At 70.5% G+C, this 55788-nt stretch carries 50 protein-coding genes and 8 pseudogenes; 30 read left to right on the top strand and 28 right to left on the bottom strand.

Translation table 11 applies throughout. The annotated features are described in order from the left end of the window. Positions 1-32: 32 nt before the first annotated feature. Both M2283_RS31275 and M2283_RS31270 read left to right on the top strand, forming a co-directional pair. A complete protein-coding gene (locus M2283_RS31275; RefSeq protein WP_280879803.1) occupies positions 33-956 on the top strand; it encodes an NADP-dependent oxidoreductase in 924 nt (307 codons plus the stop codon). Next, complete coding sequence (locus tag M2283_RS31270; protein ID WP_280879802.1) at positions 953-1762, top strand: GNAT family N-acetyltransferase; 810 nt, start codon at positions 953-955, stop codon at positions 1760-1762. Before M2283_RS31275 ends, M2283_RS31270 begins: the two co-directional genes overlap by 4 nt. On the opposite strand, the gene M2283_RS31265 is transcribed toward M2283_RS31270, so the two are convergent. Further along, positions 1735-2163, bottom strand: a complete 429-nt coding sequence (locus M2283_RS31265) for a MarR family winged helix-turn-helix transcriptional regulator (protein WP_280879801.1) — start codon at positions 2161-2163, stop codon at positions 1735-1737. The two genes, M2283_RS31270 and M2283_RS31265, sit on opposite strands and share 28 nt — an antisense overlap. A 245-nt stretch (positions 2164-2408) precedes the next feature. Between M2283_RS31265 and M2283_RS31260 the strand changes: the two genes are divergently transcribed. Further along, complete coding sequence (locus M2283_RS31260; protein ID WP_280879800.1) at positions 2409-3197, top strand: putative protein N(5)-glutamine methyltransferase; 789 nt, start codon at positions 2409-2411, stop codon at positions 3195-3197. A gap of 9 nt (positions 3198-3206) precedes the next feature. On the opposite strand, the gene M2283_RS31255 is transcribed toward M2283_RS31260, so the two are convergent. Together M2283_RS31255 and M2283_RS31250 are read right to left on the bottom strand one after the other, a co-directional pair. Beyond that, entirely contained in the window at positions 3207-3977 is a 771-nt protein-coding gene (locus tag M2283_RS31255) for a hypothetical protein (RefSeq protein ID WP_280879799.1), read from the bottom strand. A gap of 105 nt (positions 3978-4082) precedes the next feature. Then, complete coding sequence (locus M2283_RS31250; protein ID WP_280879798.1) at positions 4083-6158, bottom strand: SpoIIE family protein phosphatase; 2076 nt, start codon at positions 6156-6158, stop codon at positions 4083-4085. Between the two features lie 275 nt (positions 6159-6433). On the opposite strand from M2283_RS31250, the gene M2283_RS31245 reads away from it, so the two are divergent. Together M2283_RS31245 and M2283_RS31240 are read left to right on the top strand one after the other, a co-directional pair. Continuing rightward, positions 6434-7309, top strand: a complete 876-nt coding sequence (locus tag M2283_RS31245) for a hypothetical protein (protein ID WP_280879797.1) — start codon at positions 6434-6436, stop codon at positions 7307-7309. 103 nt (positions 7310-7412) lie between these two features. Further along, on the top strand, positions 7413-7781 hold the full coding sequence (locus M2283_RS31240) for a hypothetical protein (protein ID WP_280879796.1): 369 nt from the start codon (positions 7413-7415) through the stop codon (positions 7779-7781). Here the strand turns inward: M2283_RS31240 and M2283_RS31235 are convergent, their stop codons facing one another. Continuing rightward, positions 7782-8939 (bottom strand): M20 family metallopeptidase, encoded by a 1158-nt coding sequence (locus M2283_RS31235; protein WP_280879795.1) that lies wholly within the window; start codon positions 8937-8939, stop codon positions 7782-7784. It lies immediately after the preceding gene. A gap of 117 nt (positions 8940-9056) precedes the next feature. On the opposite strand from M2283_RS31235, the gene M2283_RS31230 reads away from it, so the two are divergent. Then, positions 9057-11072, top strand: coding sequence for an NADPH-dependent 2,4-dienoyl-CoA reductase (locus M2283_RS31230; protein ID WP_280879794.1), 2016 nt, complete (start codon positions 9057-9059; stop codon positions 11070-11072). A 22-nt stretch (positions 11073-11094) separates the two neighbouring features. Continuing rightward, the gene (locus M2283_RS31225) at positions 11095-11685 is read left to right on the top strand and encodes a PadR family transcriptional regulator (RefSeq protein WP_280879793.1); all 591 of its coding nucleotides are present in this window, start codon (positions 11095-11097) and stop codon (positions 11683-11685) included. Here the strand turns inward: M2283_RS31225 and M2283_RS31220 are convergent. Both M2283_RS31220 and M2283_RS31215 read right to left on the bottom strand, forming a co-directional pair. After that, positions 11673-12221 carry a hypothetical protein gene (locus M2283_RS31220; RefSeq protein ID WP_280879792.1) on the bottom strand — a complete coding sequence of 183 codons (549 nt, stop codon included), beginning with the start codon at positions 12219-12221 and terminating at the stop codon, positions 11673-11675. The genes M2283_RS31225 and M2283_RS31220 overlap by 13 nt on opposite strands. Before the next feature lie 168 nt (positions 12222-12389). Next, on the bottom strand, positions 12390-13373 hold the full coding sequence (locus M2283_RS31215) for a fibronectin type III domain-containing protein (RefSeq protein ID WP_280879791.1): 984 nt from the start codon (positions 13371-13373) through the stop codon (positions 12390-12392). Positions 13374-13793: 420 nt separating this feature from the next. Between M2283_RS31215 and M2283_RS31210 the strand changes: the two genes are divergently transcribed. Next, positions 13794-14489, top strand: a complete 696-nt coding sequence (locus M2283_RS31210) for a glycoside hydrolase family 75 protein (protein ID WP_280879790.1) — start codon at positions 13794-13796, stop codon at positions 14487-14489. Positions 14490-14535: 46 nt separating this feature from the next. Here the strand turns inward: M2283_RS31210 and M2283_RS31205 are convergent, their stop codons facing one another. From M2283_RS31205 to dhaK, 3 genes are read right to left on the bottom strand one after another with little or no spacing between them, the layout of a single operon-like run. Further along, a complete protein-coding gene (locus M2283_RS31205; protein ID WP_280879789.1) occupies positions 14536-14946 on the bottom strand; it encodes a PTS-dependent dihydroxyacetone kinase phosphotransferase subunit DhaM in 411 nt (136 codons plus the stop codon). Then, on the bottom strand, positions 14939-15538 hold the full coding sequence (dhaL, locus tag M2283_RS31200; RefSeq protein WP_280879788.1) for a dihydroxyacetone kinase subunit DhaL: 600 nt from the start codon (positions 15536-15538) through the stop codon (positions 14939-14941). The genes M2283_RS31205 and dhaL overlap by 8 nt, the downstream gene beginning before the upstream one ends. Positions 15539-15584: 46 nt before the next feature. Continuing rightward, the gene (dhaK, locus tag M2283_RS31195; protein WP_280879787.1) at positions 15585-16577 is read right to left on the bottom strand and encodes a dihydroxyacetone kinase subunit DhaK; all 993 of its coding nucleotides are present in this window, start codon (positions 16575-16577) and stop codon (positions 15585-15587) included. A gap of 213 nt (positions 16578-16790) precedes the next feature. Here dhaK and M2283_RS31190 point away from each other — a divergent pair, with 213 nt between their 5' ends. The 3 genes from M2283_RS31190 to M2283_RS31180 all read left to right on the top strand — a co-directional run bounded on the left by M2283_RS31190 (position 16791) and on the right by M2283_RS31180 (position 18317). After that, positions 16791-17024, top strand: a complete 234-nt coding sequence (locus M2283_RS31190; RefSeq protein WP_280879786.1) for a twin-arginine translocation signal domain-containing protein — start codon at positions 16791-16793, stop codon at positions 17022-17024. A 12-nt stretch (positions 17025-17036) separates the two neighbouring features. Further along, a complete protein-coding gene (locus M2283_RS31185) occupies positions 17037-17780 on the top strand; it encodes a proline iminopeptidase-family hydrolase (RefSeq protein WP_280880051.1) in 744 nt (247 codons plus the stop codon). A gap of 144 nt (positions 17781-17924) precedes the next feature. Further along, positions 17925-18317 (top strand): PRC-barrel domain-containing protein, encoded by a 393-nt coding sequence (locus tag M2283_RS31180; protein ID WP_280879785.1) that lies wholly within the window; start codon positions 17925-17927, stop codon positions 18315-18317. A 70-nt stretch (positions 18318-18387) separates the two neighbouring features. Here M2283_RS31180 and M2283_RS31175 read toward each other — a convergent pair whose 3' ends face one another. From M2283_RS31175 to M2283_RS31140, 7 genes are all read right to left on the bottom strand, one after another. Then, positions 18388-18837: a response regulator gene (locus M2283_RS31175; protein WP_280879784.1), complete on the bottom strand. Its 450-nt coding sequence runs from the start codon at positions 18835-18837 to the stop codon at positions 18388-18390. Further along, positions 18834-20456, bottom strand: a complete 1623-nt coding sequence (locus M2283_RS31170; protein WP_280879783.1) for a sensor histidine kinase — start codon at positions 20454-20456, stop codon at positions 18834-18836. The genes M2283_RS31175 and M2283_RS31170 overlap by 4 nt, the downstream gene beginning before the upstream one ends. Before the next feature lie 31 nt (positions 20457-20487). Beyond that, positions 20488-21711 carry a PP2C family protein-serine/threonine phosphatase gene (locus M2283_RS31165; RefSeq protein WP_280879782.1) on the bottom strand — a complete coding sequence of 408 codons (1224 nt, stop codon included), beginning with the start codon at positions 21709-21711 and terminating at the stop codon, positions 20488-20490. Positions 21712-22074: 363 nt separating this feature from the next. Further along, on the bottom strand, positions 22075-22257 hold the full coding sequence (locus M2283_RS31155) for a hypothetical protein (RefSeq protein WP_280879780.1): 183 nt from the start codon (positions 22255-22257) through the stop codon (positions 22075-22077). Between the two features lie 66 nt (positions 22258-22323). Beyond that, the gene (locus M2283_RS31150; RefSeq protein ID WP_280879779.1) at positions 22324-22653 is read right to left on the bottom strand and encodes an STAS domain-containing protein; all 330 of its coding nucleotides are present in this window, start codon (positions 22651-22653) and stop codon (positions 22324-22326) included. Positions 22654-22762: 109 nt separating this feature from the next. Continuing rightward, positions 22763-23734, bottom strand: a complete 972-nt coding sequence (locus M2283_RS31145) for a YihY/virulence factor BrkB family protein (RefSeq protein ID WP_280879778.1) — start codon at positions 23732-23734, stop codon at positions 22763-22765. 85 nt (positions 23735-23819) lie between these two features. Continuing rightward, positions 23820-25775, bottom strand: coding sequence for a PAS domain S-box protein (locus M2283_RS31140; protein WP_280879777.1), 1956 nt, complete (start codon positions 25773-25775; stop codon positions 23820-23822). Between the two features lie 325 nt (positions 25776-26100). Here M2283_RS31140 and M2283_RS31135 point away from each other — a divergent pair, with 325 nt between their 5' ends. Beyond that, on the top strand, positions 26101-26688 hold the full coding sequence (locus tag M2283_RS31135) for an Rv1733c family protein (RefSeq protein WP_280879776.1): 588 nt from the start codon (positions 26101-26103) through the stop codon (positions 26686-26688). 35 nt (positions 26689-26723) lie between these two features. Here M2283_RS31135 and M2283_RS31130 read toward each other — a convergent pair whose 3' ends face one another. Further along, positions 26724-27044, bottom strand: coding sequence for a DUF6479 family protein (locus M2283_RS31130; protein WP_280879775.1), 321 nt, complete (start codon positions 27042-27044; stop codon positions 26724-26726). 136 nt (positions 27045-27180) lie between these two features. On the opposite strand from M2283_RS31130, the gene M2283_RS31125 reads away from it, so the two are divergent. Both M2283_RS31125 and M2283_RS31120 read left to right on the top strand, forming a co-directional pair. Further along, positions 27181-27555, top strand: a complete 375-nt coding sequence (locus M2283_RS31125; RefSeq protein WP_280879774.1) for a ferredoxin — start codon at positions 27181-27183, stop codon at positions 27553-27555. A gap of 93 nt (positions 27556-27648) precedes the next feature. Then, positions 27649-28827 (top strand): acyl-CoA dehydrogenase family protein, encoded by a 1179-nt coding sequence (locus M2283_RS31120; protein ID WP_280879773.1) that lies wholly within the window; start codon positions 27649-27651, stop codon positions 28825-28827. Positions 28828-29195: 368 nt separating this feature from the next. Here M2283_RS31120 and M2283_RS31115 read toward each other — a convergent pair. Continuing rightward, positions 29196-29558: pseudogene (locus tag M2283_RS31115) on the bottom strand (IS110 family transposase); the annotation flags it as partial. A 505-nt stretch (positions 29559-30063) separates the two neighbouring features. Between M2283_RS31115 and M2283_RS31110 the strand changes: the two are divergent. From M2283_RS31110 to M2283_RS52005, 4 genes and pseudogenes are all read left to right on the top strand, one after another. After that, positions 30064-30381, top strand: a pseudogene (locus tag M2283_RS31110) (transposase family protein); the annotation flags it as partial. Between the two features lie 335 nt (positions 30382-30716). Beyond that, a complete protein-coding gene (locus M2283_RS31105; RefSeq protein ID WP_280879772.1) occupies positions 30717-30935 on the top strand; it encodes a hypothetical protein in 219 nt (72 codons plus the stop codon). 219 nt (positions 30936-31154) lie between these two features. After that, a pseudogene (locus M2283_RS51695) lies at positions 31155-32114 on the top strand (Tn3 family transposase); the annotation flags it as partial. Positions 32115-32163: 49 nt separating this feature from the next. Continuing rightward, positions 32164-32355 (top strand): annotated as a pseudogene (locus M2283_RS52005) (Tn3 family transposase); the annotation flags it as partial. A 78-nt stretch (positions 32356-32433) separates the two neighbouring features. Here the strand turns inward: M2283_RS52005 and M2283_RS31090 are convergent. Beyond that, a complete protein-coding gene (locus tag M2283_RS31090; RefSeq protein WP_280879771.1) occupies positions 32434-33405 on the bottom strand; it encodes an SDR family NAD(P)-dependent oxidoreductase in 972 nt (323 codons plus the stop codon). Between the two features lie 62 nt (positions 33406-33467). Here M2283_RS31090 and M2283_RS31085 point away from each other — a divergent pair, with 62 nt between their 5' ends. Continuing rightward, positions 33468-34040 (top strand): TetR/AcrR family transcriptional regulator, encoded by a 573-nt coding sequence (locus M2283_RS31085; RefSeq protein ID WP_432423153.1) that lies wholly within the window; start codon positions 33468-33470, stop codon positions 34038-34040. A gap of 808 nt (positions 34041-34848) precedes the next feature. On the opposite strand, the gene M2283_RS31080 is transcribed toward M2283_RS31085, so the two are convergent. The 4 genes from M2283_RS31080 to M2283_RS31065 all read right to left on the bottom strand — a co-directional run bounded on the left by M2283_RS31080 (position 34849) and on the right by M2283_RS31065 (position 38131). Next, positions 34849-35760: a helix-turn-helix transcriptional regulator gene (locus M2283_RS31080; RefSeq protein ID WP_280879770.1), complete on the bottom strand. Its 912-nt coding sequence runs from the start codon at positions 35758-35760 to the stop codon at positions 34849-34851. Beyond that, positions 35748-36485, bottom strand: a complete 738-nt coding sequence (locus M2283_RS31075) for a transposase (protein ID WP_280879769.1) — start codon at positions 36483-36485, stop codon at positions 35748-35750. The genes M2283_RS31080 and M2283_RS31075 overlap by 13 nt, the downstream gene beginning before the upstream one ends. A gap of 184 nt (positions 36486-36669) precedes the next feature. Next, positions 36670-36873 carry a hypothetical protein gene (locus M2283_RS31070; protein WP_280879768.1) on the bottom strand — a complete coding sequence of 68 codons (204 nt, stop codon included), beginning with the start codon at positions 36871-36873 and terminating at the stop codon, positions 36670-36672. 658 nt (positions 36874-37531) lie between these two features. Continuing rightward, positions 37532-38131, bottom strand: coding sequence for a TetR family transcriptional regulator (locus M2283_RS31065; RefSeq protein WP_280879767.1), 600 nt, complete (start codon positions 38129-38131; stop codon positions 37532-37534). Between the two features lie 146 nt (positions 38132-38277). On the opposite strand from M2283_RS31065, the gene M2283_RS31060 reads away from it, so the two are divergent. From M2283_RS31060 to M2283_RS31035, 6 genes and pseudogenes are all read left to right on the top strand, one after another. Further along, complete coding sequence (locus tag M2283_RS31060; RefSeq protein WP_280879766.1) at positions 38278-39750, top strand: FAD-dependent monooxygenase; 1473 nt, start codon at positions 38278-38280, stop codon at positions 39748-39750. 49 nt (positions 39751-39799) lie between these two features. Continuing rightward, positions 39800-39985 (top strand): annotated as a pseudogene (locus tag M2283_RS31055) (NAD(P)-binding protein); the annotation flags it as partial. A gap of 150 nt (positions 39986-40135) precedes the next feature. Further along, positions 40136-40897, top strand: coding sequence for a transposase family protein (locus tag M2283_RS31050; RefSeq protein WP_280879765.1), 762 nt, complete (start codon positions 40136-40138; stop codon positions 40895-40897). A gap of 39 nt (positions 40898-40936) precedes the next feature. Further along, the gene (locus M2283_RS31045; RefSeq protein WP_280879764.1) at positions 40937-41182 is read left to right on the top strand and encodes a DUF2283 domain-containing protein; all 246 of its coding nucleotides are present in this window, start codon (positions 40937-40939) and stop codon (positions 41180-41182) included. Positions 41183-41525: 343 nt separating this feature from the next. Next, positions 41526-43820 carry a serine/threonine-protein kinase gene (locus M2283_RS31040; protein ID WP_280879763.1) on the top strand — a complete coding sequence of 765 codons (2295 nt, stop codon included), beginning with the start codon at positions 41526-41528 and terminating at the stop codon, positions 43818-43820. Between the two features lie 639 nt (positions 43821-44459). Continuing rightward, positions 44460-46028, top strand: a complete 1569-nt coding sequence (locus tag M2283_RS31035) for a phytoene desaturase family protein (protein WP_280879762.1) — start codon at positions 44460-44462, stop codon at positions 46026-46028. A gap of 311 nt (positions 46029-46339) precedes the next feature. On the opposite strand, the gene M2283_RS31030 is transcribed toward M2283_RS31035, so the two are convergent. Next, complete coding sequence (locus M2283_RS31030; RefSeq protein WP_280879761.1) at positions 46340-47134, bottom strand: SDR family NAD(P)-dependent oxidoreductase; 795 nt, start codon at positions 47132-47134, stop codon at positions 46340-46342. Between the two features lie 87 nt (positions 47135-47221). Between M2283_RS31030 and M2283_RS31025 the strand changes: the two genes are divergently transcribed. The 3 genes from M2283_RS31025 to M2283_RS31015 all read left to right on the top strand — a co-directional run bounded on the left by M2283_RS31025 (position 47222) and on the right by M2283_RS31015 (position 50804). After that, the gene (locus M2283_RS31025) at positions 47222-48076 is read left to right on the top strand and encodes a helix-turn-helix transcriptional regulator (RefSeq protein ID WP_280879760.1); all 855 of its coding nucleotides are present in this window, start codon (positions 47222-47224) and stop codon (positions 48074-48076) included. A gap of 71 nt (positions 48077-48147) precedes the next feature. Then, positions 48148-49257, top strand: coding sequence for an NAD(P)H-dependent flavin oxidoreductase (locus M2283_RS31020; RefSeq protein ID WP_280879759.1), 1110 nt, complete (start codon positions 48148-48150; stop codon positions 49255-49257). Next, a complete protein-coding gene (locus M2283_RS31015) occupies positions 49254-50804 on the top strand; it encodes an acyl-CoA synthetase (protein WP_280879758.1) in 1551 nt (516 codons plus the stop codon). The genes M2283_RS31020 and M2283_RS31015 overlap by 4 nt, the downstream gene beginning before the upstream one ends. A gap of 30 nt (positions 50805-50834) precedes the next feature. On the opposite strand, the gene M2283_RS31010 is transcribed toward M2283_RS31015, so the two are convergent. From M2283_RS31010 to M2283_RS31000, 3 genes and pseudogenes are all read right to left on the bottom strand, one after another. After that, a complete protein-coding gene (locus M2283_RS31010) occupies positions 50835-51353 on the bottom strand; it encodes a DUF2867 domain-containing protein (RefSeq protein ID WP_280879757.1) in 519 nt (172 codons plus the stop codon). A gap of 23 nt (positions 51354-51376) precedes the next feature. Then, positions 51377-52291, bottom strand: a pseudogene (locus tag M2283_RS31005) (penicillin acylase family protein); the annotation flags it as partial. Positions 52292-52626: 335 nt separating this feature from the next. Next, a pseudogene (locus M2283_RS31000) lies at positions 52627-53203 on the bottom strand (transposase family protein); the annotation flags it as partial. Positions 53204-53311: 108 nt separating this feature from the next. Here M2283_RS31000 and M2283_RS30995 point away from each other — a divergent pair. Together M2283_RS30995 and M2283_RS30990 are read left to right on the top strand one after the other, a co-directional pair. Next, positions 53312-53965 (top strand): hypothetical protein, encoded by a 654-nt coding sequence (locus M2283_RS30995; RefSeq protein ID WP_280879756.1) that lies wholly within the window; start codon positions 53312-53314, stop codon positions 53963-53965. A 91-nt stretch (positions 53966-54056) separates the two neighbouring features. After that, positions 54057-55685, top strand: coding sequence for an ISAzo13 family transposase (locus M2283_RS30990; protein WP_280879755.1), 1629 nt, complete (start codon positions 54057-54059; stop codon positions 55683-55685). Positions 55686-55694: 9 nt separating this feature from the next. Here the strand turns inward: M2283_RS30990 and M2283_RS30985 are convergent. Next, positions 55695-55788 (bottom strand): annotated as a pseudogene (locus M2283_RS30985) (IS5/IS1182 family transposase); the annotation flags it as partial.

The following is a 55788-nucleotide window of genomic DNA, read 5'->3' as shown; positions in this document are numbered from 1 at the left end:
GGTCCGGCTACCGCGAAGGGAGAGTGGGAGCAATGCCCAAGGCGTACGCCTACACGCGCCACGGCGGCCCGGAGACCGAGGCCCTCGTCGACGTCGAGCGGCCCCGCCCGGGAGCCGGCCAGATCCTGGTGTCGGTGCGTGCCGCCGGAGTGAACCCCGTCGACTGGAAACTGCGCGAGGGCTTCCGCCGCCCCGGCGAGAGCGAGAAGGTCTTCCCCGTCGTGTTCGGCGGCGAGGTCTCCGGCGTCGTCGAGGAGACCGGGGACGGCGTGACCGGTTTCGCCGTCGGCGACGAGGTCTTCGGCAACACCGTGGCCGGGGGATACGCCGAGTACGCCCTGCTGCCCGACCGGATCACCGCGCACAAGCCCGCCGGCCTGTCCTTCGCCGACGCCGCCACGTTGCCGATCGCCGCGGCCACCGCGTACGACGGAGTCCGCCAGCTCGACCTGCCCGCGGGCGCCACCCTCCTGGTCACCGGCGCGGGCGGCGGAGTCGGCGCCGCGGCCCTGCAGATCGCCCGGGCCTTCGGACTGCGCACGGTGGGACTGGCGAGCGAGGCGAAGAAGGACTTCGTCGAGTCGCTCGGCGCCGTGCACGTTCCCTCCGGACCGGGCTTCGCCGACCGGGTACGCGCCGCCGTGCCGGACGGCGTGGACGGTGTGTACGACCTCGTCGGCGACCCGGTGCTCACCGAGGCGGCCGCCCTGCTCACCGGCCCCGCCAAGCTGATCACCGCGGCCGCTCCACCCGAGACCGTGGCGGACCTGGGCGGCGCCCGCGTCGAACGCGCCCGCACCGCCGCCGTCCTGGACGACATCGCGCGCCTGGTGGTGGCCGGCGAGCTGGACCCGCACGTCACGCAGGCCTTCCCGTTGGAGCAGGCCGGCGAGGCGCTGCGCACCGTCGAGGACGGCCACGCCCGGGGCAAGATCGTGATCGAGGTCGCGGGATGAGCGACGTGAACGGCGGACGGACGAGCGACGTGAACGGTACGGACGCGAGCGGCCTCGGCGATACGGGCGTGAACGGCCCGAGTGCCGCGCCCGGCACACACCACGTCCTCGACAACCCCGCCCTCGCCGCCCTGACCGGCCCGCACGCGCACTTCGCCGAGCGTCAGGGGCGGGTGCTGCGCTACCCGGTCGACGTGTCGCCGTGGCTGGCGCTGCCCGACGATCCCGACGCCGAGGACTGGGCGGATGTCGCGGCGCTCGCGGGGCCCGGCGCCGAGATCGCGCTGCCGGGCTTCCGGGGTGAGGTCCCGGACGGCTGGGAGGTCACCTTCCGGATCGACGGGGTGCAGTTCGTCGACGCCGGTCTGGCCGCCGCGCCGGAACCGGAGGCCGTCCGCCTCGGCCCCGCCGACGTGCCCGAGATGCTCGACCTGGTCGAACGGACCCGGCCGGGCCCCTTCCTGCCCCGGACCATAGAAATGGGCACCTACCTGGGCATCCGCCGCGACGGCGCGCTGATCGCGATGGCGGGGGAGCGGCTGCACCCGCCCGGCTGGACCGAGATCAGCGCCGTCTGCACCGATCCGGCCTTCCGCGGCGAGGGCCTGGCGACCCGGCTGATCCTCGCCGTCGCCCACGGCATCAAGGAGCGCGGCGAGACGCCCTTCCTGCACACCGGCGCGCACAACACCACCGCCATCCGGCTGTACGAGGCGCTCGGTTTCCGGCTGCGCCGCAGGACCGCCTTCCTCGGCGCCCGGGTGCCCCAGACGCTGGGTCAGTCCGCGGCGGTGCCCGCGTTGTAGCGCTCCAGATAGGCGGCGAACCGCGTCAGGTCCTCCTCCGGCCAGTCCGCCAGCCGCTCCCGGAAGGCGACGCGGCGGCTGCGCGTGACCTGGGCGAGGATCTCCCGGCCCGCGTCCGTCAGCTGCAGCGTCTGGACCCGGTGGTCGTCCGGGTCCGGGTGCCGCCCGACGAGCCCGGCCCGCTCCAGCGCGGACACCTGGCGGCTGACCGTCGACTTGTCCAGCGCGTAGTGCGCGGCCAGGTCGGTGGCCCGGCAGCCGCCGCTCTCCTCCAGATGCCCGAGCAGCGTGTACGAGACGAGCGACAGCTCGGGGTGCATCCGCCCGGCGGAGGCCCGGGCCCGGCGGGCGAACGCCGTCATCTCGTGCTGGATGACCTCCACGGCCTCGGCTGCGTCCACGGGACCTCCCTCACTCACCTGGTTGCACAGTACAACTTGACCCGACGCCGCCGCCCTCCGCGCCGAGGACGTTGGGGTAAGGTGTGCGGGTCCGGCCGGGGTCCGTCCCAGCCGCCCGTTCTAGGAGGTGAGACCCATTACCGCTGTTCAGGTAGGGTGCTCTCGCCTCGTAGCGACGACACGGATCACCGCTCGCCGGTGACCGCGAGAGCGCCCTTCGGCTCACCGAAAGGCTCTCGGCTTCCATGCCCCCTCACGCTGCTCCCGCTCTGCTGTCCAGAGTTGTCATCGCCCTGCGCTCCGCCGGCTGTGTCTTCGCCGAGGACGAGGCGGAGCTGATACTCGCCACCGCCCGCACCCCGGACGAGGTCTCCGCCCTGACGGACCGCCGGATCGCCGGCGAGCCCCTCGAACAGGTCCTCGGCTGGGCCGGCTTCCACGGACTGCGCGTCACCGTCGAACCGGGCGTCTTCGTGCCCCGCCGCCGCACCGAGTTCCTCGTCGACCGGGCCCTGGCCCAGCACCCGCACGCCACCGTGGTCGTCGACCTGTGCTGCGGCTCCGGCGCGGTCGGCGCCGCCCTGGCCGCCGCACTCGGCACCGTGGAACTGCACGCCGCCGACATCGACCCGGTGGCCGTGCGCTGCGCCCGCGGCAACATCGCCGCGTACGGCGGTCACGTGCACGCGGGCGACCTGTACGAGGCCCTCCCCGCCGCCCTGCGCGGCCGGGTCGACCTCCTCGCCGCCAACGTGCCGTACGTCCCCACCGCCGAGATCGCCCTGCTGCCCGCCGAGGCCCGCGACCACGAACCGCGCACCGCGCTGGACGGCGGCTCCGACGGACTCGACCTGCTGCGCCGGGTCGCCGCCGGGGCGTCCGGCTGGCTCGCCCCCGGCGGCTGCCTGCTCGTCGAGACCAGTGAGCACCAGACCGACGCGGCACTCGACGCCTTCGGCGAGGCGGGCCTGACATCCCGTCTCGCCACGGACGAGGAGCTGTACGCCAACGTCGTGATCGGCGTCAGGGCCTGACGGGCCGGGTCACGTGGTCGCGCCGCTGTCCGAGGGTTTGGCCGAGGGGGAGGGCGGCGTGGAGGGGGAGGGCGGCTGCCAGTCCCGGGGGCCGCGGCCCGGCCCGCCGCCGCGGTGGTCGCCGCCCTGACCCTTGTGGTCCCAGGTGCCCATGAGGGCGTTGGTCGCGGTCCTGGTGCCGTCGTCGGCGCGGGTGCCGGCCAGGAAGGCGGTCTCGCCCTTCTTGAGGTCGTCCGCGCCGGAGCCCTTGGTGCCGTCGTGGAACACGGTCGCGTCCGAGGGCACCGTCCAGGTCCACTCGGCGCCGTCCCCGCTCTTCACGGTGACCTGGTCGCCGTCGACCTTCTCGACGGTGCCGCGCTGCCAGACCCGTACCACCCACTTGCCCGTGTCCTGGTCCTTGACGGTCGCCTCGCCGTGCGCGCCCATGCCGCCGAGCCCGAACCACCGGCCGCCGCCGTGCCGCTCGCCGGGCCCGTTCGGGGTCGGGGAGGCCGATGTCGAGGCCGACGCGGCCGACGGCGAGGCGCTCTCGCCGGAGCCGGCGGACGTGGCCGCGACGGCGACCGTGCCGCCGATGGCCAGGACGGCGACCGTCGTCGCCGCGATCACCGCGCGCGCCCGGGCGGACCGGTGCCGCCAGACCCGGTCCCAGGTGGGACCCGGTGCGCGCTCGCCCCCGCCCGGGCCCGTCATCACTTCCCAGTCGGATGTCGTACCGAATGGCCGCTCGGGCGGCTCGCCCCCGGCGGTGGGTTGCTGGTCCGGCTCGTGCGTCACGGCAAGCTCCCATCGGCCCGGCACCCCTGTGCCACGCCTAGCTGTGATTGTGGGATGCGCCCGATAAGGAGCAGGTAATCAATCGCTGTGAGAACGGCTCGGCCGTCACTCGCGTCCGTCCTGTTTCTGCACGCGCGCGATGAGCAGCGCCACGTCGTCGGAGTTGTCGGGCTGGTGAAGCGTGCGCAGCAGGAGATCGCAGACCTCTTCCAGCGGGCGGTCGGGGCCTTCGAGCAGGGACAGCAGCGCGTCCAGGCGCTCGTCGAGGGGATGCTGGCGGGTCTCCACGAGTCCGTCCGTGTAGAACACGAGCCGGTCGCCGGGTTCGAGGTCGACCGCGGTGGTGGAGAAGGCGACCCCGCCGACGCCCAGCGGCGCCCCGGTGGGCAGATCCAGCAGCTCCGGGGCACGCCCCTCGCGCAATCGGACCGGCGGCAGGTGCCCGGCGTTGGCGATCCGGCACTGCCGCAGCTCCGGGTCGTGGACGGCGTACACACAGGTCGCGATGGAGTGGTCCAGGTCCTGTGTGATCCGGTCGAGGTGCTCCAGGAGCCGGGCCGGATCCAGGTCGAGGGAGGCCAGCGTGGTCGTCGCGGTGCGCAGCCGGCCCATGGTCGCCGCCGCGTTGATGCCGCTGCCCATCACGTCGCCCACCACGAGCGCGGTCTTGCAGCCGTCCAGCGGGATGACGTCGAACCAGTCGCCGCCGACCTCCGTGGTGGCGCCCGCGGGCTGGTAGCGGGAGGCGACCTCCAGGCCGCCGATCACCGGCGGGTGGCTCGGCAGCAGGCTGCGCTGCAGGGTGAGGGCGGTGTCGCGGGCGTTCTGGTACCAGCGGGCGTTGTCGATCTGCACCGCCGCCCGCGCCGCCAGCTCCCGCGCGAGCAGCAGGTCGTCGTCGCTGAACGGCAGCGGATTGCGGGTGCGTTTGAGGTCGAGGGCGCCGAGCACCTCGCCGCGCGCGATCAGCGGCACCGCCAGATAGGAGTGCACACCCGCCCGGGACAGCAGCTCGGCGGCCTCGGGGGAGCGGGCGATGCGGGGCAGGTCGGCCGCCCCGACCTGCGCCACCAGCACCGGGGCGCCGGTCCGTACGCACTCGGTGACCAGGCGGTCGGGGCCGTACCGGGCCACCTGCCCCGGCGGGTCGGCCGCCAGCAGCGCCTCGGGCGCGTCGTCCGCCTGCACGGCCAGCGCCCGGATCACCGCATGCTCGGCGGGACCCAGGCTGGTGCGCCGGCCCTCGACCACCGCCTCCAGCAGGTCGACGGCCGCGACGTCGGCGAGCTCGGGCACCGCTACGTCGGCCAGTTCACGGGCCGTGCGGTCCAGTTCAAGGGTGGTGCCGATGCGGGCGGAGGCGTCCGCGATGAGGGCCAGCCGGCGCCGGGCGGCCTCCGCCTCGACGCTCGCCCTGTGCTGCTCGGTGACGTCGACGACCGCCCCGGCGACGCCCAGCACCGTCCCGGCCGCGTCCTCCAGGCGGTAGAGCGAGATCGTCCAGGCGTGTTCCTCGTGCGGATCGGCCGGCGTACGGCCGATGGTGTGCCGGTCGACCATCGGGTGGCCGGTCTCCAACACCCGCAGGGCCGCCGACTCGATCGCGTCGACGTCGAGATGCGGCAGCACCTCACGGAAGGTGCGGCCGATGTGGTCCTCGGCCGGAATGCCGTTGAGCCGCTCCAGGGCCGGATTGACCGAGACGTACCGCAGATCGGTGTCCAGCACGGCCAGGCCGACCGGCGACTGCGCGACCAGCCGGGTGGACAGCGCCACGTCCCGCTCCAGCCGCCGTACGGTCGACTTGTCGGCGCACAGGCCGAGCGCGTAGACGTCGCCCTGGTCGTCGAGGAGCCGCATGTTGCGGAACTCCACGAGCCGCGTGCTGCCGTCCTTGCGGCGGATGGGGAAGGCGCCGGCCCAGCTCTGCCCCGTGAGCATGACATCGGCGAACAGCTTGACGACCAGGTCGAGATGCTGCTCGTCGACCATGATCCGGGCCGCGTACTGCCCGAGCGCCTCGTCCGCGGGGAAGCCGAACAGCTCCTCCGCCTGGGGGCTCCACAGCACGATGTGCCCCTTGGCGTCCAGCACCACCGAGGCCACGCCCAGCACGTCGAGCAGCCCGCTCGGTCCTACCGACCAGTCACGCCCGGCCGGTGGAATCCCAGGTGCTCTCATTCCACGCACCGCCTTCGCCCCTTCGACGCGGCACGCCGTCCCCCGTGCCGACTCCCCTGTTCTACCGCGCTCAACCGTCCCTGTGACGCTTCGGCCGCTCTCCTCCACCATCTCTCAACACGGCCACGGACGTCCGGTGAAGCCGTGACGACAGTACTCGCGAGGGGCCGTCGCCGACTGGACGGCCCCTGTTCTCCTATTGGTCTGTACATGCCTACGTGGGGCCGACAGACTGTCCGGCGGTCTATTCCGCCCCCCACGGAGGAGCACTCCATATGCGCCTGCGCGCCCGGAGACGTTGCCACGCGACGCTCACCGCCCTGCTCGCCCTGGCCACCGCGGCCGTCCTGTCCGCCGCCCCGCCCGCGTCGGCGGCCGACACCTGGACCGAGGTGGGCTCCGACCGGGCCGACCCGCTGACCGAGAGCCAGGGCCTGACCTCCGTGGAGGTCCCGGCGGGCAGTGCCAACCGCTACACCGGCATCGGCACCGTCCCCATCGACCTCAGCGTCCGCGGCTGGAACCACGTCGGCGACCCGGACGCCTCCTACAACGGCTACTACATCGAGCCGTACCAGGCCGACTCGGGCACCGCGAAGATGTACCGCGTGCAGGCGCAGGGCGGGGCCTGGTCGGAGTACGTGCACACGCTCAGCTCCGGCGAGGCGCTCAACAACTCCTGGGTCGCGATCTCGCCCGACGGGCAGTGGATGCTGTCGGGCGAGTACGGCACCATGAATCGCTTCCTGGTCTTCCCGACGCCCGGCGTCAACGCGAGCACCTCGCCCTCGGCGAACCTCCCGCAGGTCTCCGTCGTCAACCTCGACCACCCCGTGCGGGATGTGCAGGGCTGCGACTTCTCCAGCGCGACCACGCTCCTGTGCTCCTCCGACGACCCGGCGGGCACGCTGTTCGGCGTCACCAAGCCGCTGCTCCAGGTCGACCTCTCCGCCCAGCCGAGCGGCAGCGGAGACGTCTCCGGCCACGTCACGGCCCTGCGCCAGCTCCCGCTGCGCAGCGGCTGCTCCGGCACCTTCGAGGCCGAGGGCATCGACTACGACCGCCGCACCGGCACCCTGCGCGTGATCGTCGTGTCGCCGGGCTTCTGCGTGCTGACGGACAGCAAGACGTACCGCTTCACCAAGAGCTGAGCCGCTCGCTGGTCCGGTTCGGACGGGAGTGCTTCTCTGGAGGTGTGGCGCGGTTCGCGGGGAACCCGTGGTGCCGCGCCACATTCACGAGAGGAGCGATCACATGGACCGAGAGCGACAGCACGAGGAACCCGTCTCCCTCGAGATCAGCGGATGCAACAAGGAGGACGCCCGGATCGTGTTCGACACGCTCGCCACGTGCTTCGAGTCCGACCGGGGCGCCGACGAGGCGCCGCAGCAGCTCCACGAGACCCGGCCGATGGTGTGGCTCGGTACGTTCGAGGTCACCGACACGCACGCGTGCCCGCCGCCGGCCCGCCTCTCGTCCTCCGTCGAGGCCGACGCGCAGGGCGGCTACTGGGCGATCGAACGACTGCGCTCCACCCTCGACTCCCTGTTCACCGTCCGCGACCTCGCCTCGGCCTCCGGGGACCAGGAGCGGGAACTGCACGTACGGCTGGAGAGCCGCTGACTACGTACTGAGCAGGTCGAGCACGGCACGCCGGTAGACGGCGTGCACGACGGGCAGGTCCGCCAGACACGCCCGCTCGTCCACGCCGTGCAGCCCCTCGTACCGCACCCCGAAACCGGCCGTCGCCGGGATGCCCTCACCCGCCAGCAGATTGCCGATGTTCGAGGGCCCGGCCGTCTTGGGCCTGACCGGCAGGCCCTCCCGCTCGGCCGCGTCCAGGAGTGCGGCGGCGGGCTGCTCGTCCGCGGCCAGGCGGTACGACGGCCAGGCAGCCACCGGGGTGATCGCGGTCGGCCGCGGGCCGGGCACCGACGCGTCCAGCTCGGCGACCGCGCGCCGGACGAGTGCCTCGGCCGCGGCGGCGCCGAAGCCCGGCGTCGTGCGCACGTCGATGCCCAGTTCGCAGGCGCCCGGCACCACCGAGAAGCCCTCGCCCCCGTGGCAGAAGGTCACCGTCAGCCTCGGCGGAAGCGGGAACTCGCCCTGGACTCCCGGCAGTTCGGCCTCCTCCAGCAATCGCACCAGCCGTGCCGCCCGGGAGACGGCACCCGGTGTCGTACGCCTCGCCCCGGAGTGGCCGGAGTCCGCGTGCACCGTGATCGTGGCCCGCCACAGCCCCCGGCCGCCGACCACGACCTCCTCCGGCCCGGGATAGCCGATCAGCACCCCGGCCGGGCGCACCGCCGCCGGATCCGCGAGGTAGGCGCGGGCGCCGCCGAAGCCACCGGTGTGCTCGTCGGCGTCGAGCAGCACGGTGAGCCCGCCGCGCAGGCCGTCGGCGCGTTCGCGCACCTCGGCGGCGATACGGCAGAACAGCGCCGCCGCCAGTTTGGAGTCGGCCGCGCCTCGGCCGCGTAGCCAGCCGTCCACGACGTCCCCGCAGTCCGGCGGGAACGACCAGGAACTCTCGTCGCCGTACGGGGCGGTGTCCACGCAGGCGTCCAGCGCCCACCAGGGTCCCGGCCGGCCACCGGCGACCTCCACCAGCAGGGCGACCGGCCGCCCGGCGTCGTGGAGCCGCCGGAACGGCAGGTCATGGGCGTCCAGCCAGTCCTCCAGGACTCGGAGGACGGGTGCGTAGTCGTCGATGCCGCCCCGGCTCGGGCGGCGGATCAGCTCCTGGGCGAGGTCGACCACCTCGGCGTCCGCGGTCCTCATGAGGCCACTGTGCCCCCGGGTGTCCCGTGTCACCCGCCCCCGTTTATGCAACTAGTTGCAAAATAAGCGAAGGGCCTCTACAAAAGAAGGCACCACACCCCGCACGGAGGGCCGACGATGAGCCGCTACCCGCACCTGCTGAGCCCGCTGGACCTGGGCTTCACCACGCTGCCCAACCGCGTCCTGATGGGCTCGATGCACGTCGGCCTGGAAGAGGCCGAGCGCGGCTTCGAGCGCATGGCGGAGTTCTACGCCGAGCGGGCGCGCGGGGGAGTCGGGCTGATCGTCACCGGCGGCATCGCGCCCAACGACGCGGGGCGGCCGTACGAGGGCGGCGCGAAGCTCACCACCGACGCCGAGGCCGAGCGGCACACCGTGGTCACGGAGGCCGTGCACCGCGCGGGCGGCCGGATCGCGCTGCAGATCCTGCACTTCGGGCGGTACGCCTACCACCAGGACCTGGTCGCGCCGAGCCCGCTCCAGGCGCCGATCAGCCCCTTCGCGCCCCGCGAACTGACCGACGACGAGGTCGAGGAGACGATCGGCGACTACGTCCGCACCGCCCGCCTCGCCCGCGCGGCCGGGTACGACGGCGTCGAGATCATGGGCTCCGAGGGCTACCTCATCAACGAGTTCATCGCCCTGCAGACCAACCACCGCACCGATCGCTGGGGCGGCGCGTACGAGAACCGGATGCGCTTCCCGGTCGAGATCGTGCGCCGGGTGCGCGAGGCGGTCGGCGAGGACTTCATCATCGTGTATCGCCTGTCCATGCTGGACCTGGTCCCCGGCGGTTCCACGCTCGACGAGGTGATCACCCTCGCCAAGGCCGTCGAGGCGGCCGGGGCGACGATCATCAACACCGGCATCGGCTGGCACGAGGCCCGCATCCCCACCATCGCGACCTCCGTCCCGCGCGGCGCCTACAGCTGGGTCACCAAGAAGCTGATGGGCGAGGTGTCGGTCCCGCTGGTTACCACCAACCGCATCAACACCCCTGAACTGGCCGAGGAGTTGCTCGCCGACGGCTGCGCGGACATGGTCTCCATGGCCCGCCCGATGCTCGCCGACCCCGCCTTCGTCAACAAGGCCGCGGCCGGGACGCCCGAGGCGATCAACACCTGCATCGGCTGCAACCAGGCCTGCCTCGACCACACCTTCAGTGGAAAGATCACGTCCTGCCTGGTCAACCCCCGGGCCTGCCACGAGACCGAACTGATCCTGGCCCCGACGCGGTTGCGCAAACGCGTCGCCGTCGTCGGCGCGGGCCCGGCGGGACTCGCGTGCGCGGTCAGCGCGGCCGAACGCGGCCATGAGGTCACTCTCTTCGATGCCGCGAGCGAGATCGGCGGGCAGCTCAACGTCGCCCGACAGGTCCCGGGCAAGCAGGAGTTCGACGAGACGCTGCGCTACTTCCGCACACGGCTCGACGCGCACGGCGTGGACGTACGCCTCAACACACCTGTCGGGGCAAGGGACTTGGCCGACTTCGACGAGATCGTCGTGGCCACCGGCGTCACCCCGCGCACCCCGGACATCCCCGGCGTCGACCACCCGAGCGTGGTCGGCTACCTCGACGTCCTGCGCGGCGAGGCCACCGTCGGCGACCGCGTCGCGATCCTCGGCGCCGGCGGCATCGGCTTCGACGTCGCCGAGTACCTCACCGACGGCGGTGACAAGGCGAGCGAGGACCCGGCGACGTACTTCCGGCAGTGGGGCGTCGACATGGACTACCGCACACCCGGCGGTCTGGCCGCCCCCGAGCGGGCCGCCCCGCCCCGCACGGTCCACCTGCTCCAGCGCCGGACCACGAAGGTCGGCGCGGGCCTCGGCAAGACCACCGGCTGGATCCACCGCGCCGAACTCAAGCACCGGGGCGTCACCATGGTCCCGGGCGTCCGCTACGACCGCATCGACGACGCCGGACTCCATGTCACCGTCGGCGAGGAGAGCACGGTCCTGGCCGTCGACACGATCGTGCTGTGCACCGGGCAGGAACCGCGCCGGGACCTCTACGAGGAACTGGCCGCCGCCGGCCGCTCCGTGCACCTGATCGGCGGCGCCGACGTGGCCGCCGAACTGGACGCCAAGCGCGCGATCAAACAGGGCACCGAGGTCGCGGCCGCCCTGTAGGGGCCGTCCCTAGGATGACGTCATGTCACTCCCGCACGCGATCCTCACCGCCCTGCTCGAAAAGCCGTCCTCGGGGCTGGAGCTGACCCGCAGGTTCGACCGCTCGATCGGGTACTTCTGGTCGGCGACGCACCAGCAGATCTATCGCGAGCTGGGAAAACTGGAGGCAGAGGGACACATCAGGGCGCTGCCGACCGAGCAGCCGGCCCGCGGCCAGAAGAAGAGCTACGAGGTGCTGCCCGCGGGCCGCGCCGAACTGGCCCGCTGGACCTCGGCCGCGCACGACCCCAAGCCGCTGCGGGACACGATGCTGCTGAGGCTGCGCGCGGCGGCCGTGGTCGGCACGGCGGGCGTGGAGGCCGATCTGCGCCGCCATCTCGACCTGCACCGGCGGCAGTTGGCGGAGTACGAGGAGATCGAGCGGCGCGACTTCCCGCCCGGCAAGGACGGTCCCCAGGACCGGCTGCGCCACCTCGTGCTGCGGGCGGGCATCGACCTGGAGACCTTCTGGACGCGGTGGCTCGCGCATGCCGTGGAGGAGTTCGCCGAACTGCCCAGTGCCGAGCAGCCGGTGTCGGGCGGGCCCGAGCCCGCCCGGCCTCAGAGCCGGTAGGGCTTGGCTCGGCGGCGCAGGAACCAGGCCGTGGCGATGACACCCGCCCCGACCAGGGCACTGCCCGCGGTCAGGGTGAGCGGCCCGTAGTCCTTGACCGCGCCGCCGATACCGCCCATGACACCGCGCGAGGGCGACGGCGAGGCCGTGGCGGAGATGGTGGGCGTGGAGGCGGCCGACACGATCACGGACTGGGTGCCCGCGGTGCTCTTGGCGCCGCCCGCGCACACCACCACGACGGTGTACGTGCCGGGGTTCACGGTCTGCCAAGCCGCCGACTGGAGGCCGGTCGTCCCCGAGAGGGCCGCCTGCCGTCCCTGGGCGAAGTCCGCCTGACTGCTGTTGAGCAGCGAGGCCGAACCCCAGCTGCCGCTGGAGCTGGTCTGGGAGCAGGTGGTGGTCGTCACCGACACCGTGGACCCGCTCGTGCTCACGGAGATCCCCGAGCCCAGGGCCGCGGCCGGGGTGGCGGCCAGGGCCAGGGGGAGCGCGACGACGGCTGCCGCGGTGCGGAGGGGTGGACGAGTCATGCGCATGGGAGCCTCCGGCGGCACGGTTGGCGGTACATCCCTAGCGCCGCCGAGGGTCGGGGAACGCCCGTGCTGCCTCTCAGGGGCAGCCTTTGTGCCCCCGGCCCGTCCCGCACGCGGAGCGCCACCGGGCAGGTGACGGATTACTTCGTCCGGCCCATGCGCGAGCTGCCGTCAGGGGGTCGTCGTGCAGGTCACCTCCGGTGAGAAACCGCCCCACGTGCCGTCGGGCAGCTTGGCCCGGATCCGCACCCGATGGCTGACGCCGGCGTCCCGGCCGACGTAGAAGGAATAGGTCGCCTTGTCGCGCGGCGGGTTCCCGCCGTACACCAGTGAGGTGGCGGTCTGTCCGTCGAGCCGGATCTCGTACTCCGTTACCACGCCGTCCGTGCGCGGCGGGACCCAGGCGAGGTCGATGTAATACGCCCCGTCCGCGCGATGGGTGCTCGCGCGGAAGGCGATGGGCGCGGTGTCCTTGCCGTCGTCGGAGCCCGGCGTGGTGAGGCGGACGGTCGCGCCGGGCGGCGAGAGGTTGTCCGCCGCGTCACGGGCGCGGACGGTGAAGGCGTAACGGGTGCCCGGCCGCAGTCCCGTCACCACGGTCGCCGTCTGGTTCCCGCCGACACTGTGGATCTTCGAGGTGCCCTGGTAGACGTCGTACGACAGCACCGCCCAGTCGTCCTTCGACGCGGACCAGGAGAGCTGGACGGCCCTGCTGCCGACCGTCTTGCCCCGGGTGGCGCCCGGGCGGGTCGGGGGCTTCGCGTCCGCCGCCACGGCCGCGGGGGTCGTGGCCCGCACCTCCGTGCTGCGCGGCCCGAGCAGGTCATCGCCGCTGCGGGCCCGCACGGAGAAAACGTACGCAGTGGAGGGGCTGAGCCGGATGACGTCCACCATGCGCTCGGCCGCCGGTACCTCCTGGACCTTGGTGGTGCCCCGGTACACCTCGTAGGCGGTGACGGGCGGGTCCGCGGACACCGCGTTCCACATCACGTGCACGCTGGTGGCACTGCCCGCCGCCGCGGTGACGCCGACCGGCGCCCCCGGCAGCCGGCCGCCGTCGTCGGCGTCCGAGCCGCCCCGGGCACAGGACGCGAGGAGCGTCACGGCCGCGCAGGTCGTGGCGGCTGTGCGCAGGAGTAGGACGACACGACGCACGACTCTGCCTCCCCGGACGGCGCGACAGCAATGGTCCGGACCAATATGGCTCCGCTGACGTGGTCGCATCAAGAGGGCGGACGGTGGGCGGGCGATGCGCGGACCACGGGCGGTCCCGTTGGTGACGGTCCTCGGGCGTTACGTATGCTGAAGCTCCAGACGGCCGAACCCCCTTTGAGGGATGGGGAGTTCGGGCCGGTGGCGCGGGCCGCTGTCGTCGCTGATCCCGCGCCGGACGTGGGCGGCCGGGCGGCCGGAGCCGATACGGGCTCAGGTGCCCGGCCCCTGCCGGAAGTTCGGGGACGGGACCTCCCGACAGGGTCGTGCACCGTACGGCCCCCCAACGGTGGCCGCGTGATCACAACGGCACCAGGGTGGGCTGAGTGTCCGTCAGTGTCCCCCAGGAGAGGCTCCCTTATCGTGCGTGTCCAGTCGCTGACACTGGCCGCGGCAAGCGCCGCCCTGCTCACCCCGACGACCGTGCCCGCCGCCGCGCACCGCATCGAGCAGGAGCCGGTGGTGTGGCGCGAGGGCGCCGTGACCGCCGCGGACCTGCTGGCCAGGGCGCGGGACTGCACCCAGGTCTCCCGCGGTCGCTACCGCAGCGACGACGGCACACCGGCCGACATCCCGGTCTGCGGCACCCGGGACGCCGTCTTCTGGAAGGCTGACATGGACATCGACTGCGACGGGCGGCCCACGGCCCGCTGCAACCGCCGTACCGACCCGCTCTTCTCCGACATGACCGCCTACCAGCAGGCCGACGGCCGCCATCTGAGCGCCGAGCGGCTCCCCTACATCGTCGTGCCCATGGCGAGCCGGATCTGGAACCACCGCGACCACGGGGTGCGCGGGGGTTCGGTCGCCGCCGTGGTCTACCGGGACCGCGTGCAGTACGCCGTGGTCGGCGACGTCGGCCCGCACGACATCATCGGCGAGGCGTCCTACGCCACCGCCCGCGGCCTCGGCATCCAGCCGGACCCGCGCGGCGGCGGCACGGCCTCCGGCGTCACCTACATCGTCTTCAAGGACTCGCAGGTCAAGCCGATCGAGGACCATGCGGCAGCGGTCGCCACGGGGGAGCGGTTGGCGCGGATGTTCGTGCGGGGCAAGTGAGCCGAGGGCGCCGGCGGGCCCTCCCGGGTCCGTCGGCGCCGCGTGTTCATGCCTTGCGGTAGGTGTACGCCTCCCCGGCCGCCGCCTCCACCGCGGCCAGGTCGGCGCCCGTGGCCGCCGTGACGACCGCGGCCACCGCGCCCTCGACGAACGGGGCGTCCACCAGGTGGGTGTCGGGCGGGAGTTCGTCGCCCTCGGCGAGCAGGGCCTTCACGGTGAGGACCGCGCTGCCGAGGTCGGTGAGAACAGCGACTCCGGCACCCTGGTCTACCGACGCGGCCGCGGCGGCGATCAGTTCCGAGCTGGTGCCGAGGCCACCGCCCTCGGTGCCGCCCGCAGCGGCGACCGGCACCGTGATGCCGCCGCCCGCCAGACCCTTCGCCAGCTCGGCCACCGACGCGGCGACCTCCGCGCTGTGCGACACGAGCACGATCCCGACCAGCTTGCCGTCACTCACCGTTCGCCTCCGCCAGAGCCGCGATCAGCAGGGACGCCGAGGTGGCCCCGGGATCCTGGTGCCCGATGCTGCGCTCGCCGAGATAGCTCGCCCGGCCCTTGTGCGCCTGCAGCGGTGTCGTCGCCAGCGCGCCCTCCTCGGCGGCGGACCGGGCCGCGCCGAAACCGTCGGGGAGCGCGTCCACGGCCGGCACCAGGGCGTCGATCATCGTCTTGTCGCCCGGCGCGGCCCCGCCGAGCGTCGAGACCGCGTCCACTCCCGTCCGCAGCGCCTGGGCGAACTCCGCCTCGCTCACCTCACCGGCGTCCCCGAGCGCCTTGCCGGTGCGGCGCAGCAGCGTCCCGTACAGGGGCCCCGACGCGCCGCCGACCGTCGAGATCAGCGTCCGGCCGGCGAGCGTCAGAACCGCTCCGGGCGTGTCCGGCGCCTCCTTCTCCAGCGTGGCGGCCACGGCCCGGAACCCGCGTTGCAGATTGCTGCCGTGGTCCGCGTCCCCGATGGGGGAGTCGAGGGCGGTGAGCCGTTCCGCCTCGCGGTCGACGGAAGCGGCGGTCGCCGTCATCCAACGGCGGAAGAAGTCGGCGTCGAGCACGGGATCTCCTTGCGTGGTAGGTGCGTTGCGGTCGCCGGTCCCCCTGTCACACGCCCCAGCGCAGCCCCGGCGTCTTCACCGGGGCGTCCCACAGCCGCAGCGTCTCCTCGTCGATCTGGCACAGGGTGACCGACGCGCCGGCCATGTCCAGCGACGTGACGTAGTTGCCGACGAGGGTGCGGGCCACGGCGACACCGCGGGCGGCGAGCACCCGCTGCACCTCGGCGTTGAACCCGTACAGCTCAAGCAGCGGGGTCCCGCCCATGCCGTTGACCAGGACGAGGACCGGGTTGCGCGGGGGCAGGTCCTCCAGGACCGCGTTCACCGCGAAGTCGGCGATCTCGCCCGAGGTCATCATCGGCCGCCGCTCCCGGCCGGGCTCGCCGTGGATGCCGACCCCCAACTCCAGCTCGCCGGCGGGCAGATCGAAGGTCGGGGTGCCCTTGGCGGGCGTGGTGCCGGCGCTGAGCGCGACGCCGAAGCTGCGCGAGTTCTCGTTGACCTGCCGGGCGATCGACGCCACCCGGTCCAGCGGCTGTCCCTCCTCCGCCGCGGCGCCCGCGATCTTCTCCACGAACAGGGTGGCGCCGGTGCCGCGGCGGCCCGCCGTGTAGAGGCTGTCGGTGACCGCCACGTCGTCGTTCACCAGCACCTTGGCGACCTGGATGCCCTCGTCCTCGGCCAGCTCCGCCGCCATGTCGAAGTTGAGCACGTCACCCGTGTAGTTCTTCACGATGAACAGCACGCCGGCCCCGCTGTCCACGGCCGCCGCCGCGCGCACCATCTGATCCGGCACCGGCGAGGTGAACACCTCGCCCGGACAGGCGGCGGAGAGCATGCCGGGACCCACGAATCCGCCGTGCAGCGGCTCGTGCCCCGAGCCGCCGCCGGAGATCAGGGCGACCTTCCCGGCCACGGGGGCGTCCCGCCGTACGATCACGCGGTTCTCCACGTCGACGGTGAGCTCGGGGTGCGCGGCCGCCATGCCTCGCAACGCGTCCGCCACCACGGTTTCCGGGACGTTGATCAACATCTTCATCGGTACCTCCTGGTGTGCACGGCAGACGGGCGTCCGGCCTGTTCCTCACTGGTCAGAGTAGGCGAGATCGGGTCGCGAACCAGGGGGTGGGCAGCGGTCGGAAGTAGGTCAACTGGCCGATGCACGATCATGCCGGGCCGACAGAGGGTTGGTTGGGCACCCGGGGGCGCCCATGACCGTCGCGCGTCAACAGGAGAGCAGAGAGTCCTCACGATGATCAACCGTCGCAACGTTCTCAAGTCGTCCAGCGCCCTGGCAGCGGGCGGCCTCGTACCCGTGGCCGCCGCGGGCAAGCCCCGTTCCGGTGGCGGATCCGGTCTGCGGCCGGGTGAGCGGTACGTCGATGTCCCCGGCGGCCGGGTCTGGGTGAACGTCGTCGGCAGTGGCCGGCGGCCGGCGTTGCTGGTGCTGCACGGCGGACCGGGCGCGGGACACGACTACCTGTAGTCCCTCGGTGACCTGGCCACCGACCGGCCGGTCGTGTTCTACGACCAGCTCGGCTGCGGTCGATCGGACAAGCCCGACAACCCCGGGCTCTGGCGGATCGACCGCTTCGTCGCCGAACTGGAGGCGGTCAGGAGCGCGCTCGGCCTGCGCCACTTCCACCTGTACGGACACTCGTGGGGCGGCTGGCTCGCCATCGAGTACCTGCTCCGTCAGCCCCGTGAGGTGGGCGCCGTCGTGCTGGCCAGCACCTCGTCCAGCGCGCCGCAGTTCGTCGCGGGCACCCGGTATCTGCGCACGCTCCTGCCGGCCGACGTACAGAGCGTCCTGGACGAATACGAGGCGAAGGGCGACTACACCGCACCTGAATATCTCGACGCGGTGAACGTTTTCTACGCGAACTTCTTCTGCCGTCTCGACCCGTACCCCGAGGCCCTGCTGCGCAGCGCCGCGAATGTCGACGGCAACCAGGTGTACGCCACCATGAACGGCCCGAACGAGTTCGTGATGACCGGAAACCTCTCCCCTTGGGACCGCACCTCCGAGCTGCGCCGCATCAGGTATCCCGTCCTGCTCACCCGCGGTCGCTACGACGAGTTCGCCGTCGACTCCACGGACACGCTGGAACAACATCTTCCCTCCACCGAGAGGGTCGAGTTCCCGAACAGCGCGCGCATGGCCATGTGGGAGGACCGCGAGGCCTACATGCACACCCTCGCGTCCTTCCTGTCGGACAGGGACCGGGACCGGGCCCGCTGATCCGCGTGATTTATTTCAGCGCTCGAATTTAGGTGAATTGTAAAGCGGATTTTAAATACTCCAACAGTGCGTGAAGTTCTGGGTGTTGGGCACTCGGAAGAAGCCGGTCGTTGAGGCCGGATTTACTGGAGGAGTTGTTTTCGCGTGAATGAAAATGTCTGGGATTACCAGTCGACCGCGGGCCGTCTGGCGAGCGTCGACCTCACTGGTTACAAGGTAGAGGCCACGGACGGCAGTATCGGCAAGGTCGACAAGCATTCCGACGAGGTCGGCGACGCCTACCTGGTGGTGGACACCGGTGTGTGGATCTTCGGCAAGGAGGTCCTGCTCCCGGCGAGCACGGTCATCAGGATCGACTCGGACGACCAGAAGGTCTTCGTCGACCGCACCAAGCAACAGATCAAGGACGCCCCCGAGTTCGACCGCGAGAAGCACCTCGGCGACCAGGGCTACCACGATGAGCTGGGCACGTACTACGGCACGAACACCCCGCGCAGCGGCCCCGACATGGGCACCCCGCGCAGGCCCATGGCCTGATCCGCTGCACCGCGGCCCCGGGACTTCCAAGGAGTCCTGGGGCTTTCGCGTGCCCGCTGTCCCGCGCGGTTCACATGCCGGTGCGGGGCAGCCGTACGACCTGGACGAAGAAGTCGTCGATCTGGCGGACCGCGGCGATGAACTGGTCCAGGTCCACGGGCTTGGTGACATAGGCGTTGGCGTGCAGCTTGTAGCTGCGCAGGATGTCCTCCTCGGCCGCCGAGGTGGTGAGGATGACCACGGGGATGTGGGCGAGGTCCGGGTCCGACTTGATCTCCTCCAGGACCTGACGGCCGTCGTACTTGGGCAGGTTGAGGTCGAGCAGGATGAGGCCGGGGCGGGGCGCGTTCGTGTGGTCACCGCGTTGGTAGAGGAAGTCGAGGGCCTCCTCGCCGTCCCGTACGACGTGCAGGGTGTTGCCGATCTTGTTGTCCTCGAAGGCCTCGCGGGTCATCAACTCGTCGCCGGGGTCGTCCTCCACGAGCAGGACGTCGATGGTGGTGGCGGGAGGGGTGGTCATGTCAGGGCCTTCTTCTCGGTGCGGGGGGCGGAGGCGATCACCGGCACGGTGGCGAAAGGAAGAGTGAAGCAGAAGCGGGTGCCCTCGGTGCGGCCGGTGTCGAGCCAGATCGTGCCCCCGTGATACTCCACGATCTTCTTGCACAGGGCCAGGCCGATGCCGGTGCCGCCGTAGGCGTCGCGGCCGTGCAGCCGTTGGAAGATGACGAAGACCTTCTCGGCGAACTCCGCGGGGATGCCGATGCCGTTGTCGGTGACCCACACGAGCCAGGTGTCCGGCCGGTCGGGGTCCACGGCACAGATGATCGTCACGTGCGGTGCGCGGTCCGTGTGGCGGAACTTGAGGGCGTTGCCGATCAGGTTCTGCCACAGCATGGCCAGCAGCGTGGGGTCGCCGACGATCTCGGGCAGGGTGTCCGGGCGGTCGACGCGGGCGCCGGACTCCTCGACGGCCGCCGTCAGGTTCGTCATCGCCTGGTCGAGGGTCTGGTCGAGATCGACGGGCACCTGGGTGTCGTTGACACGGCCGACCCGGGAGAAGGTGAGCAGGTCGTTGATGAGGACCTGCATGCGTTTCGCGCCGTCGACGGCGAAGTCGATGTACTGCTGGCCCCGTTCGTCGAGCTGGTCGCCGTACCGCTTCTCCAGGAGCTGGCAGAAGGAGGCGACCTTGCGCAGCGGCTCCTGGAGGTCGTGCGAGGCGACGTAGGCGAACTGCTCCAACTCGGCGTTGGAGCGGCGCAGTTCGACGGCCTGGGCGTCCAGGTCGGCGGCCTGCCGGGTCAGGATGTCCCGCTGGCTGCGGGAGGCTGCCAGCTCGGCGACGATCTGCTGCCGCATGCCCTCGACGTCGGCGGCCACCGCGGCCAGGTCCGCCGGTCCGCCGCCCCTGATGACGTGGTCGAAGTCTCCGTCGGCCACCTGCCGGGACGCCTCGCGCAGCGCCTCCAGCGGGCGGGTGACGAGCAGCCGTACGAGGATCGCGAGCGTGAGCCCGGTCAGTAGGAAGAGGACGACCATGCCGCTGAGGACCGCGTTGCGTACCGTCCGCTCGTGCGCCAGCTTCTCCTGGCCGTCGCGGAGCGCCTGCGTCAGGTCCCGGTTCTGTTGCGTCCACAGGGCGCGGAGGTGGTCGAACTTCTCCTTGCCGCGGTCCGTGGTGTTCTGGTCGATGGTCCGGGGCCGGCCCGGGGTGACGGAGGCGGCGAGCGGTTCGGCGTAGGTGTCGCGCCAGTTGGCGGCGCCCTGCTGGACCGCGTCGAGGTCGGCGAGGAGCCGTGGCCGGTCGGCGACCAGGGAGCGCAGCCGGGCGGCCACCCGGGTCTCGTCCCGCTTGCCCTGGGTGTACGGCTCCAGGAACTGCCGGTCGGCGGCGATCGCGTAGCCCCGGATGCCGGTCTCCTGGTTCACCAGGGTGGCCTGCAGCCGGTACGCCTCCGTCTGGGCGGGCTGGACGTGCCCGAGCAACTGGTCGGTCACCTGCGCCGTCCGGTCCAGCAGACTCGCGCCCACCGCGGTGCCGATCACGACCACCAGCATCATGAGCGCCAGGACCAGGTAGAACCAGCTCTGTACGGTGAGCCGGCGCCCGATCCAGGCCCTGCCCGCCCCGTCCGTCATTCCGCGTTCCGGCACCGCTCGCCCCACTCGCTCAGTTCCAGCACAGGTGCACCAGGGCCACGTCGTCGGCCAGGCCACCCTGTGACTCGGCCAGACCACCCACCCGCTCGATCAGCCGGTCGGCGAACGGTTCCGGCGCCAACGCGGCCTCCTCCCGGGCGAGGGCGAGCAGTCCCGTCTCGCCCAGGCGCTCGGTGCCACGGCCGATGTGCCCCTCGAACAGGCCGTCGGTGAACAGCACCACTCCCGCGCCTGCCGGCACCTCCACCTCCGCCACCTGCCACGACGCTCCTCCGGGTACCACCCCCAGCGCCGGACCGCCGGGTGGTTCCACCCACTCCACACCATGATCGGTGCGCAGCAACAATCCGTGGTGGCCGGCCCGTACCAGCCGGGCCCGCTCCTGGCCCGGTACGGCGGAGAGGCTGACGAGTGTCGCGAAGACCTCGTTCCGGGCGCGCTCCGCCAGCAGGATCTCCTCCAGCCGACCGACCTGCTCGGCCCCGGTGACGCCGCAGAGCACCAGGGTGCGCCAGGCTATCCGCAGGGCGACGCCCAGGGCCGCCTCGTCCGGCCCGTGCCCGGAGACGTCCCCGACCACCGCGTGCACCGTGCCGTCGGCACTCTGCACGATGTCGTAGAAGTCGCCGCCGAGGAGCGCCTGGGCCCGCCCGGGAAGATAGCGGGCCACGATGTCGACGTCGTCGCCGCGCAGCAACGGGCGGGGCAGCAGCCCCCGTTCGAGGCGGGCGTTCTCCTGTGCCTGCATCCGGCTGGCCTGCAGCGCCACGGCGGCCTGTTCCGCCTGCTTGCGCTGTATCGCGTAGCGCACCGCGCGCCCGAACAGCTCGGGCTCGACCCGCCCCTTGACCAGGTAGTCCTGTGCGCCGCCGGCGACCGCGGCAAGGCCCGTCAGTTCCTCGGCCAGCCCGGTGAGCACCACGATCGCGACCTGGTCGGCGTACGCCTTGACGCGGGAGACCGCCTCAAGGCCCTGCGCGTCCGACAGATGCAGATCGAGCAGGACGCAGTCGGGCACCCCGGCGGCGAGGACGTCGGCGGCCTCCGCCATCGAGCGCACCCACCGCAGCCGCATCTTCAGCGCGCTGTCGGCGACGAGTTCCTCGACCAGCAGGGCGTCGCCGGGGTCGTCCTCGATCAACAGGACGGACGGCTCCCGCCATTCCCACTCCGCGACGCCGTCCTCCCGCGCACGCGACGGTGGTTCGGCGTCCCCGACGGACGTCGACATCATGGTTGTGACCTTCCTGCCCTCACGCGCCGCAGTTCTCAGTGACGTCGTCGGACGACGACAGCCGAGAGGATAACCACACCGAGCGGCCGACCCTTTCAGTTCCTTCACCGGATGTACAACTTCACGCTGATCCAAACCTGGGCCGGCCGGTTCCGCGTGATCTCTCAGCTGAACAGGGCCACGATCAGGGCGATGTCGTCGTCCTTGTCATGTCCGAAACGTGCCAGAAGGAGGTCGCACAACTCCTCGAGACCGTCCGGTCCGTCGGCCACCGCGTCGCGGAACTCGGTGAGTGTGGCGGGAGCCCCAGCCCGAGGAGCGGACCGTGCGGGTGGTGGAACCGCGGCCCGTGCTGCGGATCGATCACCAGCGGGGGGATGTGGTCGGCGTTGGCGATGTGCAGGTGGTGGTCGTCCGGGTGACGAGGACCAGACAGAGGGTGACCGTGATGCCGGGCCGGGACTGGCCCAGCAGGGTCTCCAGGCGTTCCAGGACGTGGTGGGGAGGGTGGCCCTCGATGGCGTAGGCGTGCGGTGCGTGGCGCACCTCGCCCCGATATTCGAATGTATGTTTCAGAACCGACGCGTGCAGACTACGGCACCCGTGCGGAGGTCAGTCCTCCAGTGCCTCGCGGACGGTGGGGCGGCAGGGGATGAGGGTGTCGATGCCGACGAGCTGCATCACGCGCAGCACGGGCGGTTGCGTACCGGCCACGCGCAGCCAGCCCTGAGCCTCCACGGCCGCCCGGTGGGCGGCGATGAGCAGGTTGATGCCGCTGGAGTCCATGAAGGTCAGGCCGGAGAGATCGGCGACGGTGCGCGGCGACGGATCGCCGGCCGGTGGATTCAGTGCCTCTCCGACGCAGTCGTGTGTGGCCTGGTCGAGTTCGCCGCGCAGGGCGATGACCCGGACGCCGTCGACGGTGGACCGACTGACCGTCAAATGGCCGGGATGGGTTGGGTGTTCTTCTGTTGTCACGATGTCCGGTTCACCAACAGGATGGGAATCATGGGTTGACCTCCAGCCCGCCGGGTCCCCACAAAGAACCGGATTAGGCTTCCTTGCTCCAGGTCCGCGTGTCGCGGGGCGGGAGGTAGGGCTCCTCGTCCTTCGGCATGCCGCCGGCGACGGCGCGCTGGCGGGCCAGCTCCGCGTCGAATTCCAGGCCGAGCAGGATCGCGATGTTGCTGATCCACAGCCACACCAGGAAGACGATCACGCCCGCGAGCGCGCCGTACGTCTTGTTGTACGAGGCGAAGTGGGCCACGTAGAACGCGAAGCCCGCCGAGGCGATCATCCAGACCAGCAGGGCCAGCACGCTGCCCGGAGTGACCCAACGGAAGCCGCGGCCCTTCACGTTCGGCGCCGCCCAGAAGAGGATCGCGATGACGATCGTGACCAGGACGACCAGCGCCGGCCACTTCGCGATCGACCACACCGTCAGCGCGGTGTCCCCGATGCCCAGCAGCGAGCCGGCCTGCCGGGCAAGGCCGCCGGTGAACACCACGATCAGCGCGCTGATCGTGGTCAGCACCAGCAGCACGACCGTGATCCCCACCCGGATCGGCAGCACCTTCCACATGGGGCGTCCCTCGGGCATGTCGTACACCACGTTGGCACTGCGGATGAACGCCGCGATGTAGCCGGAGGCCGACCACACCGCCAGCACGATCCCGACCACGGCCATGATCGAGCCGATGCCGCCGGGTGCCTGAAGTTCCCGCACGGCGTTGCTGATGATGTCCCGGGCCGAGCCCGGCGCCAGCTTCGCGAGGTTGTCCATGACCGTCTCCGTCACCGACCTGCCGGCGATGCCGAGCAGCGAGACCAGGACCAGCAGCGCAGGGAAGAGCGCCAGCACTCCGTAGTACGTCAACGCGGCGGCCCGGTCGGCGAGTTCGTCCTCCTTGAACTCCCTGACCGTGCCCCTGAGCACTGCCCACCAGGACCGCTTCGGCAGTTTGGCGGGGCTGTCCGGCGCGCGGTCCTGCACTTCTTCGTCCGGTCCCGGTGTCCGTGGCATACCACTGGGGTATCCCCGCCCGGCCCGACCATGCGTCGGCGGGATCGACGTACTGGTCCTGGCCCGGACTCAGCTGTCCCGCCGGTCACAGGCGAAGCGTGAACCACGTCGTCTTGCCCTCGTCCGTGGGGCGGACTCCCCAGGCCGTGGCGAGGGCGCGGACCAGGATCAGGCCGCGGCCGGACTCCTCGTTCTCGCCCGCCGGTCGGGGGTGGGGGAGCTGCGGGCTGCGGTCGCTCACCTCGACGGTGAGGTCGGTGGCCGTGCGGCGCAGGTGCAGGGCGATGGGGCCCTCGGCGTGCAGGACGGCGTTGGTGAGGGTCTCCGAGAGGAGGAGCGCGGCGTCGTCGGCGTTCGCCGCGCAGTCCCAGGAGGTGAGCGCGGCGCGCAGGAAGGCCCGGCCCTCGGACACCGAGGGCGGCACGGCGGGCAGGTCGGTGGTGAGCGAGGCCAGGGGTGCGGCGGGCAGTTGGGCCAGCAGGAGCGTCACGTCGTCGTTGTGGCTGTCCGCGTCCGGCAGCAGGCTCGCCAGGACGTGGTCGGCGGCGGCCTCAAGGCACGCGGTGTCGCAGAAGAACGCGTCGAGCACGGCGGTGAGTTCGGCGATCCGGACCTCGATGTCGCTGCCGGGCGTCTCGACCAGGCCGTCGGTGTACAGGACGAGGGTCGAGCCGGGCGGGATCTCCGTGCACGACTGCTGGAAGAGGATGTCGCCGACGCCGAGGGGCGCGTTGACCGGCGAGTCCAGGCCGTGCACCCCCTCGCCGGGCGAGGCGACGAGTGTCGGCAGATGACCGGCCGAGCACACCGTCACGGTGCCCGCGTCGGGGGCGATGACGAGATAGCAGCAGGTGACCAGCTGGTCGGGCACGTCGAGGTCGGCCACGCAGGTGTCCAGCGCCTGCATCAGCTGGCGGGGCTGCATACCGGTCTTGGCGAGCGCGTGCGCGGCCGACCGCAGCTGCCCCATGACGGCGGCGGCCTCAAGGCCGCGGCCCATGACGTCCCCCATCAGCACCCCGACCCGGTCGGCGCCCAGCGGCACCAGGTCGAACCAGTCGCCGCCCACCCCCGCGCCCTGGGTGGCGGGCCGGTAGCGACTCGCCGTGGCCAGCCCCGGCAGGGCCGGCGGGGTGCCCATCAGACTGCGCTGCAGCGTGAGGGCGATATGCCGCTGCTGCTCGTACAGGGCGGTCAGCTCGGCCTCGGCGCGCTTGCGGTCGCTGATGTCCCGCACGATGGCGCAGACGCCCACCACCGTGCCGCCGGCGTCGCGGGTCGGCCACAGGGTGACGTCCACGTCGAGCAGCGTGCCGGTGCTGGTCACCCGTAGCGTCTCGAAGTGCTCGACCTTCTCGCCGTGCCGCAGCCGCTCCAGGAGCGTCCTGATCTCCTGGTCCAGCTCGGGCGGGGCGAGCAGCGAGGCGTGCCGGCCGATCGCCTCCTCGGCCGTGTGGCCGTACAGGCAATGGGCGGCGGCGTTCCAGTAGGTGATGAAACCGTCGAGGGTCGTGGCGAGAATGGCGTCCTGGGACGACTCGACCAGCGCGGCCAGCTCGTTGATACGGGCTTCGGCGGCCTTGCGGTCGCTGACGTCCCGTACGGCCGCGGACACGAGCAGCCCGTCGGCCGTCTCCAGCGGACTGAGGCTGATCTCCACGGGGAACTCGGTGCCGTCCTTGCGCAGTCCGTGCAGGTCGAACCCGGCGCCCATCGGCCGTACCTGGCGGTTGGCGGTGTAGCCCTCGCGGTTCAGGGTGTGCTGGGTGTGGAAGCGGTGCGGCATCAGCAACTCGACCGGGCGGCCCAGCAGTTCGTCGCGCAGATAGCCGAACAGGGCCTCCGTCTGGGCGTTCACCAGCTTGATGGTTCCGGTGTCGTCGACGATGACCATGGCGTCCGGGGCGGCCTCCAGCAGGCCCCGGAACCGCTCCTCGGCGGCACCCGTCCCGTCCCGGCGGACCGTTCCGCCGCACCGGCACACCTCCTGACCGACCGGTCCCCCCGAAAGCGTCGTACTCGCTCCCCTGACGTCACCCATGCCTACCCCCCAGGCCACCGCGCGCGGTGAATTCAGGCCATCCCAACGCACGGGAACCGTCGCTGTCACCGCATGTCGCCTACTGTCCGTCCGTTGCCCGAACCTGTCCGTCGCCGGACCGGAGACGACGGGGACGCGAGGGGCGACCGGGGCGCCGGACGCCGGGACGGCACGGGATGCCGCGAACAGTCCGAGACCGGTCCGCGGGCAGGCCTCCCGCTGGCGCCCGTCGAGTGAGACCGTTTATGTGTATCCGTCTGGTGTTTCCGACTATGTGTGTCCGTCCTCAGTCCGTCCTCATTGCGCCCGTGAGGGGGTGAGACCGATGCGGAAGGTCAGACGCGTCCAGGTCCTGGGCCGGCGCTGGCGGAGCAATCCGCTGTGCAGGCGCAGCGACATAGTGGAGGCGTGGATCCTGCTCACCGCCTGGGTGGTCGCGACGATCGGCGCGGTGCTGGTGGGAGTCGTCGGGACACAGGTCGCGGAGCGGGCGCTGGCCCGGGAGCGGGCGGCCCGCACACCCGTGGCCACCGTGCTGGTCAGGATCGTCCCGGGCAGCACGCGCGATGTGGTCACCGGTATCCGCTACGACCGTGTGGTGGGCGCGGTGCGCTGGACCGACGCCAAAGGGACGGTCCGTACAGGGCTGACGCCGGTGAAGCCCGACAGCAAGGCCGGCAGCCCGGTCCGGGCCTGGACCGACGGACACGGCCGCCTGGTCTCCGCACCCGTGAACGCCGCCGAGGCCTCGGCCCGCGCGGCCCTCGCGGGCGCCGGCGCGGCGCTGTTCACCGGGGCCGCGGTCCTCGTCGGCGGACATCTGATACGGCTGCGGGTGCAGCGGCGCGCCACCGAGCGGTGGGGCGTGGAGTGGGAGCGGGTCGGACGGCAATGGGGGCACACGACCGGGTGACGCAGGGGCGGCCCCGGCCCGCCCCTGCCGCCGCTCTAGCTCCAGCGCCGCCGCTTCTGCGAGGGGTCCGTCCGGGTGGGGGAGTTCCCGAAGCCGGGCATCTCGTGCGGGGTCCGCCGGTGGCCGTCGCGGGGTACCTCGTCGGGCTCGCGAATTTGCTGTTCCTCGCGGACCGGGCCACCCTCGGGCATCTGCGGCTGCTCATCCGGGCGCGGCGGGGGCAGCTCCCGGCGTCGGGCGCGGGCGCCCATCCAGAAGGCGCCGAGCAGCAGGGCCACGACGACCACACCGACCGCGACCAGCCCGATTCCGAGGGCGCCGCGCCCCGCGGCGATGTCCATCCATGCGTTGTTCATGGCCCGCGAGTACCCGTGGCCCTCGTCATGAACCCGTTCCCGGCCCCCGAACGAAGACCCTCCCCACCGCCTGGGCCCCGCGCACCGACGCCACCGATCCGGGTTTGACACGATCGGTAACGGCAACTCGCGTCGTGTGACTACGACGACATCCCAGAGGGAGCTCATCCGGTTCCTGGAGGACCGCTTCTCGTGCGCACAGGCATGCACCGAGTGCGCCCGGGCGTGCGCCGTGCGCGCGAGCATGGTGGATCCGGACGGGACGGAGGAGCAGGATCTCGTCCGACGCAAAGGCATCATGTGCGCGGAGGTGTGCGACGCCACGTGCCGGGTGCTGTCCGAGCAGAACCGTCTCGACGAGGCCGGCATCCGTGTCCAGGTCGAGTGGTGCCGCAGCGTGTGCCTGGAGTGCGCGAACGTCTTCGACGGGTACCCGGGCGCGGAGGAAGCCGCGAAGATGTGCCGGGAGTGCGCGGGGGCGTGCACCGACTTCATGGCCATGCTCGACTGACCTGTTCTTTTCCGTAGCACCGCCATTCCCAATTTCTGGAACACGTTCTACCGTGTGCGCCGTCAGGACCGGTCCCGGGAGCCTGGAGGCGCCGTGCATCTCGACCAAACCCCCGAGCAGCTGCGGCTGCGCACCGAACTGCGCGCCTATTTCGCGGAGTTGGTGCCGGACAACGCCTACGCCCGGTACGGCGACCCGGCCACCCAGAAGCGCTTCTACCGCGAGACGATCCGACGGCTCGGCAGGGACGGCTGGCTGGGCGTGGGCTGGCCGAAGGAGTACGGCGGGCGCGGGCTCACGGCGATGGAGCAGTTCATCTTCTTCGACGAGGCCGCGCAGGCCGGCGTACCGCTGCCGCTGATGGCGCTCAACACCGTCGGGCCGACCATCATGCAGTTCGGCAGCGAGGAGCAGAAGGCGTACTTCCTGCCGAAGGTGCTGGCCGGCGAGATCGACTTCGCCATCGGCTACAGCGAACCCGACGCGGGCACCGACCTCGCGGCCCTGAAGACACGGGCCGTGCGCGAGGGCGACGAGTACGTCGTCAACGGGCAGAAGATCTGGACCACCAACGGCGACACCGCCGACTGGGTGTGGCTGGCCACCCGCACCAACCCGGAGGCCCCACCGCACAAGGGCATCACCATGCTCCTGGTGCCGACCACCGACCCCGGCTACTCCTGCACCCTCATCACCACCCTCGCCTCGCACGACACCACGGCCAGCTACTACGAGAACGTCCGCGTCCCCGTCTCCCGCCGGGTCGGCGCCGAGAACCAGGGCTGGCGGCTGATCACCAACCAGCTGAACCACGAGCGCGTCACCCTCGCCGCCCACGGCACCATGGCCATCCGCGCCCTGCACGACGTGCAGCGCTGGGCGACCGAGACCAAGCTCGCCGACGGCCGCCGCGTCGTCGACCTGCCCTGGGTACGCCGCCTGCTCGCCCGGACGCACACCAGGCTCGACGCGATGAAACTCCTCAACTGGCAGATGGTCGGCGCCGTCCAGCACGGCACGCTCACCCCGCAGGACGCCTCTGCGGTGAAGGTCTACGGCTCCGAGGCCCGCCGGGACGCGTACGCCTGGCTGATGGAAATCGTGGGCGCGGCGGGCGAGTTGAAGGAGGGTTCGGTGGGCGCGGTGCTCCACGGGGAGCTGGAGCGCGGCTACCGCTCGGCCGTCATCTTCACCTTCGGCGGCGGTAACAACGAGATCCAGCGCGAGATCATCTCGTGGATCGGGTTGGGGATGCCGCGAGTTCGGCGCTGAGCTGTTTGTGACGAGGATTTTTAGTTGGCATAAAAGAGGGATAATTGGCACCAAGATCGCTAGCGCTTTTCAGAGGTGACGGCGCATCACCTCAATGCAGGCTGCTCGGGCGGCTGTTGATCGGTCGCGAGGGTAGGCCGCGCCGAGGTTCATCCCTTCGTCGGTCCTGATGGGCGGCTGCTGCCAGGCGAGACTCATCTGTGCGCCGGCTTCGGCGCGGGCCGTGGCGACGAGGATCGCGTATGGCCCTGCGACGGACGACGCTTCGATCTGGAGCCACGCCTGGTGGAACGCCATGCGCGCCAGCAGGCTGCTGACCTCGTCCGTGAGCTGCTGCCGGACCAGGTCCGAGGACGCCGGGCGGCGGTGCGTAAGGGGTGCAGGTCGCGGCGGATGCGGACCTGGTCGGCGATGACGGCGGCGTCCTTGGCGTCGGTTTTGGCTTCGCCGCGGTAGCTTTCGGCGGCGCGGTGGATGGCCCGGCCGGAGATGTAGTGCACCTGCTGGTCATGGTTGACGAGGATCGTGATGGCCAGGGCGGCCCCGCCGTCGGCCAGGTCGATGCCCCAGGTCACCTCGTTGCCCAGAGCCAGGACTGTGGTGAGGAGTTCGAGGAGTTCGGGTTCGTCGTTGGCGACGCGTCGGGACAGCAGCCGGTGGCCGCTCTCGTCGATCGCGACGCAGTGATGATGGGTCTTGCCTGCGTCGATGCCGGCCCAGATCGTGGCCATGTGATGCCTCCGTGCGGTGTGGTGCCTCCCGACGGACGACCTCGCTGTCGATTCCCTACTCAGCGATCATTCACAATTCCTAATTGGCAGCCGAGTCGTCGCGAGGCGCCGGGCGGCCAATCATTGAAAGCCACAAGTGACAGAGCCTTTTGAACCACACCCGGCACCCCTGGGCGGGTCAACCATACGAAGGGCTCACCGCGTCCCGCAGAACAACGTAGTTAGCCTTTTCCAACCTGCGCCGGTGGCTGTGCAGGGCAGCACTCGCCGGGCTGCTCCCGGGCTCAACTTCCCTCGGAGTCCAGCCGCTCGGCGGCTTGGAGCACGTACTCGGGGAGCTTCGAAGTGGCGGCTAGGACCTCGATGCCCGTGAACCCGTCTACCAGGAGCTTCACTTCGTTGTACAGACCTCCGCGACCAACCAGCCACGCTCAACACAGGTTGGAAAAGGCACGGCGCCTGTGGATCATGTAGTTTTCTACGCTGCAAGATCCACGAAGGTGCCGTGTTCGTTCCTCCATCATCCCCTGTCGCTGTCCCCATGCCTCATGCGCCCTGTCTGGAAGGCCTCGGCGAGGGTGCCGCCAAGGAGCAAGTCCACTGCCTGGTCGCCGAGTTCGAGTCGGTCACTGATCCGAGAGGGGCTTGCGGAGTGCGGTACCAGCTCTCCTCGCTGCTGGCCCTGGTGGTCTGCGCGATGACCCCGTCCGGCCACGACTTGATCACCGCGGCGGCGGAGTGGTGTCGGCGTGCGACGCCGGAGGAACTGGCCGCCCTCGGGCGGCCCTACCACCTACTCCTTGGCAGCTACCGGGTGCCGGCTCCTCATCCTGCGTAGTCCGGGTCCGGTCCGAACCGTCCTCACGGCTCTCGCAACGGTCACACCTTCCTTTCACGAACCCTCTCCAGGCCCTTCGACGCCACCTGCTTCAGCAGTTGTTCGCCATTGCTGTTTGAGGCACAGGCCCGTCCGCGCCGACTACCTCGACAGCGTCGTCTGGGACCACATCATCGGCATGATCGCCGACCCGCACCTGATCCGGTCCGAGATCGAAAAGCGGCTGGACCGCGCCCGCACCAGCGACCCCGCCACCCGCCACCCGCCAGCGCAGCCGACTCGAACTGGCCCTGGCCAAGGCCACGGAAGCGATCACGCGCATGATCGAAGCGTTCCAGGAACAGCTGATCACCCTCGATGAACTGCGGGCCAGGATGCCCGGCCTGCGGGCCCGGGAGAGCAACCTGCGCGGCCAACTCGACGCGCTGGACGCCCAGCTCGCCGACCGTGATGCCTACCTCAAGCTTGCCGACGACCTCGAAGGCTTCCTCGCCCAGCTCCACGACAACGCCCAGACAGCCGAGATCCCCGAGCGTTAACGTGTCCTGCGGCTCCTCGTCAAGGACGTCCTCGTCGGCCCCGAGAAGATCACCATCCGGCACCGCATCCCCGTCCCGTGAACATGGCACCGACAGCCGACATCAAGATAGAGGGGGGAGCTGTTCATCCAACTGGTACTGAAGATCAACACCCGGGCGGAGAAGAAGGTCGACAAGGAGCTGACCAGCGAGCTGAAGAAGGTGCGGGGCAAGGAGGCGATGATGCTGCGGGTCGCCGAGGCGGCCTTGTCCGAGCCCGCCGGCACGGTCCGCAAGTTGATCTACCCCGTCGTCGGCGGGGAGAAGACGTTGCAGGCCCTCGCCGCGGAGGCCGCGGCGAACGAGGCCAAGTACAAGGCGCGGATCCGCACTGTGCTGCGGTCGGCGTGCTCGGCGCACAGGCGGCGGGTGCTCACCCCGTTGCTGCGGGCACCGGAGCTGAAGTGCAACAACACCGCCTACCGGCCGGTGATGGACGCCATCGACCTGCTCCAGCGGTACCTGGAGCAACCGCCGAAGGAGGGCACGTTCTTCGACGCGGCGGAGGCCGTGCCGCTGGAGGGTGTGGTGCCCGAGCAGTGGCGGGCCGCGGTGGTGGACGACAAGGGCCGCGTCGAGCGCATCCCCTACGAGCTGTGCGTGCTGGTCAGCCTGCGTGAAGCGTTGCGGCGCCGGGAGATGCGGGTGGTGGGGGCGAACCGGTGGCGTAACCCGGAGGACGACCTGCCGCAGGATTTCGAGGACAACCGGGACGTGCACTACGACGCGATCCAAAAACCCCAGGACCCGGCGAAGTTCATCGCGGAGTTGCAGAGGACGCACCGCGAGGCCCTGGACCGGTTCGAGGCCGCGCTCGCGCAGGACACCACAGGCGGGGTGGCGATCGTCAGGAAGAACGGCGAGGGATGGATCAAGGTCTCGCCGCGGCCCAAGCAGGAGGAGCCTACGAGCCTGGTCGCGGTGAAGGGGGAGATCGAACGGCGCTGGGACACCATCGACCTGCTGGACCTCCTGAAGTACGCGGAGTTCGACACCGACTTCATCGCCGAGTTCACCACGGTGGCCACCCGCGAGAACCTGTCCCGGGAGGTACTCCGGAGAAGGCTGCTGTTGGTCCTGTTCGGACTGGGCACGAACATGGGGATCAAACGGGTCGCGGTGACGGGCAAGCACGGTGAGTCGGAGGCGACGCTTCGCCGAGTGCGCCACCTGTTCGTGAACCGGGCGCATGCTCGCCCTGCACCTTTTGCAGAGCAGTCTCGTGCATGCCAATACCTTGCTCGTCCAGCAGGTTCTGGCCGACCCGGAGTGGGCGGACACGCTTACCGAGGCGGACCGGCGAGGGCTGTCACCGCTGCTGTGGACCCACGTGAACCCATATGGCCGGTTCGAACTGGATATGAACAGCCGTCTCGACCTGGACCTCGCGGCCACCGCGGCCACCGGGGCCAGGCCCGCGCAGTCCACAGGGCGAGTCGGTCGGCGCTCCGAGCTGAGGTCAGACGCGGAGCAGGTTGGTCGAGACGGTCCAGAGGCGCTTGGCGGTGGTGGGATCGAGCGCCCATTCCTTGACACCGTGCGGGTGCTGCGCGAGGGCGGCGTCGTTCGGCACGGTGTAGGCCTCTTGTGAATCGTCGAGGTAGTGGCCTCCGGAGTGAGCGAACTCGGGGGCGACGGCCGCGACGATGCCGGTGGCGGCTCCCTGCTCGACCGTCTTATAGGTGAAGACTCCGGCGGCCTCGGCCGCGTCGAGCGACTCCTTCTGTTCTGTTGTGAAGTTCCGCTGCAGTCCCGTCGCGATACCGCCGGGGTTCACCGCATTGGCGACGATGCCGTCGGACGCCCAGAGGCGGGTCGCCTCGACGGCGAAGAGCGAGTTCGCCGTCTTCGACTGGGCGTAGGCAATCTGCGGGTCGTAGTCGCGACGCTCGAAGTGGAGGTCGTCGAAGTCGATGCCGGAACGCATGTGCGCCGTCGAACTGACCGAGACGATGCGTGCTCCGTCGCGGTCGGACGCTCCCAGGGCCAGGGCGTCGTGAAGGCCGGTTGCCAGAGCGAAGTGGCCGAGATGGTTGGTCGCGAATTGCAGCTCCCAGCCCTCACGCGTTCGTTCGAGGCCGCTGGTGACTACGCCCGCGTTGTTGATCAGCAGGTGAAGCGGGCCGCTCCACGCGTCGACGAACTGTGTGACGGTGGTCCGGTCGGCGAGGTCCAGCCGGACGACTCGGGGCTGCATTCCTCCGGTCGACTTCTCGATCGCCTTGGCGACGGCGTCACCTGCGGTCGTGTTCCGGACGGCGAGCGTCACTTCCGCCCCGGCAGCGGTCAGCACCCGAGCCTTCTCGATCCCGAGTCCGGAGGAGGCTCCCGTCACGATCGCGCGGACGCCGGTGAGATCGGCGCCCCGCAGCACCTCGTCCGCGGCGCTGGAGGCGGTGAAGGGCGTGGAGATGAGTTTGTGAGTGTTCATAGCGCGACTATACGCACTAGACTTAATTTGTATAGTACGGTTCTCGCCCGTATGCTCGTTCCATGAGCAGTCCCGACGCTGGCCACCCGCCGTCGACAGTCGCTGATGCCGACCGTCGAAGCATGGTTCTGGACTCCGCCATGGCCACGTTCGCGCGATTCGGCTACAGGAAGACCTCGATGGAGGAGGTGGCGCGGGCGGCGCGCATCTCCCGGCCCGGGCTCTACTTCCTCTTCTCCTCGAAGGAGACTCTCTTCCGTGCTGCGGTCACCCAGGCCCTGGAGCGGGACATCACCGCTGTCGAACAGGTCCTGGCCGACAGCGGCCGCCCCCTTTCAGAGCGCCTCGTCGAAGCGTTCGACCACTGGGCGGGCCGCTATATCGGCCCGCTGACGCGCGATGTCGCGGCGGTTATCGAGGACAATCCCAACCTCCTCGGAGAGATCGTCGAGACCACGCCGCGACGTTTCGAGGAACTGATCACAGACGCGATCGCCGTCGAGTCAGGACATGAGGCGGCCTCCTTTGTCGCACAGACGATGATCAGCGCATCGATCGGCCTCAAGCATCAGGCCCCAGCACGGGAGTTCTACCTCGAACGGCTGAAGGTCGCCATCGGTCTCCTGGTGGGCTGACAACGCTCCCGGCCTCCTCCTGCGACCGCGGTCTCGGACGCGACGGGCCAGCCTCCGATCCGCCCATCGAAGCCGGCTCGGCAGATCACGCAAGGCCGGACAGCACCGGCCGTCCGGTGTGTGTGGTCCTCGGCTGCGTGCGCAGTGCCGGACCGCGTCGGCGCCCTCAAAGGCAGCTGCCGACGCAGCATGCGGTTCTCCGTCATCGCCTGGTACAGCGCGCCGATCGGTACCTCGACGTCGCCCCTGTGCTGAGCGATCTGCGCCTCGAAGGGGCGTCGCTGAGACATACGACGAAGAGGCAACGTCTGTTCTGGCCAGCACCAATCACTCACCGTGAAGCTGTGACACGGCTTCTCACAAATGATCCCTTTCTCGGAGCAAGACCAAGAACAATCGGCGGGAGCGGTCCGGGTCGCGGATTCACTGCCGCAACTCGTTCTCACTCAAAAGTGGAACCAGGTGCGTTCTGGGAAATGTTTGTGGCAGCACCCAGGGTCATGACAGAACCTCAGATCGCACCCACGTCCGAAGCGGACGACGTCGGGCGCCACCCCTGCCCACGTTGTAACGCTCAGCCAGGCTGACGCTCACGCTCCGGGGCGGTCGCCGGCACTTACCGCACCGGCCGCTTCACCAAGGTGACCCGTCCATACCCGGCCAGTTCGTCCCCGGTGTCCGCGCCGCATTCCTGACCACCGCAGCACTGAGCTTACGAAAATCTTGTATGAGCCGAGAGCCACACCCATCGGTGATCGTCAGTTGCACAGCGACAAGCAGGGGTAGGTGAGGCCGGTCAGTAGCCGGGTCACAGTCCTTGATCAGGGCTGGAGACCTCTGGATCGGGGCGGGTCAGGCTGTTTCCGGGCAGATGACAGGCCGCACGTAGAGCATCCAGCTTCTCTGCGTCAGTGGTCTCGGCCTCAGCCGCACACGTGAGGATCCGGAGGTCGGTGCCGGCAGGCATCAGGACATCGACATCGAGGGTGATGTCACCCACCCGTGGATGTTCGATGGTCTTGCGGTCGCCGGCCCAGGGGGTGGCAGTGCCGTTGAACCACAGTCGGGCGAACGCTGGTTCCCGTCGAAGCATGCCTTCGACGAATGAGGCAAGACGTTCATCCTGGGGATGGGCGGCCGCCGTCACACGCAGGTCGGCGACGAGGTCCTCCTCTTCCGCGTCGCTGCCTCTCCATGACCAGACGGGCCATGCCGCAATCGGGTCCCGGTCTCGGCTGGCTCTCGTCTGGAACATCCCGGCGACGAGACTGCGCCCCTCCCAGCCGTATGCGCGGGGATCGCCGGCCGCGGCCGTCCACATCTTGTTCCAGCCGATGATGGTCCAGTCAGCAGCGAAGATCCCGGCGGGAGTCGCTCCCAACTGATGGACCAGTCGCTGCACGCTCGCGGGTATGTGCCTGGAGACGTTCCCGGCAGAGGGCGGTGCGAGTTGGGCGCAGCGGAACAGATGGTCACGCTCGGAGGGGTCGAGGCGCAGTGCTCTGGCCAGAGCGGTGACCACTTGGGCCGAGGGGTTGCGAGCGCGGCCCTGTTCCAGCAGCACCAGGTAGTCGACCGATATGCCTGCCAGACGGGCCAGTTCTTCACGACGCAGTCCAGGGACGCGCCGCTCCCCGCCGGCCTCCAGGCCAATGTCCTGCGGTGACATACGCTCACGCCAGCCGCGCAGAGTCATGCCAAAGTGATTCATCGTCGCCATGCGGACCATCGTCGTCCAGATGCCACGGACGACACGAAGCTTGTGTTGCCGCATAACGGATCTGTTACACGGAGTCGAGTCCTGACCGCCCGGGTCGGGTTACGGCGCGCCGTACGGCAGAGCCTCGCCGGACGCGTCGGGGTAGCGGTCCGGTGCGCCTGGGTAACGGTGGCGGCCCGCGGCGCAGCGGCGGTCTCATCGAACAGCCCGGCGAACGCCCGGAAAACGTGCGGCACTTGAGGCTTGATTTGCGGTTCGCCTTGGACGTCATTCGCGGCGACGCGGGCCGCCAACGGTGCGGCGGCGTCCAGCAGGCCATCGGTGTCGGTCAGGATGTGACGCTTGCGGCCGTCACGTGACTTGCCGCCGTCGTATCCGCGGCTGTCCTCGCCGACGGTCTCGGAGGCGTCCACCGACTGACTGTCGATGATTCCCGCACTGGGCTCGGCGTTGCGGCCGGCGCGTTGCCTCGCCGAACGTCGCAGGCGTTCGTACAGTTCACGCGCGTAGTTGTAGGCCCGCCAGCGGCGGAAGAAGTCGTAGACCGCCCGCCAGTACGGGAAATCGACCGGCAGGGCCGTCCACTTCACGCCGTTGTCGACCAGATAACGCACAGCGTCGAGCATTGTCCGGTGGCAGTACGCCTCCGGACGCCCGCCCCGCTTCAGGAGCCAGGCCGGCACCGGCATCACGGCGCGGACCTCGGACCACTCCGCGTCCGTCATGTCACTCGGATAGCAGCCTGCCCGCCGTCCCGGAGCGAGCGAACCGAACCGGTGCACGTAGCAGTCACACCCGGGGGTGAGCACGGTGGACGCATGCACAGAGATACTGCTCAACTGATCACGCAACGGGCTTCCTTGGTCGTGCTGGTGTCGTAACCGCGTCACTACCAAGGGGCCCGTTCTCTCATGCCCGCGACCGCACCCGAACCTCCGTCCAGATGATCACCCGCTGCTGCTCGAACAAGATCCGGTTTGCCACAACGCACTGAAGGCCGCCATGCATGATCTGCCGGATCGCGTACACGACGCTCACCACGATCGTCAGGGTGCCCAGAGCGCCGATCAACTGCCACTTGCGCCGCTGGCGGCGTCCCCCGAGTCCGACCATCCACCGATCATCCCGCCGCCCTCCCTCCGGAGAGCCGAGTTCTCCCATCTGTGACCGATCGGATCCGCCCCCACAAGGCAGCACAGCAGGCGGCAGGGAGCTCTCGTGCAGCGACCCAAGCGACTGACGGGCGGCATCGGATCTGAGGCCCGGGGTGAGGAAGCTAAAGCGAAGGTTTTTTGGAGATCGGAGCGCGGGTGAGGCGCCGCGGAGGCTTGAGATGATGACGGCGGTCTCTCCGCCGATGGGGCACCGGAGCGGCGAACGAGGTCGAGGCCGTCCACACTCAGCGGATACCCCAAGCCCTGCCCCGAAGTGCCAGTCTGACCCCCTGACCACCCAGCCGCCACCGACACCGCCAAGCGGTTCGGGCAAGAACCCCGGCGGCAGGCCCGCCCGCCCCTGTCAACGTTGTCGATCGCGGCGCCGGGCTGCCCTCAAGCGCGGGCGGCAGAGCCACGGTTATCTGTCGGCTCGCCATCAACCACACCAGGAGCACAGCGCCCAGACCGCAGTGGGAGGAGCGCGAGAGGGAGCCAGTCGTGGCCGGCGGTGTGCCGGCCTGCCCCTGCTGCGCGCCTGTCCACGGGGCCCCGAGCGCCGTGCGCCACCGGCGGTGTGCGGACAGGCCCGTGCCCACCTTCCCCGCGGGCGGGGTTCAGTCCGTGGCCGCCCGGTTGGTGGGCGGCCAGCCGGGCTCGATGATGTCGAACGCCGTGTCGATCATCCGTACGGGGTCAGCGGACTGGATCGCAAGTGAGAAGGCATCCAGGATGAGGTGGGCCAGGGCGGCGCAGGCCATGTCGTCGGCGGGCCGGCCGAGCTCCGCGGCGACGGCCTCCGCGAGCACCTGCTCGTGGCGCAGCCAGATCTTGCGCCAGTGGTCGCTCAGCGCGGGCGTGTCCAGGACGAGTTTCATGAACCGGTCGGCATGCCGGCCTGAAGCCGCGCGCTTGACCCGCTCTCGCATGTAGCGGCGCAACGATTCCAGGACGGGCATGTCCGGCGCACGTCCGGTCACGGCCTCGACCAGCGAGCGCTCCAGCTCGTCGTCCAGATCGAAGACCAGCGCTTCCTTGGTCGGGAAGTAGTTCATGAGCGTGGTGGTCGACACATCGGCCGCCTCTGCGATCTCCCGGACGGTGATGTTGTCGAAGCCACGTTCCAGGAAGAGCTGCAACGCGGTCTCGCTCAGCGCTCTGCGGGTCGCGGCCTTCTTCCGCTCACGGCGGCCAGGATCCGCGTTGCTGGAGGTCATGGGCGTCACAGTACCATCAAATTGGAGTCGCACAAAACTTGTAACTGTTGCACTTTTTGCGGGATCGAGCTACGGTCGCTGCCGATGGAGGCGCTGCCGCACAGCCGTGGGCAGCGATGCGTACAGCGGAGAAACGGTGATCATCGATGGTTGAAGGACAGGCCACGGACGCGGATGTCGTGGTGGTGGGCGCCGGCCCGACGGGACTCATGCTCGCCACCGAACTGCGGTTGCGCGGAGTGACCACGATCGTCGTCGACAGGCTCACGCAACGCAGCGAGTTCGGCAAAGCACTGAACCTCCAGCCGCGCACGGCCGAGGTGCTTGACCTGCGCGGCCTGCTCACGGCGGCGCAGGACAGGGCCGAAGGCGGCATCCCCGGCTCCCACTTCACCGTCGCGTTCCTGCCCTACACTTCCCTCGACACCCGCTACCCCTACCAGATGGTGCTCCCGCAGGCGCAGCTGGAAGCGGTCCTGGAGCAGCGGTTCCTCGAACTCGGTGGCGAACTGCGGCGGGGCTGGACCGTGGACGACGTCCAGCAGGACGAGAACACGGTCACCGTGCACGGCCCCGACACGCTCACGGCCCGCTACGTGGCGGCATGCGACGGCGGTCGCAGCAGCATCCGCAAGCTGCTAGGGGTCGATTTCCCCGGTACGGCGGCGACGGAGTACTTCACCATGGCCGACATCCGGCTCAGCCCGGGGGCCAAGGAATTGCCGCAGCTCACCGAACAGCAGCGGGAACGCAGGTCCATGCGCCGGCTGCGGCGTGCCGAGCCTGACGGATCCACCGCGAACCTGCTCCCCTACGCCGAACCGGGGCTGTACCGGATCCTCTACAGCGACCACCGCACGACCCGTGACGAGGTAACCAGGCAGCAGATCGTCGACGGCCTGCACCGGTTCTACGGTGATGACTACCAGCTTCAGGACGTCCTCTACGCCGGCCGCTTCGGCGACGCCTCCCGGCAGGTCGAGCACTACCGCACAGGACGCGTGTTCCTGGCCGGCGACGCGGCGCACATCCACTTCCCGGCCGGCGGCCAGGGACTCAACCTCGGTGTGCAGGACGCCTTCAACCTCGGCTGGAAACTCGCCGCCGTGATCACCGGCACCATGGCCGAGACCCTGCTCGACACCTACCACGCAGAGCGGCACCCAGTCGGCGCCCAAGTCCTGGAGAACACCCGCGCCCAGAACACCCTCCGCATCCAGGACGCAAACCACGAAGCCCTTCGGAGGGTCCTGGAACGGCTGCTCCAGACACCGGAGGCCAACCAGGCCATGGCCGAGACGACCTCCGGCCTCGCCATCAGCTACGGCGGCGAAGCACCGGTCGGTACCCGGCTGCGCGACTTCGAATCCGGCGGCTCCTGGGCCAGCACGGCATTCCACACCGGACACGGTGTGCTCCTCGCACGGAAGCCGCAGTACCTGGAGCAGGCACAGCCATGGGCCTCCCGTGTAGTCGGGCTGCACGTCGACAACCTGCCCCTGCCCGGATGCGACGCCCTGCTCGTGCGACCCGACGGCCACATTTGCGCAGCCGTCCCGCACGACGACCTCACCACGGCGCTCTCGACATGGTTCGGGGCGCCCGACACCACCGCATGACCGGCGCCCGCGACACAGCCGCCCGCCTTCCCCAGCGATCCTCCAGGAAGTGAGATCTCCCGTGACGGGGACACCCCACCACCCGATCGCGATCGTCGGCGGCGGCCTCGGCGGGCTGACCGCCGCCGCGGTCCTCCACACCAACGGCATCGAGTTGACCGTGTTCGAACGGGAGGCCGGCCGTGACGCACGCAGACAGGGCGGCGTGCTCGACATCCACCACGACACCGGGCAGGCGGGGGGTCTATCAGGAATTACATGACACTGAGCCTTTTCCAACCTGTGTTGAGCGTGGCTGGTTGGTCGCGGAGGTCTGTACAACGAAGTGAAGCTCCTGGTAGACGGGTTCACGACCAAGATCACCCAATGTCCACCAGAAGCTTCCGTGCTTGTCTACCCGTCCGGGATCGACCTGTCCAGTTCGACCCTGCGGTTCCTCGCCCGTCACCTGCGTCAGCGCCGCCGTGAGATCGGCAGCCGGTGGCGACGCCTGCCAGCGGGACGCCAGGCACTCCTCGCCCTCGCGCACCTGCGATGCAGCGACACTTACGGCCAGCTCGCCGCCGCGTTCAAGGTTGGCATCGCCACCGTGTACCGCTACATCCGCGAAGCCGTCGATGTCCTCGCCACCTTGGCCCCCACCCTCGAACAAGCCGTCAGTACCGCGGCCACGAAAGCGTTCGTGATCCTGGACGGCACCCTGCTGCCGATCGACCGCATCGCCGCCGACCGCCCCTTCTACTCCGGCAAACACGGGAAGCACGGCATGAACGTGCAGGTCATCACTGACCCCTTCGGCCGCCTGCTCTGGGCATCACCCGCGCTGCCGGGAGCGGTCCACGACATCAAGACCGCCCGCACCCATGGCATCCCCGCCGCTTTGGCCCAAGCCGGCGTCCGTTGCTGGGCGGACAAGGCGTACCAAGGAGCAGGCGGCACCGTCCGCGTCCCCTACCGCGGTCGCTGGGACAAACTCTCCACAGGTCAGCGAGCCGTCAATGTCTCCCACGCGAAGATCCGCGCGCTCGGCGAGCAGGCCATGGCCACCCTCAAGACCTGGCGCCTCCTGCGCAAACTCCGTTGCAGTACGACCCGCATCACCACCATCGTCAAGGCCATCCTCGCCCTGCAACTCGCAGCGCACTGACGAGACCGGGATCAACAACACAGAAGGGACCCCAGCATCGTGCCTGACGTCAAAGTCACCTACGACAAGAGCGTGAACGCGGCGTACATAAATTTCACCGACCCGCAGGTCAGCGTGAGATCAGCACATACCTGTCCCTGCGATCCGATCGACGTCGACGGCATGATCAACCTCGACTTCGACGAGCAGGGCCGTCTCATCGGCATCGAGGTCCTAGCCGCCACTTCGAAGCTCCCCGAGTACGTGCTCCAAGCCGCCGAGCGGCTGGACTCCGAGGGAAGTTGAGCCCGGGAGCAGCCCGGCGAGTGCTGCCCTGCACAGCCACCGGCGCAGGTTGGAAAAGGCTCATAGTGTCCGGGGCCGTTCGCAAGAAATCCGCGGAGACTTTTCCGCGGCTCGGCGGCGGATTTCCGACCGAACGATCGCTCTGTTTCCGGCGGGGCGCGTGATGCAACTGGCGTACGCCGTACTGCCTCCGTACGCCCATGAGTTGTATGCCGGAGCGGCCCCGCACCCGCCACTGTCACAAGGCTCCCGCACGGCGCCGTACAAACTCGGACGATAGCTCGCCATACTGGACGAGCCAGGGGAGGGCGGGCGGAACCAGTTACGGGGGCGATCGCGGGAGATGGGGGACAGCAGGCTGATCCAGGGCCGGTACCGGCTGCTCGATCTGATCGGGCGCGGCGGTATGGGCGAGGTGTGGCGGGCCCGGGACGAGTCGCTGGGGCGGCAGGTCGCCGTGAAGTGCCTCAAGCCGCTCGGGCCGCACCACGACCAGGCGTTCACGAGAGTTCTGCGCGAGCGCTTCCGGCGTGAGGCCCGGGTGGCCGCGGCCCTGCAGCACCGCGGAGTGACCGTCGTCCACGACTTCGGCGAGTCCGACGGCATCCTCTACCTGGTCATGGAGTTGCTGGAGGGCCGCAACCTCAGCCAGCTCCTGGAGGACAACAAGAACCATCCCCTGGCGGTCGGGGACGTCGTGGAGATCGCCGACCAGGTCTCCGCCGCCCTCGCCTACACCCACCAACAGGGCATCGTGCACCGCGACTTGAAGCCCGCGAACATCATGCGGCTGACCGACGGCACGGTGAAGATCTGCGACTTCGGCATCGCCCGCCTCGGCCACGACATCGGCTTCACCTCCCGGCTGACCGGCACCGGCATCGCGATGGGCACCCCGCACTACATGTCCCCGGAGCAGATCAGCGGCTCCGAGGTCGACCAGCGCAGCGACCTGTACTCGCTGGGGTGCGTGCTGTACGAGATCACCACCGGGGCACCGCCGTTCGACCTCGACGACGCCTGGGCGATCCTCATCGGCCACCGGGACACCGTGCCTCAGCCACCGCGCAGCAGGCGGGCCGAGCTGCCCGAGTACTTCGAGAAGATCATCCTGGACCTGCTGGCCAAGCTGCCCGAGCAACGCCCGCCCGACGCGCGGGAGTTGGGGCGCAGGATCAGTGCGGGCCGGACGACACCGACGTATGTGCCGACCGTGGTGACCCCGCAGCCGGTGTTCCAACCGCCCGAGCAGGCGGCGTCCGGCGCGGTCCGCCTGTCCGAACCGTCGCGCGAGGCCCGGCTGCCGGAGGAGTCCCGGGAGACCCGCCTGCCGTCCTGGACCCGGGGCATGACCACCGGCCACAAGGCCACCGGCGCCGGACTGCGCGTCACCCCGCCGGACGCCGGTGCGGGCCTGACCGGCGAGTGGATCCCGCGTCCCGCGGGCGGCCGGCCCGAGGAGCCCGTGCCGGACCGGCACCGGGATCCGTCCCCGGAGGCGATCACCGCGCTGGCCGGTCGGCACAACGCCGGGCTCAGTCTGGGCCGGCTCGGCCGCTGGACGGAGGCGGGCGAGGTGCACCGCGCGGTCGCCGCCGAGCGCGCCCACCTCCTCGGTCCCGACCACCCCGACGCTCTGGCCAGCCGCTACGAGGTCGCCTTCACCCTCAGCCGCACCGGCCGGGCCGCCGACGCGCTGCAGGAGTACAAGCACGTGACCGCCGCGCGTACGCGGGCGCTGGGCCCCGACCACCCAGACACGCTCGCCGCTCGCCAGGAAATGGCGTACGTATTGGGCCAGTTGGGCCGGCACTTCGACGCGCACCAGGTGTACACGTCGGTACTCGTCGCCCGCGAGCGCGCCATGGGCCCCGATCACCCCGACACGTTGCGCTGCCGCCACAACCTCGCCTTCAACCTCAGCCGGCTGGGCCGTCTGGAGGACTCGTACCGGATGGCCTGCGAGGTGGCCACGGCCCGCGCCCGCGTGTTGGGGGCGGACCACCCGGACACCCTGGTCACCCGTTACGAAGTCGCCTACGCACTCGGCCAGCTGGGCCGTTGGCCGGAGGCGTTGCGGACCTACCACGAGGTCGCCGAGGCCCGCGTCCAGGCCCTCGGCCCCGACCACCCCGACACCCTCGCGGCCCGCTACGAGGTAGGCATCAGCCTGGGCCGTCTCGGCCGCAGCGCGGACGCCCTCACCCTGTACCGCGACCTGATCGACGACCGCACCCGCGTCCAGGGCCCCACCCACCCCGAGACCCTGCGCGCCCGCCACGGCCTCGGCGTCAACCTCGGCCGCCTGGGCCGCTGGGAGGAGGCCCTCGCCGAGTCGCGCGACGTCTGCGCGATCCGCGACCGCGTCCTCGGCTCCGAGCACCCCGACACCCTGGTCAGCCGCCGCGAAGTCGCCGTCAGCCTCGGCTGGTTGGGCCGCTGGACGGACGCCCTCACCGAATACCGCCGAGTCGCCACCGCCCGCGAACGCGTCCTGGGCCCCGACCACCCCGACACCCTCGCCAGCCGCAACGACGAGGCCCACTGCCTCGAACAACTCGGCCGCGGCGCGGAGGCGGTCGAGCTGTACCGGAGGGTGGCGGTGCTGCGGCAACAGCGGGCGACGGGCGGGCGCTGACGGTCGACTGTCCGGCCGGGTCCGGCGGCGGCTGTGTCTCCGACGGCACGGGCTGCCTCCGGCGGAACGGTGTGCTTCTGCCGGTCGGTCCCTGGACGGTCCGTTTCCGGTGGCCGGTCCCGGACGGTCCGCCTCCGGCGGTTGGCCGCCGGCCGCGCGTCGCCCACCCGCCCGCACCGGGCCGTGCGTCTGCCGCCGGTCGGCCGCGTGTCTCCCACCCGGCCGGCCCAGCTGCGAGTCACTGGCGGGTCTGCCAGCGGCGACGCGCTTCCCGTCCGTTCGCCCCGGGACGCGCGACTCCCGCCTCCGGCCCCGTGTCCCTGACCGGTCCGGGCGCTTCCCGCGTGTCGCCCACCTGCCCGCGCCGGCGCGGGCCTCTCCGACCCGTCCGCCGCCGGGGCGCCCGTCTCCCGAGGTCTGGTCCCTGGCTGCGCGTCTCTCACCGGCCTGATCCCCGGCGCGCGTCTCCTGCCGGCCAGCCGTCTGCCGCCGGTCTGCACCCACCCGCCCGTCTCCCGCCGGTCCAACCCCCGCCCGCTCGCCGCCCGCCCACCCGCGCTCGCCCGAATGCCCCCGGCCCGCCCGTCTCCCCCCGTTTCCGCTCTGGCCGGTCCGGATCATCGCGTGTTACGAAGAACCATGACCGCACTCGAGGGACACCGCGCGTACGACGCCGTCATCGTCGGCGGAGGGCACAACGGGCTGGTCGCCGCCGCCTATCTGGCTCGGGCCGGGCGGTCGGTGCTGGTGTTGGAGCGGCTCGACCGGACGGGGGGCGCCGCCGTGTCGACCCGGCCGTTCGCCGGGGTGGACGCGCGGCTGTCGCGGTACTCGTATCTCGTCAGCCTGCTGCCGAAGAAGATCGTGCGGGACCTGGGTCTCGACTTCCGGGTCCGCGCCCGCACCGTCTCGTCGTACACCCCCGTCGAGCGGGACGGTCGGCCCACCGGACTCCTCGTGGGTGGCGGCGAGCGGCGCACCCGCGAGGCCTTCGCGAAGCTCACGGGCTCCGGCCGCGAGTACGAGGCCTGGCAGCGGTTCTACGGCATGACCGGCCACGTTGCCGAGCGAGTCTTTCCGACCCTCACCGAACCGCTCCCTTCACGCGACGAACTGCGCCGACGGGTCGACGACGAGGAGGCGTGGCGGGTGCTGTTCGAAGAGCCCATCGGCGTCGCCATCGAGGACCGCTTCAGCGACGACCTCGTGCGGGGCGTGGTCCTCACCGACGCCCTCATCGGCACCTTCGCCGACGCCCACGAACCCTCACTCGCCCAGAACCGCTGCTTCCTTTACCACGTCATCGGCGGTGGCACCGGCGCCTGGGACGTCCCCGTCGGCGGCATGGGCGCACTCACCGACGCCCTGGCCGCGGCCGCGCGCCACGCGGGAGCCGTCGTCGCCACCGGCCACGAGGCCGTACGCATCGACACGGACGGCCGAACCGCCGAGGTCGCGTACCGCACCCCCGACGGCGAGGGCACCGTCACCGCACGGCACGTCCTGGTCAACGCCTCACCCCAGGCCCTCGCGGAGCTGACCGACGACATCCCGCCCGCCCTCGCCGAGGGCGCCCAGCTCAAGGTGAACATGCTGCTCAAGCGGCTGCCGAGGCTGCTCGACCGGTCCGTCGACCCGCGCGAGGCCTTCGCCGGCACCTTCCACATCGGCGAGGGGTACGCCGATCTCGCCACCGCCCACGCCCAGGCCGCGGCCGGCGAGCTGCCCGGCGCCCCGCCCTCCGAGATCTACTGCCACTCGCTCACCGACCCGACGATCCTCGGCCCCGACCTCGTCCAGCAGGGCTACCAGACCCTCACCCTGTTCGGCCTGCACACGCCGGCCCGGCTCTTCGACCGGGACAACGACGCCGTACGCGACGAACTCCTGAAGTCGACCCTCGCCCAACTCGACACCCACCTCGCCGAACCGCTCGCCGACTGCCTCGCCACCGACGCCGAGGGCCGCCCCTGCATCGAGGCGAAGACCCCGCTCGACCTGGAACGCGACCTGCGCCTGCCCGGCGGCAACATCTTCCACCGCGAACTGTCCTGGCCCTACGCCCAGGAGGACACCGGCCGTTGGGGCGTGGAGACCCGACAGGCGAACGTGCTGCTGTGCGGGGCGGGCGCGGTTCGTGGGGGAGGGGTGAGCGGAGTGCCGGGGCACAACGCGGCGATGGCTGTGCTGGAGGGCGACGGTGGATGAGGGGCGGCGCGCGGGTCGGGTCCGGGGGCCGGCGCGGAGGGACCGAGCGGAGGCGCGCCGGGGGTGAGTGCCGGGCCGCGTCGGGTTCGATGGAACGGTGCGCCCCGATCGAACGCGGGCGATCGAAGCCCGGGGCGGTGTGGCGGGGCCGAGGCGGCCGAACGTGGCGGTCGGGACTCAGACGGGGCGAGCCTGTCAGCGGCTCGCGGCATCCGAATCGCCCCGCACACCCCGGCCGCGCCCACCCTCACGCCCGTAGCACTGCGGCCACCGCCACGCTCACGCCCGCAGCCCTCCGCTGACTGCCACGCTCACGCCCGCAGCCCCCCATCCACCGCCAGAATCACCCCGGTCACATACGAAGCCCGGTCGCTCAGCAGCCACGCCGCCGCCTGTGCGATCTCGTCCGGGTCGGCAGGCCTGCCCAGTGGGTTCAGCATGGAGATCCGGTCGATCACTCCGGGGGACTCCCGCTCCCACTCGTCGACCATCTCGGTGAGGGTGAGCCCGGGGGCGATGGCGTTGACGCGGATGCCCTCGCGGCCGTATGTGGCGGCGGCCGACGCGGTGAGGCTGTTGACCGCACGCTTGGCCGCGCCGTACACGGGCAGCTCGGGGTTGGCGGCGAGGCTGCCGACGCTGGAGTTGTTGACGATCGCGCCGCGCCCGGACGTGGCGCGGATGGCGGCGATCTCCGCCTTCATGGACAGCCACGGCCCCTTGAGGTTGACGGCGCTGACCCGGTCGAAGTCGGCCTCCGACAGCTCGTCGAGCGGGCCGGGCGGCTGGGTGGTGGCGCCGTTGTTGAAGGCGACGTCGAGCCGGCCGTACAGCTCCACGGTCCGCTCGACGGCGGCCCGGACGCTGTCCCCGTCGGCCAGGTCGCACAGCACGTACTCGGCGGTGCCGCCGGCCGCCCTGATCTCCTCGGTGACCGCCTTGAGCTGCGCCTCGGTGCGCGCCGCGAGGACCACCCGGGCGCCCTCGCGGACGAACAGCCGCGCGGCGGCAGCGCCGATGCCGCGGCCGCCCCCGGTGATGAACGCGACCTTGCCGTCGAGCAGGCCGGTGGTGGTGTCGGGTGTCGTGTGAGGTGTGTTGTTCATGCCGTCGAGCCTGTGGCCGGCCGCGGGCCCTATCCAGGCACCGGCTGTACCTGGCTGGCCGCCCCGGCGCACGCGCACACTGGAGAGGTGAACCGACGAGCACTGGCGGACTTCCTGCGCAGCAGGCGCGAACGCATCAGCCCCGCCGACGTGGGCCTGCCCAGCGGCCCGCGCCGCCGTACGCCGGGGCTGCGCCGCGAGGAGGTGGCGCAGCTGGCGTACATCTCGACCGAGTACTACACGCGCCTCGAACAGGCCCGCGGCCCCCATCCCTCCCGCGAGGTGCTGGCCCAGCTCGCCCGCGCGCTGCGCCTCACCGACGCCGAGCGCGACCACCTGCACCACCTCGCCGGTGCACCGCCCGCACCCGCGCCGGGCCCCTCGCGCGAGGTCCGGCAGAGCATCCTCGACCTACTGGACCGGCTGCCGCTCGCCGCGGCGTTCGTGACCTCGGCGACGCTGGAGATCATCGCCTGGAACGACCTCGCGGCGGCCCTGATGGAGGACTTCTCCGCCCTGCCGCGCCGCGAACGCAACCTGGTTCGGCGCGTCTTCCTCGGACCGCATCCGAACGGCCGCCGCCTGTACGGCGTTTCGGACTCGGACGCGTTCGCCCGCAGCTCGGTACCCCAACTGCGTGCCACCGCGGCCCGCTACCCCGACGACCCGGAGGTGACCGAACTCATCGGCGAACTCCTCGCCGGGAGTGAGGAGTTCGCCCGGTTGTGGGCCGACCACGAGGTGGCCGGCGGCGGGCCCACCCTCCGCAAGACCTTCGACCACCCCGTCGTCGGCCCGGTCACCGTCAACTGCGACGCCCTGGACATCACCGACCGGGACCAGCGCGTCGTCATCTACACCGCCACCCCCGGCTCGCCGTCCGACGAGGCGCTTCGGCTGCTGGCGGTCATCGGCACCCAGCACATGGGCGTATCGAGCTGACGCCACAAGAAATCTGACGGAGCATCAGAAAAGGTCTTCCGTCGTCCGGCGGACTGCGGCATTCTGCGCCCATGCAGACCGAGTTGAGCAACAGACTGGGAATCGAGCACGCCGTCTTCGGCTTCACGCCGTTCCCCGCCGTCGCCGCGGCCATCAGCCGGGCCGGCGGATTCGGTGTGCTCGGAGCGGTCCGCTACACCGCACCCGACGACCTCAAGCGCGACCTCGACTGGATAGAGGCGCACGTCGACGGCATGCCGTACGGCCTGGACGTGGTCATGCCGGCGAGGAAGGTCGAGGGCGTCACCGAGGCGGACGTGGAGGCGATGATCCCGGAAGGACACCGGCAGTTCGTCGTCGACACCCTCGCCAAGTACGGCGTGCCCGAGCTCGCCGAGGGCGAGGTGTCCGGCTGGCGCATCACCGGGTGGATGGAGCAGGTCGCCCGCAACCAGCTCGACGTCGCCTTCGACTATCCGATCCGCCTGCTCGCCAACGCCCTGGGTTCCCCGCCCGCCGACGTGGTCACCCGCGCCCACGAGCACGACGTACTGGTCGCCGCGCTCGCGGGCAGCGCCCGGCACGCGGTCAAGCACGCCGAGGCCGGCCTCGACATCGTCGTCGCGCAGGGCTACGAAGCCGGGGGCCACACCGGCGAGATCGCCTCGATGGTGCTCACGCCGGACGTCGTGGACGCCGTCGACCCGTTGCCCGTGCTGGCCGCCGGCGGGATCGGCAGCGGTCAGCAGGTGGCCGCCGCCCTCGCCCTGGGCGCGCAGGGGGTGTGGCTGGGCTCCGTCTGGCTGACCGTCACCGAGGCCGAACTGCCCTCGCCCAAGCTGATCGAGAAGCTGCTCGCCGCCGACTCGGGCGCCACCGTCCGCTCCCGCGCGCTGACCGGGAAACCCGCACGTCAGCTCCGTACCGAATGGACCGACGCCTGGGACGACCCGGCCGGACCCGGCACCCTCCCCATGCCCCTGCAGGGGCTGTTGGTCGCCGATGCCGTCTCGCGCATCCAGAAGTACGAGGTCGATCCGCTGCTCGGCACGCCCGTCGGCCAGATCGTCGGCCGGATGAACAGCGAACGCAGTGTCCAGGCCGTCTTCGACGACCTCACCCGCGGCTTCGAGCAGGCCGTGGACCGCATCAACCGCATCGCCGGAAGGAGCGGCCAGTGAGCACACCCCCCGCCGGTTTCTGGGCCCAGGCCACCGAGGCCCCCGACCGCACGGTCCTCATCGCGCCGGACGGCGAGGAGTGGACCGCCGGACGGCTGCACGCCGCCGCCAACCGGCTCGTCCACGGCCTGCGCGCCGCGGGACTCGACCGCGGGGACGCCTTCGCGGTCGTGCTGCCCAACGGAGTCGAGTCCTTCACCGCGTATCTGGCCGCCAGCCAGGCCGGTTTCTACCTCGTCCCGATCAACCACCACTTCGTCGGCCCGGAGATCGCCTGGATCGTCGCGGACTCCGGCGCCAAGGTGCTCATCGCGCACGAGCGGTTCGCCGAACCGGCCCGCCACGCGGCTGAGGAGGCCGGACTCCCGGCGAGCCACCGGTACGCCGTCGGCACGGTCGAGGGCTTCCGGTCGTACGCCGAACTCCTCGACGGACAGCCCGAGTCGGCGCCCGAGGACCGCGAACTCGGCTGGGTCATGAACTACACCTCGGGTACGACCGGACGCCCGCGCGGCATCCGCCGCCCGCTGCCCGGCAAGAGCCCCGAGGAGGCCTACCTCGGCGGCTTCCTCGGCATCTTCGGCATCAAGCCGTTCGGCGACAACGTCCACCTCGTCTGCTCGCCGCTCTACCACACCGCCGTGCTCCAGTTCGCGGGCGCCTCACTGCACATCGGGCACCGGCTGGTGCTGATGGACAAGTGGACGCCCGAGGAGATGCTCCGCGTCATCGACGCCCACCGGTGCACGCACACGCACATGGTCCCGACCCAGTTCCACCGGCTGCTCGCGTTGCCGGAGGAGGTCCGGCGGACGTACGACGTCTCGTCCATGCGGCACGCCATTCACGGCGCCGCGCCCTGTCCCGACCATGTGAAACGGGCCATGATCGACTGGTGGGGCGACTGCGTGGAGGAGTACTACGCGGCCAGCGAGGGCGGCGGCGCCTTCGCCACCGCCGAGGACTGGCTGAAGAAGCCCGGCACCGTCGGCAAGGCCTGGCCCATCAGCGAACTCGCCGTCTTCGACGACGACGGCAACCGGCTCCCGCCCGGTGAACTCGGCACCGTCTACATGAAGATGAACACCGGCGGCTTCGCCTACCACAAGGACGAGGCCAAGACGAAGAAGAACCGCATCGGCGACTTCTTCACCGTCGGCGACCTCGGCTACCTCGACGAGGACGGCTACCTGTACCTCCGCGACCGCAAGATCGACATGATCATCTCGGGTGGCGTCAACATCTACCCGGCGGAGATCGAGTCCGCCCTGCTGGCCCACCCCGCCGTCGCCGACGCCGCCGTCTTCGGCATCCCGCACGACGACTGGGGCGAGGAGGTCAAGGCCGTCGTCGAACCGGCCCCGGGCCACGAGCCGGGCCCCGAGCTGGCCGCCTCGATCCTCGCCCACTGCGCCGAGCAACTCGCAGGCTACAAACGGCCCAAGAGCGTCGACTTCATCACGGAGATGCCCCGCGACCCCAACGGCAAGCTGTACAAGAGGCGGTTGCGGGATCCGTACTGGGAGGGGCGTACGCGACCGGTGTGACCCCGGCTCGCACGCCGTCTCCCGCCGGCCTCACGTACGGACGGCCCTGCCGACCATGGCTCGGACGATCAGGTGATGGAAGGGCTCGATGGCCCTGAAGTAGAGGCGGCCGACGGGCCGTTCGAACCGGACGACCGTCGTGCAGACGCCCTCCAGCCCGGTGCCGTAGGACACCGGGCGGAGGGCGAAGGAGACCCGGAAGGCGAGGTGCTTGTCGTCGTCTCCGCACAGCACCTCGTCCGCGGCCACCGTCAGCAGCCGGAACGGGCCCACCTTGCGACCGGGTTCGATCCGGACGTCCGCCGAGCGCACACGCTCCCGGGTCTTGAGGCCGAAGGGCGCCACGGCCCGGTCGCGCACGGCCAGCAGTCGGCTCGCCCACCTCGGGGTGCTGGTGAGGACCAGCCTGGTGAACCCGACGGCGTCGGTGCCGGCGGGGAGATCCACGGACACGGCGTCCACATGGTCGTAGCGACCAAGATCGGCCACCGCCGCGCCGAGCACCGGCGGCGCGTGCCGTCGGACTCGTCGTGCTCGCGTGCGGGCCATGTCCGCTTCTCTCCCCGTTGTCGTCAACGGCGTTCGGTCACCTTCACCACCCGCAGCGCGGGCGAGGACCGGATGTCCTTCTCACAGAAGCGGGCGGTCACCCACTTCTCCTGGGAGAACAGCTTGGTCTGGTCGCTGTAGTGGGGTGAGTTCGGGTTCGAGGACTGGGAGTACGTCAGCAGTGTGCGCGTCACCGGGCAGCCGCTGCTGTTCCAGCCCACCGCCTGGATGTGGCTGGAACCGGTGGTCACCTCCGTGTACCCGCCGTGCGTCGGGTCCCACACCGGCTCGACCTTGTTCCACACACCGAGGGCCTCCGTGGCGCCAGGGACGGAGATGCGTTTGCCGTTCCGTACGACGAACTGGTGCTCCCCGAGCGTGGAGCCGAGCGGGATGCCGGCCGCCCGCAGTTCGGTCACCGCGTCCGCGAGGGCCGTGGCGAAGCCGGGCGCGTCGGTGTTGAGCGTGTTCGGCGTGTGGACCGGGTCGGCCGCCGAGAACGGCACCTTCCACCGCTGGGCGCTGGGCACCAGGACGTTCAGTCGGCGCCAGAAGCGGTCGAAGAGCAGTGCTCCCCGGCTGCCGGTGTCGGCGGTGCGGTCCCAGGAACTGAGCACCGCGCAGGCCGCGGAGACGTCGACCTCCTTGCCGTCCTTGTCCTTGGCGATACCGCCGGGCAGGGCGGCACACGCGCGTGCCGTGTCTCCGGCCGCCAGTCCGCCGATGGTGACCTGGTTCGCGAACTGCTGTCGCTGGAGGTCCCGCACGGTCAGCTCACCGCGCGCGGCCATCGCCGACACGGCGTCGATCGCGCCCCGGGTGCGCGGGGAGCGCGCGGTGCCGAGGGTGCCGAAGATCCGCTCGTAGCCGGTGAGCGGCCGGTCGGCGTTGGTCAGCCAGGCGCTGTCGTTGGAGTTCGCCGCGCAGCTGGCGGCTTTACTGGAGTCGACGGAGCCGCTGATGGCCGGGCGTGAACTCAGTAGGGAGGAACGCGGCTTGTTCACCCCGGCATTCACCGCGCCTGTGTATACCCGCGTGGTGCAGGGCTACGAACAGCGGTACGCCACCGTGTGCCCGCTGCCCGCTGCCCGCTGCCCGTCGCGGTGACCGCCGCGGTCATGGCCCTCCAGCCGTCCATCCGGGCAGCGCTGCCGGCCACCCCGCGCACCGGGCTGATGGGGTGGCTGGACGCGAACGAGGCCGTGCGCGTCGCCATGGGACTCAACGCTGCCGCTCTCGCTGCCGTCGTGCGGCCCGGCCTGCTCTTCGCCCTTGCGGCGGCAGTGTGGAATGACCAGACCGGTGCCCTGGTAGCCGCCGTCGGCAATCGTCATCGTGTTGCCGACGGCGGCTTTGGCGCCGGACTCCTCCCACCCTCGGGAGTCGTGCCGGTTGCCGGGCAGCGGCCGGCCAACCGCGACGATGCGGCGGGTGTCGGCATCGATGACCACCTGATGAGCGGTTGAATACCGATACTTCTTCGACTGCTCGGCAACCGTGTGGTCGCGGGTGGGCACCAGGGTGCCATCCATGATGAGCACGGTGTCCTTGCGGAACCGCTTCCGCGGCTGGAGCGCGAGCATCGTTCCGAGGTGGTCAATGATCCGGTCTGCGGACGATTTGGAGATCCCGAACAACGGGGCAAGCTGCCGCATCGTCAAGTTCGTGCGCCAGTACGCCGTGACCAGCAAGATGCGGTCCTCAAGCGACAGGCTCCATGGGTGACCACGGCGCGGATCGGTGGCCTGCGCCCGCCGTATCGCGGTCACCAACTCGCCAAAGTGGCGCGGGCTCAGCCCGGTGAACGGAGCCATCCAGGACGGCGCCGACGCCGTGATCACACCAGCCACACCGTGATCGTTCCACCCCGGGCAGGAAGCCGAGCGAGTGCCCTTCCGTACAAGGGTCAGCGGCCAACACTGCTATGCCTGCCGACGCGGCCAGTCCAGAATGCTGTCGTGGCCGAAGACGAACAGAGCGGCATAAAACCGTGTTCATTCCTGATGTCTGCGACAGAGGTGGCTCGGCTGCTGGGTGTCGAAGACATCGCCATGAAGCCGAACGACCAGCATGCCCGCCACCTCGCCCATGCGGTGCGTAAGCCGCTGCTCGAACGTGCAACTCTGCCCGAGGAGTTGTTCGCTCCGTTGATGGCAGCAGCCGTACACGACCCAGATCCCAGCTTCTGCCGCTGGTTCGTCGAGCCAGCGGTCTACGCATTCGGACGCCGCCGTGTCATGGCAGCACTGGTCGACTATCTACGGATCGGCACGGATGCTGAGCGAGCGGGTGCCGTACGGGCCTGGTACTGCGCCCATGTGCCTTTGCACGCAGATCGGTCCCCAGCCTACGGACCCGGTGGGGTACGTGATCCCGCCCTGGACGAGTCGCAAGACATCAAGGACGCCTGGCTGGAAGCCTCCATGCGGGTGTTCGCCGAGGCCACCGATCTGCGGATGCGCCACCGTGTGCTGCTGGGCCTGCCTACCTCCCGCGCGGCATACCCGCCACGCCTGCACACACTGCTTGAAAGCACACTCGCATCCGCCCAGGCCCATCCCGACCGGCACATCCGTCGCTGGGCCGCCGCAACAGACCACGACGCAGTCTGAGCCCGGCTGTCTGCCAGCAGTTACGGGACATCCCTTAGGGCTTGCAGCGAATCAAAGTGTTGCTTCCAGCTCTGGTGATCGTTGTTGTGGTGTGCGCATCCCGGACGAGACTCGTGACCAACTTGCCGTGAAGTTCGCGGTGTTGTTCCCGCACTTGGACGAGCGGCAACGACGGTTGTTGATGGCCGCGGAGGCCAGGATGCTGGGCCATGGTGGCGTCCGGGCCGTCGCGCAGGCCGCAGCGGTGAGTGCGACGACGGTCCGCAAGGGCGTGTTCGAACTTGAGGCCGGCGAGGAGCCGTTGGGCCGGGTTCGGCGGTTGGGCGGAGGACGCAAACGGGTCGCGGATCTCGACCCGGGACTGCGTCCATCACTACTGGCGCTGGTCGAGCCGGACGAGCGGGGAGATCCGATGTCGCCGCTGCGCTGGACGGTGAAGTCGACCCGCACTCTGGCCCGGGAACTGACCCGCACCGGGCACAAGGTCAGTGCCGACACCGTCGCCGACCTGCTGCGGGAGGAAGGCTTCAGCCTGCAGGCAGGCGCCAAAACCCTGGAGGGCGGCCAACACGGCGACCGGGACGCCCAGTTCCGCTATCTCAACGAGCAAGCCCGCGAACACCGAGATGCCGACCAGCCGGTGATCAGCGTGGACACCAAGAAGAAGGAACTCGTCGGAGAGTTCAAGAACAGCGGCCGCCAGTGGCGACCGGGAGGCGATCCGGTACTGGTCGGCGTCCACGACTTCGCCGACCCGCAACTGGGCAAAGCCGTCCCCTACGGCATCTACGACCTGGCGGCGAACACCGGCTGGGTCAACGTCGGCACCGACCACGACACAGCCGCATTCGCCGTGGAGTCGATCCGCCGCTGGTGGCACGGCCAGGGCCACCCCACCTACCCGCGGGCAACACGACTGCTGATCACCGCCGACGCGGGTGGCTCCAACGGCTACCGCACCCGGGCCTGGAAACTAGAACTCGCCCGCCTCGCCACCGAAACCGGGCTCACGATCACCGTCTGCCACCTGCCTCCGGGCACATCGAAGTGGAACAAGATCGAGCACCGGCTGTTCTCCCACATCACCATGAACTGGCGCGGCCGCCCGCTGACCAGCCACGAAGTCATCGTGAACAGCATCGCGGCGACCACCACCCGCACTGGACTACGCGTGAAGGCCGACCTCGACACCAACAGCTACCCCACCGGCGTGAAAATCGGCGACGCGGAGATGGCCGCCCTGCCACTGACCCGGCACGCATTCCACGGTGACTGGAACTATGCCCTCCACCCCCAGGCATGCCCCGTCATCCCAGCGGCGCGGGCCCCGCAAGCGCCTGCCGCGAAGTGGGAACAAGCCCTGCTCTCCGATCCCGCCCTGACCGGGATGTCCCGCCGCCAACTCGGCGACCTCACCGCAACGTTGGCCCCTGACGGTGACACCCAGTGCGGCCGCCCGCCCCGGCTCACCTACCCCGAACAGGTCCTGGCCACCGTGCTCCACCTGCGACTCGCGCTGGCCGCGGAACCCCTGGCCGTACTGTTCGGCAGCAGCCGCACGGCCATGCACCGCACCCTCCTGAAAAACAGGAGGCTGCTCGAGGCCCACAGGATCGCCATCTCACCCGCGACGACCCCACCCGCGGCCCTCGTGATCCTCCAGGCCCGGGTCCTCGCCCTGACCGGCGAACCCAACAACAAGATCAAGACGACGTGTTAATGAGCATTTTCAGCGGTGCCGCTCCAGGGTGAGGACGGCTTTGGTGATTGACGTCATGCGGTTCGGGCTGCACCGGGCGTGACGGAAGATTCGCCAGCATTTC

This window comes from Streptomyces pseudovenezuelae (genome assembly GCF_029892565.1).
Lineage (GTDB): Bacteria > Actinomycetota > Actinomycetes > Streptomycetales > Streptomycetaceae > Streptomyces > Streptomyces pseudovenezuelae_A.
The sequence above is the reverse complement of the archived record's forward strand: the minus strand, read 5'-3'. Positions and strand labels throughout refer to the sequence as shown.

What these genes read in the sequence shown, in the direction of transcription:
- M2283_RS31275 (WP_280879803.1), top strand. Translation starts at nt 33, where the DNA reads ATGCCCAAGGCGTACGCCTACACGCGCCACGGCGGCCCGGAGACCGAG.
- M2283_RS31270 (WP_280879802.1), top strand. Translation starts at nt 953, where the DNA reads ATGAGCGACGTGAACGGCGGACGGACGAGCGACGTGAACGGTACGGAC.
- M2283_RS31260 (WP_280879800.1), top strand. Translation starts at nt 2,409, where the DNA reads ATGCCCCCTCACGCTGCTCCCGCTCTGCTGTCCAGAGTTGTCATCGCC.
- M2283_RS31250 (WP_280879798.1), bottom strand. Translation starts at nt 6,158, where the DNA reads ATGAGAGCACCTGGGATTCCACCGGCCGGGCGTGACTGGTCGGTAGGA.
- M2283_RS31245 (WP_280879797.1), top strand. Translation starts at nt 6,434, where the DNA reads ATGCGCCTGCGCGCCCGGAGACGTTGCCACGCGACGCTCACCGCCCTG.
- M2283_RS31240 (WP_280879796.1), top strand. Translation starts at nt 7,413, where the DNA reads ATGGACCGAGAGCGACAGCACGAGGAACCCGTCTCCCTCGAGATCAGC.
- M2283_RS31235 (WP_280879795.1), bottom strand. Translation starts at nt 8,939, where the DNA reads ATGAGGACCGCGGACGCCGAGGTGGTCGACCTCGCCCAGGAGCTGATC.
- M2283_RS31230 (WP_280879794.1), top strand. Translation starts at nt 9,057, where the DNA reads ATGAGCCGCTACCCGCACCTGCTGAGCCCGCTGGACCTGGGCTTCACC.
- M2283_RS31225 (WP_280879793.1), top strand. Translation starts at nt 11,095, where the DNA reads ATGTCACTCCCGCACGCGATCCTCACCGCCCTGCTCGAAAAGCCGTCC.
- M2283_RS31220 (WP_280879792.1), bottom strand. Translation starts at nt 12,221, where the DNA reads ATGCGCATGACTCGTCCACCCCTCCGCACCGCGGCAGCCGTCGTCGCG.
- dhaK (WP_280879787.1), bottom strand. Translation starts at nt 16,577, where the DNA reads ATGAAGATGTTGATCAACGTCCCGGAAACCGTGGTGGCGGACGCGTTG.
- M2283_RS31190 (WP_280879786.1), top strand. Translation starts at nt 16,791, where the DNA reads ATGATCAACCGTCGCAACGTTCTCAAGTCGTCCAGCGCCCTGGCAGCG.
- M2283_RS31175 (WP_280879784.1), bottom strand. Translation starts at nt 18,837, where the DNA reads ATGACCACCCCTCCCGCCACCACCATCGACGTCCTGCTCGTGGAGGAC.
- M2283_RS31170 (WP_280879783.1), bottom strand. Translation starts at nt 20,456, where the DNA reads ATGACGGACGGGGCGGGCAGGGCCTGGATCGGGCGCCGGCTCACCGTA.
- M2283_RS31165 (WP_280879782.1), bottom strand. Translation starts at nt 21,711, where the DNA reads ATGATGTCGACGTCCGTCGGGGACGCCGAACCACCGTCGCGTGCGCGG.
- M2283_RS31145 (WP_280879778.1), bottom strand. Translation starts at nt 23,734, where the DNA reads ATGCCACGGACACCGGGACCGGACGAAGAAGTGCAGGACCGCGCGCCG.
- M2283_RS31140 (WP_280879777.1), bottom strand. Translation starts at nt 25,775, where the DNA reads ATGGGTGACGTCAGGGGAGCGAGTACGACGCTTTCGGGGGGACCGGTC.
- M2283_RS31135 (WP_280879776.1), top strand. Translation starts at nt 26,101, where the DNA reads ATGCGGAAGGTCAGACGCGTCCAGGTCCTGGGCCGGCGCTGGCGGAGC.
- M2283_RS31130 (WP_280879775.1), bottom strand. Translation starts at nt 27,044, where the DNA reads ATGAACAACGCATGGATGGACATCGCCGCGGGGCGCGGCGCCCTCGGA.
- M2283_RS31105 (WP_280879772.1), top strand. Translation starts at nt 30,717, where the DNA reads ATGATCGAAGCGTTCCAGGAACAGCTGATCACCCTCGATGAACTGCGG.
- M2283_RS31090 (WP_280879771.1), bottom strand. Translation starts at nt 33,405, where the DNA reads ATGAACACTCACAAACTCATCTCCACGCCCTTCACCGCCTCCAGCGCC.
- M2283_RS31085 (WP_432423153.1), top strand. Translation starts at nt 33,468, where the DNA reads ATGAGCAGTCCCGACGCTGGCCACCCGCCGTCGACAGTCGCTGATGCC.
- M2283_RS31080 (WP_280879770.1), bottom strand. Translation starts at nt 35,760, where the DNA reads ATGGCGACGATGAATCACTTTGGCATGACTCTGCGCGGCTGGCGTGAG.
- M2283_RS31075 (WP_280879769.1), bottom strand. Translation starts at nt 36,485, where the DNA reads ATGACGGACGCGGAGTGGTCCGAGGTCCGCGCCGTGATGCCGGTGCCG.
- M2283_RS31070 (WP_280879768.1), bottom strand. Translation starts at nt 36,873, where the DNA reads ATGGTCGGACTCGGGGGACGCCGCCAGCGGCGCAAGTGGCAGTTGATC.
- M2283_RS31065 (WP_280879767.1), bottom strand. Translation starts at nt 38,131, where the DNA reads ATGACCTCCAGCAACGCGGATCCTGGCCGCCGTGAGCGGAAGAAGGCC.
- M2283_RS31060 (WP_280879766.1), top strand. Translation starts at nt 38,278, where the DNA reads ATGGTTGAAGGACAGGCCACGGACGCGGATGTCGTGGTGGTGGGCGCC.
- M2283_RS31040 (WP_280879763.1), top strand. Translation starts at nt 41,526, where the DNA reads ATGGGGGACAGCAGGCTGATCCAGGGCCGGTACCGGCTGCTCGATCTG.
- M2283_RS31035 (WP_280879762.1), top strand. Translation starts at nt 44,460, where the DNA reads ATGACCGCACTCGAGGGACACCGCGCGTACGACGCCGTCATCGTCGGC.
- M2283_RS31030 (WP_280879761.1), bottom strand. Translation starts at nt 47,134, where the DNA reads ATGAACAACACACCTCACACGACACCCGACACCACCACCGGCCTGCTC.
- M2283_RS31020 (WP_280879759.1), top strand. Translation starts at nt 48,148, where the DNA reads ATGCAGACCGAGTTGAGCAACAGACTGGGAATCGAGCACGCCGTCTTC.
- M2283_RS31010 (WP_280879757.1), bottom strand. Translation starts at nt 51,353, where the DNA reads ATGGCCCGCACGCGAGCACGACGAGTCCGACGGCACGCGCCGCCGGTG.